This window comes from Burkholderia lata (genome assembly GCF_902499025.1).
Lineage (GTDB): Bacteria > Pseudomonadota > Gammaproteobacteria > Burkholderiales > Burkholderiaceae > Burkholderia > Burkholderia lata_C.
This window is the reverse complement of the sequence record NZ_CABVPW010000059.1, coordinates 1-42,636: the sequence shown is the minus strand read 5'-3', so window position 1 is coordinate 42,636 and position 42,636 is coordinate 1. Positions and strand designations below refer to the sequence as shown.

Here is a 42,636-nt window from a genome sequence, read left to right as displayed (position 1 = left end):
AATACATCGAGTTGTACAACCGGAAACGACCTCATTCGAGCTTGGCGGATCAGACGCCAGATGAGGCATACTTCGCGGCGCTGCCTGCGATCAAATTGGCAGCATGACTGCCTCGGACGTTCCACTTAAAAATCTCAGAATACTGTCCGAACGAGCGAGGCCACCTCTCTCAGCCGCCTGACGTTGAGGACTTAGCTCACTGTTATGTCAATTCTTCGGGGAGCCAGTGAAGGTGTCTTCGTCTTGCGCATTTGCTATCAAAGCAGTTTCCGTTAAGTTTTGGATGCGTAAATTTTCGTTACCGCAGAAGTGTCAGTGACTTAAACTGAATAATTAGCGGCGCACTCGACGTAAAGCGCATTTCCGTAGAATTTTTCACATACACAAAAGAGCAGGAGGCCAGCATGCTGCAAGTCAGGAAAGCCGTTTTCCCGGTTGCGGGGTTGGGCACCCGTTTTTTGCCCGCAACAAAGGCCAGCCCGAAGGAAATGCTCCCAGTCGTGGACAAGCCACTGATTCAGTATGCCGTGGAGGAGGCGATCGCCGCAGGCATAACGGAAATGATCTTCGTGACCGGGCGCAGCAAGCGCGCCATCGAAGACCATTTCGACAAGTCCTATGAGATCGAGGCTGAACTCGAAGCACGCGGCAAGAAAAAGCTGCTCGAACTTGTCCGCAACATCAAGCCGAGTCACGTCGATTGCTTTTACGTGCGCCAGCCGGAAGCGCTCGGCTTGGGCCATGCGGTGCTGTGCGCGGAGAAGCTGATTGGCGACAATCCTTTCGCGGTGATTCTCGCCGACGACCTGCTTGACGGCAGCCCACCGGTGTTGGACCAGATGGTGAGGCTGTTCAACCACTATCACAGCTCCCTCATCGGGGTAGAAGAAATCCCGCCTACTGACACACGTTCATACGGCATCGTGTTCGGCAAGGAGTGGGAAGAAGCCATCGTCAAGCTGGCAGGCATCATCGAAAAACCCGCGCCGGAAGATGCACCGTCCAACTTGGGTGTGGTTGGACGCTACATCCTGAAGCCGCGGATATTCAAGCACCTTCGGGAGCTGAAACCCGGGGCGGGCGGCGAATTACAGCTTACCGATGCCATCCAGGAACTCATTGTCGACGAACAGGTGCTGGCTTATCGGTATGAGGGTCGGCGCTTTGATTGCGGAAGCAAGCTCGGGTATCTGAAGGCGACTGTCGAACTCGCGCTGAAGCACCCAGAGGTCTCCGCAGATTTTGCCGCCTACCTGCGAACGCGGAGGACAGAGCTACCTCACGCGTGACATCGCCGGTTCATGGCCGGCGCGCTGGCGCCGGCTCGATATGCCAGATGTCGCGAGCGTACTCCGCGATCGTGTGATCGCTAGAGAAGCGCCCCAATCGTGCAACATTGGCGACGACGCGTCGCATCCATGCTGTCTTGTCCGAAAAATCCTGCGCCGCGCGCGCCTGGCTTTCGATGTACCCCGCGAAATCGGCCAGGTGAAAATAGTAATCGCCGCCGATCAGAAGACTGTCGAATATCGGCCGGAAACGATCATCTCCATTGCCAAAACGCCCGGACAGCATGGCGTTGAGAACGCGCCGGATCGATGGATCGGATGCATAGCAGGCTCGTGAATCGTACGATCCGCTAGCGCGTGCCGTCGCGATTTCGGCCGCGGTCAATCCGAACATATAGAAATTCTCGGCGCCCACGGCTTCTCGAATCTCGATGTTCGCACCGTCGAGCGTACCGATTGTCAGCGCGCCGTTCATCGCAAGCTTCATGTTGCCGGTCCCGGATGCCTCCATACCCGCCGTCGAGATTTGCTCGGACAGATCGGCCGCGGGAATGATCCGTTCCGCGAGCGATACCTTGTAGTCCGGCAGGAACGCCACACGTAGTCGCTGGTTGGCACGCGGGTCGCGATTGATGTGGTCGGCAACCGTTGCGATAAGGTGAATGATTAGCTTAGCCATTGCATATCCTGGTGCAGCCTTGCCAGAAAACACGACGACTCTCGGAGCGATCTCCCCACCATCCTCGACCAAATGCAGATACAAGTGCATCACATGGAGGATATTGAGCAATTGGCGCTTGTATTCGTGAATGCGCTTGACCTGTACGTCGAACATCGCGTCGGGATCGACCGAGAATCGAAGCTGCTCGCGGATTAGGTCGGCGAGGTGCTCCTTGTTGCTGCGCTTGATTCCCCTCAGACGGGCATGGACTTCTCCGTCGTCCAGGAAACGCTCGAGGCCGCGCAGACGATCGAGCTCCGTGATCCAGCCATCGCCGTCGAGCAGCTCTCCAAATAGCGCAGCAAGCGCTGGGTTTGATTGCACGATCCACCGACGGACTGTCACACCGTTCGTCTTGTTGTTGAATCGTTCCGGATAGAGCGCGTGGAAATCCGGTACGAGGTGTGAGCAGACGAGTTTCGAGTGCAGCTCTGCCACCCCGTTGATCGAATGGCTCCCGACGATCGCGAGGTGCGCCATCCGGACCCTGCGCGGCGCGCTTTCGTCGATGAGCGACATGCGCCGCATGCGTTCCGTGTCGTTCGGCCAGCGCGCGGCGACCTCGTCGAGGAAGCGGCGATTGATTTCGTAGAGGATCTGCAGGTGTCGCGGCAATACACGTTCCAGCAGGTCGACCGGCCAGGTCTCCAGCGCTTCCGGCAGCAACGTATGGTTCGTGTACGCACATGTAGAACGCGTGACATTCCAGGCAACCTCCCACGGCGTACGATGCTCGTCTACGAGTATCCGCATCAACTCCGTGACGGCGAGCGCGGGATGGGTATCGTTCATCTGAATGGCGACGCGCTCGGCAAGACGTTCGATAGGCAACCGCGACTTCTCGAACGTGACGAGGATGTCGCGTAGCGAGCAGGCGACGAGAAAATACTCCTGGACGAGCCGTAGTTCCTTGCCTGCATGGCTGTCGTCGGCGGGATACAGCACCTTCGAAACGGTCTCGGATGCGATCTTCTCCTCGACCGCACGCACATAGTCGCCGCTGTTGAAGATCCGCATGTCGAAGGTATCCGACGCCCGTGCCGCATAGAGGCGCAATGCGTTGACCGTATGGCCGCCGTAACCGGGGATCAGCATGTCGTGCGGCACACCCGCGATCATTTTCCAGTCGAGCCACATCGGGTTGTATTGCCCGTCGGCATCCCGTGCGTGCTCGATGCGGCCATACAGCGGGATGTAACGCGTCTCGTCCGTGCGCTCGATCAGCCATGGGGACGAATCGCTATGCCATAGATCCGGCCGTTCGGTCTGTTCCAGATTATCTATCTGTTGGCGAAACAGGCCGTATTCGTACTTGATGCCGCAACCGTATCCGGGAAGGCCGAGTGACGCCAGTGACTCGACGAAGCAAGCGGCAAGCCGGCCGAGCCCGCCATTGCCGAGCGCCGCGTCGTATTCCGCATCGGCGACGGTGCGCCATGCGACGTCGAGGCTTTCCAGCGCCGCGCGCGCGGTGTCCAGCATCCCCAGTGCAATCAGGTTGCTCGCCAGCGACTGGCCCATCAGGAATTCCATCGACAGGTAGTACACCCGTTTCGTGGCGCCTGCGTCGTAACGCGCCTGGGTGTCGAGCCAGCCGTCCACCAACCGCTTGCGCACGGCAAGTGCGAGCGCATGGAACAGGTCGCCGAGCGATGCTTGCGCGAGTGTCTTGCCGAAACCGTAGCGCAGCTCGGCGAGGATGTCTTCGCGAAGGGATTCCACGCCGGATCGGGATGCGGCGCGCTGAGTGTCTTGCATGGTCGCCTCTCGTGTTTTGCCGGACCCGACGACGCCCGGCGATTTATCCGCATGCGGACCGGAATGGCAAATTGATACGTCGACTCGAAAAGCCGAAAATACCGAACTGGAATTTCCAATGAATTCCTACATAATTCTGTACAAGATTAGGCAATCTATTACGCCTTAGTCAAACCGAAATTTCCTCTGTTTTTCAGGTAACCGTATCCGGTCGTGCACGCGGCATTTGAGCGCAGCTGCCACAGGACTACGACACATGACGAACGTCACGTTTCATGAGCTACTCGCCGGAAAGCCGTACCCGCTAGGCGCAAACTGGGACGGGCTCGGAACGAATTTCGCGGTGTTTTCTAGGCATGCCAGCGGAATCGACCTATGTCTGTTCGATGCGTCCGGACGCAGGGAGATCGCGCGGATGCCGCTGCAAGAGTGTACGCACCACGTCTGGCACGGTTATTTACCGGAGGCGCACCCCGGGCTGCTTTACGGATTTCGCGCACATGGCCCCTACGATCCGCGCAACGGACACTATTTCAATCCTCACAAACTATTGCTGGATCCGTATGCAAAACGGCTGTTTGGTACGGTCCGCTGGGCAGATGCGTTATACGCATATCGGATCGGCTCGCCGCGCAGCACGCATGCGCTCGACCGGCGCGACAGCGCACTCGCCATGCCGAAGGCGATCGTATCCGACGACGCCTTCGGTTGGGGCGACGACCGGCGGCCCGACGTGCCGTGGCACCGCACCATCATCTACGAGGTTCATGTTCGCGGATTCAGCCAGTTGAGGACGGACCTCCATCCCTCAGAACGAGGCACGTTCGCGGCGCTGGCCTCGCCCCGGACCATCGAGCATCTGCACCGGCTCGGCGTGACGACGCTCGAACTGCTGCCAATCCAGGCATTCGTGCAAGACCGTGCGATCGTCGAACGCGGGCTCACCAATTATTGGGGCTACAGCCCGCTCTTGTACTTCGCGCCGGAACCGCGCTACCTCGGCAACGGTGGGCCGGATGAGATCCGGCGTGCGGTGCGGCGACTCCACCGGGCAGGCATCGAGGTCGTGCTCGACGTGGTCTACAACCATACGGGCGAGGGTGACGGCCTGGGGCCGTCGCTATCGCTTCGCGGGCTCGATAACGCGAGCTACTACGTGATGACCGACGACGGTGAGCGTCGCTACGTGGACGATACCGGGTGCGGCAATACGTTGAACATTGCTCATCCCAGGGTCATGCAGCTCGTGCTCGACTCACTTCGTTACTGGGCCGAGTCGTTTCATGTCGACGGTTTCCGCTTTGACCTTTGCACGACGCTCGGCCGGGAGGACCGCCGCTTCGATGTCGGTGCGGCGTTTTTCGACGCGATCCAGCAGGACCCGGTTCTCGGCCGGCTCAAGCTTATCGCTGAGCCGTGGGACCTGGGTCCGCACGGCTATCAACTGGGCAATCATCCTGCTGCATTTGCCGAATGGAACGACCGTTTCCGGGATAGCACACGACGTTTCTGGCGGGGTGATGCCGGTGAGCGGCCGGAATTCGCGCGACGGATGTGCGGATCGGCAGACCTCTTCGACCGGGACGGACGGCGACCATGGGCGTCAATTCAGTACGTTGCGGCGCACGACGGGTTCACGCTGCACGACCTGACGAGCTACGCGCACAAGCACAACGAAGCAAACGGCGAGGACAACCGGGATGGCGCTGACGTCAACTTCAGCGCCAACTGGGGCGCAGAAGGGCCGACCAGTGATTCGCGCACCGTCGATATCCGCGAGCGCGTCAAGCGCGCAATGCTATGCACGCTGTATCTGTCGAACGGCACGCCGATGCTGCAAGCCGGCGACGAGTGGGGAAACAGCCAATCCGGCAACAACAACGCGTACTGCCAGGACAACGAAGTGGCATGGCTCGACTGGTCAGTGTGCGATGCGCCGAACGGTACGATGCTGCTTGCGCTTTGCGCTCGTCTCGCCAGGCTCAGGCACGGCTACCGAGTTTTCCAGCAGCCGTACTTCCCGCACGGACGCAACGAGTGGCTTCCCGGTATACGCGATGTCGACTGGTTCGACGCAAACGGAGAAGCGATGTCCGCGGCGTCATGGGAAAACGCTGACATCCGCACGCTCGCCGTACGCCGTGCAGCCCCGGCACGGCCGGATCGTCGGCTCGGCGCGCAACCGGGGCCGGCCGTCGATGTTGCGCTGCTGCTGATCAATGGCGGACCGGAGGAGCAGCTATTCGTGCTGGCGGCCCCCGAGTTGCCCTGGCGCATCGTCATCGACTCTGCGCACCCGACGGCTCCGGAAAGTCACGCTCCCGAGCATGGTGCGATTGCGGTCGGCGCGCGAAGTATTGTGGTGTTGATGGCTGCCGCTGTTCCGACCAACGTGCGATGAAATGTCTGCTTACCAGCTATGCGACCAGGAGATCGAAATGCTACCGGCTCTAAACGTCCCGGTTCCCGGGGCGTGCGTGCGCCACGGGAACCGATTTCCGGAGTAGTTGTTGTACTGGATCGAGATCGCGTCGGAATGCCAGTCGAAATAGCCGAACCCGTACACGAAATCGGGATCCCATGGCTGTTGCTGCGACGGCCGAAGATAGTGGTAGGCAGTGAACGTCGCGTACCACCCGCTCGGCAGAGTGTACCGGCAACCGAATCCCGCGTTCATCTTGTTATTGCCGACCGCGCTTTGCGCGTCGGTGAAGCGAGGCACGAGCGTCAACGAAGCAGAGCACATCAGATCGTCGCCGTTGCCCATGAGGAAGATCGGCTTCAACAGGTCCGGTAGCGGAAACTTGTACGCGAGCGTGATTCCGCCTTGCTCGATCCGGCTATGCGCGATACCGTTGCCGGCCGCAAAACGGTTGCCCGTGAAATTGCCGTAGATCAGGCTAAAGGTATAGGGGTGCCAGTCGTCATAGCCGAACGAGTAGGTGAAGTCCGGATCCCAGCTTTGCTGAAAACTCGGTCGCAGGTAGCGATACACGGTGAATGTGGCGAACCAGTACGACGTCGGATTGTAGCGCACGCCGAGTTGCAGCGTCGATGAGCTTGCCCGATCCCCCTGCGTGCCCGCACCCGAGCGATTCTTCTCGCTCGACTGCAACCCCTGTGTGATCCCTGCATTGATCGATACCCCCGACAGCACGCTGCTGGCGCCGTCGCCGGTATTCGGTGTGACCAGTTCGTGCCACGGAGTCGAAAACGAACTCTTGAGCCCTTCGAGCACTTCATCTCTCGGTGGCGTTTGCGCCCCCGCGCTGGCAATCGACGAGCCCACCAACGTTAGTGCGGCGAACCTCGTGCGGGCAGGGCGGCACCGCCTCCGCACGCGAACGGTGGCCCCGCCGGGTAGAGGGCTGCTCAACTCGCGGAATAGACGACGCGCGATAAACAGGCGATTGATCAACAATGCGTGCCACCGATTATCTTTCCGTTGCTAACGCGAGCAGACCATGATGCCATTACGCGTCGCTCCGAGCTGCTTCAGTCATTCGCGAATGCCAGAGCGAATGAGGGCCTTGCGATTTCTGCATTGATTTCCGGTCCACCGTCTTGATAAAGACGATGCCATCATCTTAAATTAAACGGATGAACGGGTCCTATTTTTTAACACTGACTCGAATCAATACGTGCGTCGTATTCGTGCAAATCGGGCAGCCGACGCCCGCACTCGATTTGCCGTCGCCCGGGACGGGAGTCGGATATTCAGTGGAGCGATAGATGCTTGCCGAATTCGAACCGATAACCTGCATACCTGGCGCGCCGCCGACGGAACGGATGCATGCTGCTGCGCCGGTGGGGCGGGCGTTCGCGATCGTCCTGGCGGGCGGGCGCGGCACCCGGCTCGGACAACTGACCGAGCGGCGCGCCAAGCCTGCGATGTTCTTCGGCGGGCGGTTTCGGATCATCGATTTCACGTTGTCCAATTGCGTCAACTCCGGTGTCGGCCGAATCGGTGTCGTGACGCAGTACAACGCCCATTCGCTGCACCGTCATATCCGCGGAAGCATCGGGTTACGCGCAGCGGAGCGCGGCATGACGGTGGACATGATGCCGCCGCTCGAACACCTGCGCGACGAACCGCCATATCGGGGAACGGCCGACGCCGTCCACCGGAACCTGCCTCGCGTTCAAACATCCAGGCCGGACTATGTGCTGGTATTGGCCGGCGACCATGTCTACAAGATGGACTATTCCGTCATGCTGCGCGATCACGTCGAAGGCGGCAGGCCCTGCTCGATCGGAAGCGTACGCGTGCCGCGGCGCGACGCCAGCGGGTTCGGCGTGATGGCTGTAGACGCACACCGCAACGTGATTGCCTTTTCCGAAAAGCCGGCACAACCGATAGCGACGCCTGACGACACCGCGTCTTCGCTCGTCAGCATGGGCATCTACATATTCGATGCGGACTATCTGTATCGGCTACTCGCCGAGGATACGCTTAACCCCGCGTCGAGCCACGACTTCGGCCACGACGTGATACCGCGGATTGTCGCCGACGGGCTCGCACGCGCGCATCCGTTCGCGATGTCCTGCGTCGGCGGCGTCCCTGGCGCCGAACACTACTGGCGCGATGTCGGCACCATCGACGCGTTCTGGGCAGCGAATGTCGAACTCGCAGAGGGCAGGCCCGGCTTCGCCGTCGATAGCACACACTGGCCCATCTGGACTCACCAGCAGCCATTGCCGCCCGCGCAAATCCTGGACCGCCGGCACGGGGACATCGAACACACCATCGTGTCGGACGGCTCGATCGTCTCGGCGTCCACGGTAAGGTGCTCGCTGTTGTTTCCCGGCGTGCGCATCGGTGCGTCGTGCCGCCTCGATCAGGCAGTGCTGCTGCCGGATACACGCATTGGACGCGGATGCCGGTTGACGAAGGTTGTCGTCGACCGAGGTTGCACGGTGCCCGACGGCCTCGTGATCGGAGAGGATCCGAAAGACGACGCGTGCCGCTTCGCGCGCACGGCTAACGGAGTCGTTCTCGTGACGCGCGAGATGCTACGGCATCTCGGGACCTGAGTCCGAACGTAAGGGTGATGCATCTGCCTGCGGGTGAATCTAAAATCGAAACGAATCGAGATACTGTTTTGATTTTTAATTTCATCCGGCGGTATTTGGAATTTTTAATCAGAACCTTATCCACTTAGGATCCTGATGCGGTATTTTTACCATTCCGGCACGATTTAATTGAGCGGGTCAGGCGAGTAGCAGTTTTACCCGATGGATTACTTGATATGCCCGACCTTGTCCGGTTAAATGTTGACCACCAAGACGCTGAAATAGCGAGCGCTTTTTTTCGCATCGGCGAGCGTATCGAGGGCGCTGTCTCCATATCGACCATGGCCATGCAACCGATTCTCGTTGTCGACGATTCCGCCGGCTACCGGCTGTTGCTGCGCAGCACGCTTGGCAAACTCGGATTCGAGATCGTCGAGGCCGAAGACGGCCGAGAAGCCTTGCAATTGTTGCGCGAGCGTCGGGAAATTGCCGTGGTGGTTTGCGATTGGGACATGCCCGAGCTCGACGGGCCAGGGCTGTGCCGGGCCGTTCGCGGCGAAGCGCTCGGCCGGTACGTCTACTTGATCCTGCTTACTGCGCGCGACGGCACCGACGCGCTGATCGACGGCATGGAAGCTGGCGCGGACGATTTCCTGACGAAGCCGGTGGATATCAACGAGTTGCGCGTGCGGCTGCGGGCCGGCTTGCGCGTGATCGAACTCGAGGCGGCGTTGGAAGAGCGCAACCGGCATCTCGACAACGCGTACCGGCAGATGCGCGGCGACTTGCAGGCCGCCGCCGCGGTTCAGACCTCAATGCTGCCATCGCCCGGGCTGCGCATCGACGGCCTTGCGTGCGAATGGCTTTTCGTGCCGTCCGCCTACCTGTCCGGCGACATGCTGAACGTCAAGGCAGTGGACGACGTGCATGCGATGTTCTACGCGATCGACGTGGCGGGCCATGGCGTGCAGGCGGCGATGCTGTCAGTGATCGTGAACCGTCTGCTTGCGCGCGGCGCGGAAGCGGGCGATGCCGCCGCACAGCTTGCCCCCGCATCGGTCGTCGCGGAAATGAATCGCCAGTTCCTCGAGGAAGCGGTGGATTCGCCTTATTTCACGATGGTGTACGGCGCACTCGACACGCGTACCGGCGAAGGCCGGCTGACGCAAGCCGGCCACACTCATCCGCTGCTCGTAACCGTTCAGGGCGAGGTGACGCGCCTGGGCAACGGCGGTTTTCCCGTCGGCTTGCTTGGCGGCTGCGAATACGACAGCGTGCCGTTCGCGTTGGGTCCCGGCGATCGCCTGTTTCTCTATTCCGACGGTGTGACCGAGTGCGCGGCCCCGGATGGGGAACAGTTCGGCGACGAGCGGTTGCGCGCGTGTCTGTCCGCTCACGTCACCATGCCGCTGAGGGACACACTGAACGCGCTGAAATCCGAGCTGTGCGGATGGCGTGGCACGGAACAGGACGCTTTCGAGGACGACGTTTCAGTTCTTGCACTGCAACGCGTTCCGGTTTGATCGATTCGTTTCTGTCATGGGAAGACTGGAGAACATCATGTTGACCGAAATCAGCAGTGACGCAGACATCAAGGTTGTCAAGATCCTGCCGCAACGATTCGACGCGTCGGTGGCGCCGCAGATTCGCGACGCGCTCGTTACGCTCGCACGCGAGGGTACCGCGAAGGTCGTGCTCGACCTGCAGCACGTGAAATTCGTCGACAGCAGCGGGCTCGGCGCGATGGTATCCGGATTCAAGGCACTGGGCGGCAAGGGCGACTTCGTGTTGTGCGGTGTAGCGGACGGCGTGCTCGGCATGCTGCAGCTCACCCGCATGGATCGCGTATTTGCCGTCGTGCCTGACATCGAGGCCGCATGTGCGCGTCTGCGGGCCTGACGCACATGCCGGCCCGTTGCGTGCCGGCGCGTAGCGGGAGCGCTGGATGAGCCGGCGCGACAAACGGCCGCCGCCTGCCGTTCGGGCTCGTTTTGCCGCGCGCATTGACGCGCTGTCGGCGCTCGGTAATTGGCTGCGTGTGGCATGCGAGCGCTACGGCGAATCGGACGCCTGGCTTGACGCATTCGAGCTCGCAGCCGTCGAGGCGTCGTCGAATGTGATGCGCCACGGGCACTCCGCCTCATGCGTCGCTGCGTCCGATGCGCCGGTCATCGCGCTGACGCTGCGATGCTGGCAAGACTTTGTCGCGCTCGACGTATTCGATGCCGGGCCGGCACCGCCACCAGGTCTGTTCGACGCACCCGCATCGCTTCCGTCAGTCGACCCGGCCAATATCGATGCATTGCCCGAAGGCGGCATGGGCCTCGGCATCATGCACGCATCGGTCGACGTCATCGAACACCGCAGGCGACTCGGCGTCAACCGACTCCGGCTCGTCAAGCACCGGAGCGGGAGATGACGCGTGTCGCGACGCTGGCCGCGATGACCCTCTTGCTCGCGTGGCAGGGTGCCGTACTGGCCGCGTCGCTGCCGGTCGCGCGTGCCACCGACAGTGCGATGTCGCTGTCTGGCATGTGGCGGGTGCTCGATGCGAACGACGCGCCGGTTGAGCTGTGGCGCCCCGATCTCGACGACCGCGACTGGCGACCCTTACACGTGCCAGCCAACTGGTACGCGGCCGGTCTCGATCACCAGGGCGCCCTGTGGTACCGCACGACTTTCCCGCTCGACGTCGGCGACGGTGATCGCATGACGACGCTCGAATTCGACGGCGTCGATTACGAAGCGGACGTCTGGCTCAATGGTGTCTATCTCGGCAACCACGAGGGATATTTCGCGCCGTTCGCGTTCGATGTCACGGGCGCAGTGCGAGCGGGCGACAACCGCCTCGCGGTGCTCGTGCGCAGCCCGTACGAACCGCCGGGCTCGCAGTGGTCGCTGCACAAGCGGCTCGTCAAGGGCATCCTGAACGATCACGACACGCGGCCGGGCGGGGCCTGGTCGGTGCGTGGGCAGGATGCGAATTCGGGCGGAATCTGGGCCCCGGTCAATCTACGGACGAGCCGTGGTGTCGCGATCGACACGCTGAAGATCGAAACGGTGCCGATGTCTGGCGGCACATCCGGTGCGACAATCGATGTCGAAGTTCACGCCAGAGCGTTGCGCGACGCACGCGCCACGCTGCGCGTGGAGATCACGCCGGCCAACTTCAGCGGCCGCAATTACGCCTTCGAGCAGCCCGTCGAGCTCGTTGCGGGCACCAACCGGCTCACGCTCGATAAGGTGCTCGACGAGGCCGCGTGGTGGTGGCCCGCGGAATACGGCTTTCCGTCGCTCTACACCGTCTCTGTCGCGCTTATCGACGCGCATGGCACGATGGACTCAGCCCGACAGCGCACCGGCGTGCGGACGTTTCGCTTCGATCGTGTGCATTCGTGCTGGACGATCAACGGACGGCGCATGTTCCTGCGCGGAACGAACTATATCGGCAGCCCTTGGCTGTCCGAGATGGATGCGGCACGCTACGCGCGCGATCTCGATCTGATGCGAGACGCACACATCAATGCGATTCGCGTGCATGCGCACGTCGCCGGGCAGCCGCTCTACGACGCGGCGGACGAAAAGGGCATGCTCGTCTGGCAAGATTTCCCGCTGCAATGGGGCTACGACGATTCGTCCGGGTTCGCGCGTAAGGCAGCCGACCAAGCACGCGACATGGTGGCGATGCTCGATCACCATCCCGCGATCGTTGCTTGGTCCGGCCAGAACGAACCACCATGGGATGCCGAGTGGATGAAGTACCGCTATCCGGACTGGGACCCCCGGCAAAACCGCCTGTTATCGGCGATGGTGGGCGCTGCGTTGCGGGAGGACCCGACCCGTCATGCCGACGACGCATCGCTGACGGGACAGCATTTCTGGCTCGGGTGGTACTGGGGGAAGTGGACCGATGTCATTCCGACCATGAACGAACCGAACATCACCGAGTTCGGCGCGCAAGCACTTCCGGAGCTCGCGACGTTACGACGCATCGTGAGCCCGTCGAATCTTTGGCCGGCCGACACATCGGAACGCGATCCCGCCTGGGAGGATTGGGCGTATCACGACTTCCAGCGCAAGGAAACCTTCGAGATCGCGGGCGTGGAGCGCGGGCGCGACCTCGCCGCGTTCGTCGCCAATTCGCAGCGCTATCAGGCCCGGCTCGTGCAGCGGATCGCGGAGACGTTGCGGCGTCAACGCTATCAGCCTGTCGCGGCAGTATTCCAGTTCATGTTCGTGGAAGGGTGGCCGTCGATCGACTGGGGCGTGGTTGACTACCTGCGCCGCCCGAAGGCTGGCTACTTCGCGCTCGCACGCGCGTATCAGCCGGTGCTGCCGTCGATTGCATGGACCCGCGACGCCTATGCGCCCGGCGACACGTTCGACGCAACGCTGTGGGCAATCAACGACACGTGGACGGCCTATCCGCGCGCGATCCTCGAATGGAAGGCCGTCACCGGCGGGAAGGCGGTCGCTACAGGGCGGACCGCAATCGATATGGCCGCCGACAGCGGCCGACCCGTCACACCTGTACGCGTGCCGCAATTGGTTGCGGGCACGTATACGCTCGAAGCGTCGCTTGTCGACGCGACTGGTCACGTGCTCGGCACCAACCAGTTCGACTTCGACGTCCGGCCAGCGCCATGAGTGCCCTCCGTCGCTACCGTCGTGCGCTCGCAGCGCTTTGTTCAACCGCAGGGTTTGCGTGCGCGGCCGGAGCACAGGTCGAATCCGCCCCGGCGCGACCGGCCACGATGCTGGCGGTCAATCAGCCCGGCTACACGCCTGGGCTCCCGCACACAGCGGCGGCCATCGGGATAGGTGTCGATGCCACCATCGAGCTGACGAACGCAAACGGTCGAGTTCTCCGCACGTGGCGGCCGTCAAGCGGTCGTCAGGACCCGGACAGCGGCCTGCGCGTCACGATGCTGGATTTGCCCCCGCTGAACGCGGGGCACTACCGGCTGTCGGTGCGCGGTGGAACCGACAAGGCAGCATTCACGGTCGCGCCCGACACGTTGTCCCGTTTGCAGCGGACGCTGCTGCGCGCGTTTTATTTGCAGCGTTGCGGCGTTGCGCTCGACGATCCGGAAAGTGGATTAAAGCATCCGGCTGACCATCTCGCGGACGGCATCCTCGCGCATCCCGATTCCGCGCATCCAGAGTCGGGTTTCCGTCTCGATGCAACGGGCGGCTGGCACGACGCCGGTGATTTCGGCAAGTATGTTGCCACGACGGCGGTAACGGCCGGACGGTTGGTTTCGCTTTATCTCGACGCGCCACGGCGTTTCCCCGACGGCCAGATGAACATCCCGGAGAGCGGTAACGGCGTGCCCGACATATTAGACGAGGCGCGCGTCGGTCTCGACTGGATGCTTTCGATGCAACGGCCGGACGGCGCGCTGTATCGAAAGCTGTCCGGTGGGACGTGGCCGGGCCCGATATCGCCGGACCGGGATACACAAACGCGTTACGTATACGGTGTCTCGAGCGCCGATACCGCGAAGGCTGCCGCGACATTCGCGCTAGCTTCGCGCGCGTGGGCCGGCATCGACGGCAAGGTTGCAGCACACTATCGGGTCGCGGCGACCCGTGCGTGGGCATGGCTGGAGACGGTACATGCGCCGCAATTCATCGATGCCCATGCTGGCGACGACAGCGGATCGGGTCCGTATACATGGTCGGCGGTCGACCAGGAGTCGAGCCTGCTGACCGACGTCGACGACCGCATCTGGGCTGCCGCCGAACTATGGCTCGCAACCGGGGAGCCTGACTATCTCCGCTATGTCGAACGTCACCCCGAATGGACCAGTCCGCTCGCCATCTTCGAATGGAAAAATCCAGCCTCGCTCGGCCTGCTGCATCTGCTCGATGCCACGGGCGCGCACGCGATCCCTCCGCCACTTCGCGCGCGGCTGAACGAAGCACTTCGACAGGCAGCCGACACGGCCTATCGCAATACGCGCGCGAGCGGTTTCCGGCTGGCCAACCGGCGCTTCGTCTGGGGTTCCAACAAGATGGACGCCGAGCAGGGCATTCTGCTGGCCGAGGCGGCACGTCATACAGGCAACCGGCGGTATCTTGCCGCGGCGGTTCAACAGCTCGACTTTCTACTCGGCGTCAATCCGTTCGACCTGTCGTTCGTCAGTGGCGTCGGGGAACGCTCGATTCAACATCCTGCGCACCTGTTCGGCCGCGCGATTGGCAAGACGATCCCAGGCCTGTTCGTCGGCGGACCGAACGACGCGGCGCAGGATGGCGTGGCGCCGCGCGGCATGAAGCTGCTCAGCTACACGGATGACGACCGCGCCTATTCGGTCAACGAGTTCGCGATCGATTACAACGCGTCGCTGCTGGGTCTGATCGGTGCAGTCACGCGCAGCGCCGCCGGCGCGCTTCAGGAATAGCGACCATGGCCTTCTATTTCGATGCATTCGAACATCGCCGGCCGCCTGAGCCACTGCCGCATTCACCCGTCATCGAATCGCTCTGGCAATTCTTCGCGGTGCTGGCGCTCGTGTTCGGCGCGAACTATCTGGTGTGGCGCTGGACCTCGTCGCTGAATCACGACGCGATGTGGTTTGCGGTGCCGCTGGTGGCTGCCGAAACCCTCTCGTACGTCGGGCTCGCGCTGTTCGTCTTCAATCTCTGGCGGGTCGACGATTATCCGCAGCGATCGCCGCCAACCAGCTTCGCGGATTGTGCGGACACGCCGTCGGACGAGACCCGCCGCCCGCTGAAGGTCGATCTTTTCATCGCGACCTACAACGAAGACGTCGAACTTGTCCGACTGTCGATCCGAGCGGCGCGCGCGGTTACCTATCCGCACCAGATCGACTACCGGATCCATGTGCTCGACGACGGTAGGCGGCCCGCGATGCGCGAGGTCGCTGCGGCGGAGGGGGCGCACTACATCACGCGTGATGACAACACCGGCTACAAGGCGGGCAACCTGCGACACGCGATGGAGCGTACGGATGGCGACTTCATCGTGATCTGCGACGCTGATACCCGCGTGTTCCCGACCATCCTCGAACACACGCTCGGGTATTTCCGCGATCCGAAGGTTGCGTGGGTCCAGACGCCGCAATGGTTTTTCGATCTGCCCGAGGGCGAGACGCTGGATGGGTGGGCAATGCGCCGCCTGGGTAGGCCGGCGCGGGGGCTTGCACGGCTCGTTCAGCGTTGCGTCGGCCCGATCCGGGTCGGTGCCGATCCGTTCGTCAGCGATCCGCAAATGTTCTACGACGTGATCATGCGCCGCCGCAACCGTGCCAATGCGGCGTTCTGTTGCGGCGCCGCGTCGACCCATCGGCGCGAGGCGGTTATGGAGGCGGCATTGCGGGCGTTCGGTCTCACGGTGGACCGGGAAGCGAGCCGCCTGGCTGCCGAAGTCGCCGATCCGGTGCTGCGCGCGGATCTCGAAGCCGAGCTGCGCCGTCAGGCGGCGACCCACTCGGAGCTCACGCCTTACAAGTTTCACGTGTCCGAAGACATCTACACGTCGATTGTCCTGCATGGCGACCGGCCGCGCGGATGGAAATCGGTCATGCACCCGCGCATCGAGTCGAAGATGCTGTCGCCGCAGGACCTGCTCACGTGGACGATCCAGCGCTACAAGTACGCGGGCGGCACGCTCGACATCGCGCTGCACGACAACCCGCTGCTACGCTCCGGTCTGACCGGCTCGCAGCGCCTGATGTACCTCAGCACATTCTGGTCGTATTTCGGCTCTGTGTGGAACCTGATGTTCCTGATCGCGCCCGTCATCTACCTGCTGACGAACATCTCGCCGGTCCAGACCTACAGCGGCCCGTTCTACTGGCGTTTCCTGCCGTTCATCACCAGTACCGAGCTGGCGTTCATGTTCGGCGCGTGGGGAATTCCGGGATGGGCCGCCAAGTCGTCCTACCTGGCGTTCTTTCCCGTCAGCCTGCGTGCGCTGCGCGCAGTGTTGAACGGCGAGACGATCAAGTTCCCGGTGACGCCGAAAGATCGTCAGGAAGGCAATTTCCTGCGGCTCGTGGTCCCGCAGATCGCCGTCGCGGCGCTCACGGCGTTCGCGCTTACGTGGGCGACCGTGCGGTGGGCACTCGGCGCGAACGTGGATCCCGCTTCGATCGTCGTCAACCTGGTCTGGGGCGGCAACAATATCCTGGCGATGATGCCGGTCGTCTTTGCCGCGTTCTGGCGGCCGCCCGACGAAGCACACCCGACGGATGCACCGCACGCGGTGCCCGGAACCGGAGGCAGCCGATGAGCTTCAAGGAGAACCTCGTGCGGGCACGCAGCCATATCGTGCTCATCGTCGCGATACTCGTATCGTTCGCGGCGGTGATCGCGATCGAGCGGAACAGCCCGGCGGTGACGGCCGCTGCCGCCGCGCCCTCGGTGCCGATCGCGCCCAGCATCGACCTGCCGGCGCTGCCCGGGCCGCGCCCGCTGACCGACCAGGAGCGCGAATGGGCACGCATCGCGTGGCGCTACTTTGTCGCCAATACACAGCCCGCCACGGGGCTGGCCAACTCGGTCGACAACTTCCCGTCGACCACCATGTGGGACACGGCCTCGTACCTGCTGGCCATGATCTCGGCCGAACGGCTCGGCCTCATCGGCTCCGACGAGTTCGACCGCCGGATGTCGGCGGCACTCGACGCGCTTGCGCGCATCCCGCTGTTCAATGGGCAATTGCCCAACAAGTCTTACGACACGCGATCGCTCGAGATGGTCGACTACACGAACCAGAAGGCCGCGGGCGGGATCGGCTGGTCGGCCATCGACATCGGCCGCCTGGAAGTGCCGCTCAACGTCCTGGTCCGCCGCTACCCGCGCTTCACCGAGGCGGTCGACAAGGTCACGCGGCGCTGGTCGACCGCCGCGCTCGTGCGCGACGGCGAACTGACCGGCGCCGCGCGGTCGAACGACAAGATCGTGCTGCAGCAGGAAGGGCGCCTCGGTTACGAGCAGTACGCGGCACGCACGCTGATGCTGTCCGGCGCCGATTGCGCGCAGGCAGCCACCTGGTCGTCGCATCTCGGGTTCGTCGACATCTTCGATGTTCCGGTTCCGACGGATACGCGCGATCCCGCACGGTACGGCGCGCAGAACTACGTGTTGAGCGAACCTTATGTGCTGCAGGGGCTGGAATTCGGTCTCGACGGCGTCCCGCAGGAGTTCGCGTGGCGCTTGCTGAAGGTACAGCGCGCACGGTATGCGGCGACCGGCCAGGTGACCGCTGTCACCGAGGACCATCTCGACCGTGCGCCGTACTTTGCGTACAACACGGTCTACTCCGCCGGCACGGCGTGGGCGACGGTGACGGACACCGGCGCGGACGCGTCGGCGTTCCGGTCGGTATCGGCAAAAGCGGCGTTTGCGTGGTATGCGCTGTATCGCAACGACTATACGGCCAGGATGATCGCGTTCGTGCGATCGGCCAATCAGACGGACAAAGGCTGGTATGCCGGTATCTACGAAAAGAGCGGACAGTCGAACGCCGTCCTGAATGCGAACACGAACGGCGTGATACTCGAAAGCCTCGCGTACATCGAGCACGGTCCGATGCTCCGCTTCTGAACGTGTGCGGGAACACGACATGGGAAAAGGGTTGCGTCTCGTCTTGCTGGTCGTCTGGACGCTCGCGTGCGCGGCCTGTGCCGGCACGGGGGACGAGATCGGGTTGCGTGCGGGCGCGATTCCGGCGGCCGGATATTCGGCGCGGCAGGGCCCGCTGGATGCGCGCGAAATGCAGATGGCGCGACAAGCGTGGGTGTATTTCCAGAACAACTATCAGCCGTCGACCGGCTTCGTGAACGCGGTCGACGGCTATCCGTCGACGACGATGTGGGACACCGCGTCGTATCTCGGCGCACTGGTTGCCGCGCGCAATCTCGGGTTGATCGACAAGCTGGAGTTCGACGACCGTCTCGGGGCCCTGCTCAAGACGCTGAATTCGCTCGACCTGTTTCACGACGAATTGCCGAACAAGGCGTACAACACGCAGACAGCCCAGAAGGTCAATTACGCGAACCAGCCCGGCGAGATCGGCTATTCGGCGCTGGATCTCGGGCGGCTGCTGATCTGGCTGAAAATTACCGAAGAACGATACCCCGAGCATGCCAACGCGATCGATCGCGTTGTGTCGCGATGGAATTTCACGCACGTCGTCGACGGGTGCGGCACGCTCTACGGTGCGACCGTCGGGCCCGACAAGCAGGTGCAGTACGTACAGGAGGGCCGTCTCGGCTATGAGGAATACGGGGCGAGCGGCTTCCAGCTGTGGGGCTTCTCGACCTGCCTTGCGTCGCGCCCGGAACCGTACTCGCTGGTGCCGATCTTCTGTGTCGACGTGCCGTTCGACACACGCGACCCGCGCGACCTGGCCCAACACAACTACGTGGTCAGCGAATCGTACGTGCTCTACGGCCTCGAGCTCGGCTGGGCCCGCGCGACCGACCGCCACGCGGGCCGGCAGCCGGAGGTGTCACGCGACACGTGGGTCGCCAATTTCGCGCAGCGCATCTATCAGGCGCAGGAGAACCGCTTCGTCGCGACCGGCATCCTGACCGCAAGAAGCGAGCATCAACTCGACGGCGACCCGTACTTCGTCTACGACACGATCTATTCGGACGGCTACCCGTGGAACACGATCACCGACAAAGGGGCCTACGTCCCGCAATTCGCCGCGATCTCGACGAAAGCGGCCGTCGGCATGTGGGTACTGTGGAACTCGCCGTATACGGACCGACTGGCCGACGCCGTGTGGGGGCAATACCAGCCGGCGAAGGGCTACTACGAAGGCATCCTCGAGAACGGCAAGGGGCCCATCAAAGCATTCACCGCGAACAACAACGGGATCATGCTCGAGGCACTGATGTTCAAGTCGCAGGGCAGGCTGCTGCGCTTCAACGAGCAGGCGCCGCAGCCGGGCGGCCGGCAGCCGGCCCTGTGGGAGCGCACCTTGACCGATCCGTTCGATCGCGAGAATCTGCTCAAGAGCCGCCCGCGCGCGGCGGCCCGCGGACAGGCCGGATGCGGTGCCGCCTTGGTCCCGTTCGGCGTTTCCGCCTGTTCGCAATCCTGCCAATGCCCAACATGCCAAGACGACGCTCCGTTCGTATTGCCGGCGTTCTCGCAATGTCATTGACGCTCGCGTGCAGCGGCTGCGGCATCGTTGCGAGAACGGTGGCCGACGGCTACGACAAGCTGAGCGCCGGCGCACTGACCAACCCGGGCCGCATTGGCCCGCTGACGGAAACCGAGCAGGCGTGGGCGCGTGCCGCGTGGCGCTATGTGACGAACAACACTAACGCATCGACCGGGCTCGTCAATTCGGTGGACCGTTACCCGGCCGCCACGATGTGGCAGATCGGCGACTACCTCGCCGCGCTCGTCGCGGCGCGTGAACTGAAACTCATCGATCGCAACGAGTTCGATCACCGCCTGTCCGACGTGCTTCGGTTCCTCAGCCACATGCCGCTGTTGCCGGACGGGCTGCCGAATCGCGTGTACAACACGCAATCGGGCGCGATGTCGAATTACTCGAACCAGCCGGGCGCGATCGGCGCGTCGGCGGTCGATGTCGGACGCCTGCTCGTCTGGCTGCACGCGATCGGCGCGCGCTATTCGGAATACGGCGAGTATGTCGAACGCGCGGTGCTGAACTGGAACGTCTGCGAGCTGATCGACGCGGACGGCACGCTCTACGCAACGCGCATGGAAGGGCAGCGCGCCATTCGCATGGTGGAGATCCGGCCCGGTTACGGCGAATACGCGAGCAACGGTCTCCGGCTGTGGGGCGTCCGTGCCGCGGACGCCAATCCGGCGCCGCTCGCCGAAGCCTACGCGAACGGCGTGCGCGTCTATTTCGAAACGCGCGATCCTCGCCAGTCCGGGGCGACCAATGCGCTGGTCAGCCTGCCGTGGCTGCTGTCCGGCATCGAATTCGGCTGGGGTTTCGCGAACGGCGGCACACGCGTGGGTGACGGACCTAACATCGAGACGCAAGCGAATGCGATTTACCGTGCGCAGGAAGCGCGGTGGCGTAAGGACGGAATCGTGACGGCTCGCACCGATCATCAGGTCGATCAACCACCGTACTTCGTCTACGACACGGTGTTCGCTAACGGCTACGCCTGGAACACGATCGGCGACGACGGCCGTGCGTACCCGCAACTTGCGCTCGTCGCGACGCGCGCTGCGTTCGGGATGTGGGTGCTGTGGAACACGAGATACACGACGCGCCTGATGCAGGCCACCGATACGCTCTACGATCCCGAGCGAGGCTGGTACGAAGGGCGCTACGAAGCGACCGGGGCATATGACCGGACGCTGACGCTGTCGACGAACGCAGCCGTACTCGAAGCGCTTCTCTACAAGTCCAGCGGCCGCGTCGTCCCGACTACGCGCCGTGCCGGCTACTATGCGGCGCGGATGCGAGACGTCTTCGCGGGCAGCGCCGCGTGCCTGCCGGTTGCGCGTCGTGTTGAAGCGGGGCCGCGATGAATCGGCAGCGGCATGGCCTGTTCGGCTTGGCGATATGGGCGCCACTCGTGTTGGCGCTACTCGCGATGCCGGCGGGCCATGCGCAATCGATACCCGACTACGCGCCATTCGCCCCTGGATGGGCCGCCTACCAGGAGCGCCGGATCGGTGATGCCGGCCGGTTGTGGGAGCAAGCCTCGGTGGGGGCAGAAAGCGCTCCTGACACGCTGCGCGTCGCCGCGCTGGCCGCCGTGCTGGCCGCCTTTGCGATGGACCGTTCACACGATGCGCGCGCCGCGGACCTGTGGACGCGCGCGACGAACCTTTATGTGCGTGCCGGCCAGTCGTGGTCGCGGCAACGCAGCGCGCTGAGCGCCGAAGTGGCGCGCGCACGATCGGCCGGCGCGTCGCAGATGGCACCGGGTGTGCCGGCCGCCGTCCCGCCGCTGCTGCGCATGCTGGCCGACCTCGACGAGCGCGACCACCTGCTGTCTTACGACGGTCCGCACGTTGCCCCTGATGCGAGCCTCGCGCCGGCGCGGACGGCCGTCGGCATCGGTGTCGGTTATCTCGGCGGGGGCGGCGCTATCGCACGGAACGACCCGGGCGGATCGGTCTACTCGAATCTTGCATCGTCAGTCGGCGGACCGGCAGCGGTGCCGCGCGTGCAGGCCCCGGTGGCGACAAACGCCCCAAGCGGGCAGAACGCCAGCCCAGGCGGCGACGGAGAAGCAGCGCTCTATCAGACGGCAGCACGCAACGACCGGTCGGACGCGGTGCGCATGCCGTCGACCTGCGACGCAGGCGCGTCGGCGCTGCCGGCCGGCGCATGGCAGGCCGTGACGAAATCCGCATGGTCGTATTTCGTCGCGAACCGGCAGCCCGCGACGGGCCTCGTCAACGGCAAGCGGGCGTATCCGTACATCACCGCCTCCGACATCGCCGGAACGCTCGCGGCGCTCGTCGTTGCGAACCAGCTTGGGCTCGGCCCCGCCGCCGAGATCGAACCGTGGCTGAGGCAGGTGCTCGCGACGCTGCGCGACCTGCCGCGATACGGCGGAGAATTACCTGCACGCCAGTACGACGCGCGCTCGGGCGGACTGGTCGGCCTCGACAACAATCCGTCGCCAACGGGCAGCGGCTATAGCCTGTACGAAATCGCGCGCATCCTCGTCTGGACCGAGATCGTCGCGGCATGCTACCCGGACCTGCGCGCCGAGGCGCTCGGCGCCCGTGCCGACTGGCGATTCGGGCGGGCGACCGCCCTCGGCCGGCTACACGGCGTGCTCGCACGCGACGGGGTGGAGCACGTCTACATCGACGAAACACTCGGCTACAAGGAATATGCGGCCGCCGCGTTGACCCTGACGGGTCTGCCGATGCCGCAGGCGTTTTCATACGCGGAGCTACGCACGACGTCGGTGGACGGCGGCCCCGTCTTGTACGACGCACGACCCGCATCGCTGCCGACTAGCGACCCGTTCATTCTCGGCACGCTCGAACTGGGCGGTATAGACGGCTGCTTCAGGCGTATCGTCGACACGATGTATGCCGCGCAGGCGCGGCACGCAACGCGAACAGGACAACCGGTCGCGCTCGGTGCGGAAGCGATCGACCGAGCTCCATGGTTCTCGTACTCGACCGTCTATGCCGGCGGCCAGGCATGGAAAGCGGCGAGCTACGACGTACAGGCCGATGCGACGTTACGCATCTTCAGTGCGAAAACCGCGATCGGGTGGGCTGCCGCCTTCAATGACCGGCATGCGGCGGCGTTGCTCGCGAGTGCGGTACGGTTTGCCCGCGACGGAGGTGTGGGGGTGGGGCAGTACGAAAGCGGCAACAACGTGGACGCGACCAGTCTCGATGGCAATGCGCAGATTCTGGAGGCAGCGTGGTATGTCGCGCGCGGCCGACGCGCATTCGTGGCTGGGTCAGTAGCAGGGCCGGCCATCTGTCCGGCGTTGCAAGACAATCCAGTCAGGTAGGCTCGCAATCGGGAGGGCGTCTTGACGAACTACGAAGAGATCTTTCTGGAAAGCTATCGTCGGCTGACCGGAGACGACAACGGTGAGCTTTTTTTCGATCGCTTCTACGACATCTTCCTGAACACGTCGACGGATATCCGCGCCAAGTTCGCGCATACGGAAATGACACGTCAGAAGCAGATGATGCGCAAGTCGTTCTTTCATCTGCTCAACCTGTACCGCACCAAGGTGACATCGGATTATCTCGAGCGCATCGCCGTCGAGCACGGCCCGGCCCGGCTCGCGATTCCGGAATACATGTTCAACGCGTGGCGGTCGGCAATCCTGGCCACCGTGCGCGAGCTCGACGCCCGCCACTTCGATGTCACCGTGGAAATCGCGTGGGCAATGACCATCGCCCCCGGTCTCGAGTTCATGCGCCAGATGTCGACGCACGGCACGCGCGAAAATGCGTCAGCCGAGCCATCGCCGGCCGGGCCCGTAGCGGGCAAGCAGCCATAGCGCGGCAATGGCGCCGAGATGCATCGCCGAACCGGCAATCCATCTCGGCGGCTGCAAACCGAAGGGGATCATCTGGCTGGCGACCAGCACGAGTATTACGTGTGCGACAAAACAGTACAGCGACGCCTTGCCGATCGGAACGAGGACTGGCCCGACGACCGGACCCATGCGCTGCCAATACCGGCTCAGCCACGCGTGAAGGACGATCAGCAGGCAAAAATCGTTGAACAGGCGTAGCGGACCGAGTTCGTTTTTCTGCGCGTACCCGAGATAGAGCGATTCGATCGCATCGCGCGGCAGCAGGCTCAACTTGGCCCACGCCGGAGTAAACGGATCCATGTGACCTTGCGCGATGACGAACAGGACGAGCGTGCCCGTGACGCAGAACGCATACAGGCAGCGCTGTCTTGCACGGGACGCCAGCAGCAGGCGCGACTCGTTCGAAAACCAGCCGGCGAACACGCCCGCGACGAAGGGGAACTGCCACGCCGCGAGCGGAAAGGCATTTTCGAACTGCATGTCGGACCATCGAAACGGGACCAGCAGGTGCCACGCGTACAGCGCGCCGCTCGCCAAGAGCAGCAGCAAGGCGGACGACAGGCGCTGGAACGCGAGCAGCAGAAACGGAACGACAAAGATCAGCAGCGTCGCGTAGAGGCCAAGCACCTGTGCCTGGTGTGGCCCGCCGCGCAACAACAGCACCGTGTTGAACCAGTCCTCCAGCCGGGCGCCCTGGACTGGGTAGAGCGGGTAGACGGTTCCGGTCGCCTCGTCGACGAAGTGCGTGAGTACCGCTGTCTTTACGATACCGAGCGGCTGGGCAACGATCGGTATCAGGATCAGGACGATATTCACCAGGTAGAGCTTCGCGCCTCTCGATACCGATTTCCACGCGGTCGTCGTCCATCCGAGCCGGGCCATGCGCGTGCGGCTGACCTTGCCGAGCACGAACCCGGACAGAATCACGAACCATTCGGCTGCCGTCACGAAGCCGAGCCGCTCCCACGCAAGCAGACTGAACACGGAAAAATACTCGATGTGCACGATCGTCATGAACACGATCGCGACACCTCTCAGGCAGTCGATGGCTTCGTCACGTTCCGTCTGGACGTAGGCGAGGGAAGTCGTACGGGTATACAGCGCGATGAGCGAATTCATCTGGGCACCCCAGGCACGTCTGCACGCAGTTCGTTAACCAGGTCGGCGAACAGCGCGACCGTCTCGCTTGCTGCGGCAACCGCCGCTTCTCGCCGGGAATCTCGGGCAGCACGCTCGAGTGCGGCTGTCGCGTCGGCGAGCGAGCCGCTCGCGAACGTACCGGCATCGCCTTTGAGCTTGTGCGCGGCACGCGCGAGCTTTTCCCAATCGTCGGCAGCGATCGCACGATCGATTTCCGCGATCTTCTGCTCCGCCTCGTCGATCAGCATGCGTGCGAGTTCACGAAGCAGTTCCTCGTCACCGCCGAGACGCGAGAGCGCCTGCCCGCGATCGAAGAGGGGCAGGTGCTCGGTGCCTTCGTGCAGTGGCGGCGCTTCACCGGACGACTTGCTTTCCGCAGCCGGCGCCGTTGCCGCGACCCGGTCGATCTCGCGCATCAGCGCATCGATTTCGACCGGCTTCGATACATAGCCGTCCATGCCGGCAGCCAGGCATTTCTCGCGGTCGCCTTGCATCGCATGCGCCGTCATCGCGACCACGGGGGTCGGGCGCGCGACCCGTCGCCGCTCGCGTGTGCGTAGTTCGCGGGTGGCTTCCAGCCCGTCCATCACCGGCATCTGGATATCCATCAGGACGATGTCGAACGGCTGCTTCGCGATCCAGTCGAGCGCCTCGCGCCCGTTCGATGCAACGCGCACATCATGGCCCAGCTTCTCGAGCAGGCGCACCGCGAGCCGCTGGTTGATCGGGTTGTCCTCGGCCAGCAGCACCGTGTATCGGCGTGCCGGCGCCCCCGGCGTGCGTGCGTCGCGATGCGTCGTGACGGTATCCGGCATGGGGGATGCGAAGAACGATTCGCCCAGCACCTTGACGAGCAGATTGAACATCTCGGACTGGTCGACCGGCTTGGTCATGAACCCGCTGATCCCGGCCTGCCGCAATGTTGCGGTGTCCAGCCGGTTGGATAGGGAGCTGACGACGATGACGCTTGTGTCGCTCAGCACCGGATCCGCGGCGATTTCCAGCGCCAGAGAATAATCGTCGCAATCGGGCAACTGCCCGTCGACGAGCGCGACCGCGTAAGGTTCGCTGCGTTTCGCCTGGCCGTACAGCGCATCCAGTGCACCGCGCGCGTCACTGGTGCAGGTCGGCTGCGTGCCGAAATTGCGCAGCATGTCGTTCATCAGGCGCAGATTCGTCTGGTTGTCGTCGACGACCAGGATGCGCACGCCGTTCAGCGCGTGCGGCAATGCCGGGTGCGGCAGCGCCGGCCCGCGTCCCAGCGCGAACGGCAACGTGAAGCCGAATGTGCTGCCGGCGCCCACCGCGCTGTCGACCTCGAGGTGTCCGCCCATCATCGCGACGAGCCGGGCCGAGATGGCCAGCCCGAGGCCGGTCCCGCCGTAGCGGCGCGTGGTCGACGTATCGGCCTGGGAAAACGCATCGAAGATCCGGACGAGATGCTCCGGAGCGATGCCGATGCCCGTATCGGTCACGGCAAAGTGCAGCGACGCACTGGACGACGCGAGCGCCGCGACGTGCACCGATACCGTCACTTCGCCATTGGACGTGAACTTCAGCGCGTTACCGACGAGGTTGGTCAACACCTGGCGCACGCGTCCCGCGTCGCCGACGAGCGAATCCGGAACGTCCTGCCCGATATCGCTCAGGATCTCGATCGCGGTCGTTCCCGTCTTGAACGTCGTGGCGCGCAGCATTTCCGTCATCATCGCGCGCAGGCTGAAATCCACAGGATCGAACTGCATCTTGCCCGCCTCGATCTTCGAGAAATCGAGGATGTCGTTGATAACGGTCAGCAACGACTGGGCGGACGACAGGACCATCGTCAAGTATTCGCGCTGCTCCTCGTTCAACGACGTTTCGAGGCAAAGCCGCGTCATCCCGATGATGCCGTTCATCGGCGTGCGGATCTCGTGGCTCATGTTCGCGAGAAACGCGGATTTCGCGTCGCTCGCCGCATCGGCCTGCTCCTTCGCGGTTCGAAGCTCGTGTTCGAGCGCGTGCTGCGCCGAGATGTCGCGGTGGGTCCCGGTGATACGGGCGGACTCGCCGTCCGGCATGCGCTCGGCAAGCGCGTTGACATGAACATGGCGGATTTCTCCGTTCGGTCGCACGATCCGGAACGAGCCGACGAACGAACGGCGCCGGTGGCCAGCAACGTCCATCAGCGCATCGGTCGCCGCCGCACGATCCTCCGGATGCAGCAGAGACTGCCACGCCGGGAAGGTCAGCATGCCATCGTGCAGCACGCCCGGATGGCCGTAGATTTCCGCCATGCGCGCATTCCACTGTACTTCGTCGAGCGCGGTGTCCCAGGTCCAGATGCCGAGTTCAGCGGCCTCCGCGGCGAGCAATGCCTGGTCGCGAGCCGCGGCGAGCTTCAGTTCGGCGGACTTGCGCTCCGTGATATCGACGGCGATGCCGAGATAGCCGGCCAGTTCGCCCGCTTCGTCGCGCATCGCATTCACGACCAGCGAGACCGGCACGCGCGATCCGTTCTTGCGGACGTACGTCCATTCGCGGGCTTCCACGCCTTCGCGCTCGGGCTTGCAGGTGAAGACCTCGAACCCGTTCACTTCGAGGCCATATTCGGCGGCGAGGGCTGCTTCGCGGGCGGCGATTTCCTCCGCGTCGTGAAGCGGAAGCGGAGTCGAACAGCCGACGACCTCGTCGGCGCCATAGCCGAGCAGGCGTTCCGCGCCGCGGTTGAACAGCGTAATCGTGCCTTCGTGATCCGTTGCGATGATCGACACTTCAGACGCGGACCGCATCACGTTCTCGAACAGCATGTTGAGCCGGCGCAGCTCTGCCGTGCGTTGTTCGACCTGGCGTTCGAGGCTGGCGTTGAGTTCGGCGATGCGCATCTCGGCCGCCTTCTGTTGCGAGACGTCGCGCATCGTGTTCGACGCGCCGGTGACGCCGCCGTCCGGCGAGAAGATCGGCGAAACGGTCACCGACACGTCGAGCAGCGCGCCGTCCTTGCACCGGCGCCGCGTCACGAAGGCCGGCACGCGGTGCCCCTTGCCGATCGACGCGAGAAGATCGCGCTGTTCGTCGAGCAGGGTGTCCGGCACGATCGTGTCGGACATCGGTCGCCCGACCACTTCGTGCGCGTCGTAGCCGAACAGCGCAGTGGCGCCCGTGTTCCAACTGGTAATACTGCCGTCAAGTGTCTGTCCGACGATCCCGTCCACCGAGCCTTCGACGATCGCGGCAAGCTTGGCCCGGTCGGCGTCCGCCTGGCGCCGCCGCTGGACGCCGAACGCAACCATGTACGCGATCGCCGCTAGCATCGTGCTGATTACCGCACCCACCAGCACGAAGGCCGTGGCGGACGGCTGATGCAGGTTGCTCATGAACTGCGGCGACGCGGCATACGTAAAACGCCACATGCGCCCATAGACGGCGCGCTCCAACGACACGGAGATCGGCAGCGCGCTGGCGGGCGGGCCGGCGGACAATGTGTAGAAGGGCGATGCCGCACCCGGCGTCGTCACGTCATCGAGGCGCAGGAACAGGTTCCTGTCGCGGATATCGAGCCCGGCCAGCACACGCTCCATCACGAGCGGCGCGTACGTCCAGCCAAATGCGGCTGCCTCGCGCGCTGCGGCGGAGGAGAGCGGTGCGCCGGGCCGGTAGACCGGCAGCAGGAACAGAAAGGATTGGCGATGGTATGCCGCCATTTGCGTGAGCTGGATCGGACCGGTTAGCGTCGCGTTGCCGCTGAGCATCGCGGTCACCGCGGCCTGCCGCCGGTCGTTGTCGGACGCGATATCGCGCCCGACGGCGACCCGGTTCTCGCTTTCCGGCTCGACATACATGACCACATCGAGTTCGCCCGCATGCGGCACGAACTGGCGGATGGCGAAGTCCGGGCCGATATCCGCCTTCGCGCGCGCGACGAAGCGCTCACTATCGGCCTCCGGCACGCGGCGAATGAAGCCGAAGCCGATTGCGCCGGGAAACTCCATGGGTTGGTCGCGCGTGACGCTGTAGCGCCGGAAGATGTCGCGCGTGATGCCGTCTTCGCCCGCGGCGACGATTGCGCCGCGGGTACCGCGCAGCCCGTATTCGTAGCGCCCGATCCGGTCCACGATGTCGTCGGTGGTCAGCCGCGCGGCTGCATTCAACTCGGCTTGCGCCGTGCGCGTGTTGTATCCGGAGACGAGGTAGCCGACGGCGGCGCTGACCGCCAGGCCGGCCAGGAGAACGACCACGGCCAGTCCTTTGGCGCGGCTGAAGCGATGCATGCGGCCCAATGCTCCCCCTTTTTTTGCGAAGGCACTCCATTCAATACTGATTCTGGTGCGATGGAGTTGGCGTTATTCACCTCGGTCGGAAATGGGATGCGACATTGCCGATTTCGAGTGGCCTTGAAAAACATCCGATCTCATTATATTGAACGAAATCACGCATTTGTAGTGGCCCGATGAGCTTGAGACGCCCGCGCAACGGCTCGTGAACGCCCGCCAGGGCTTTCGAGCGACGCGCCGGATCGGGCCGGCCCGGACGCCGGAATTTCAATTGACTGGCGCCCGTCAATGCCAATTCGAATTGGTTAACAAATATCGAAATTGATTAAAATTTTCATCCAATCAATTCGAGGTGCAATAACTTTTAATCCAGTTGTCGGGCTGCTATAAACTGAATGCGCAATGGACGGGAGTCGCGTTGCATGCGGGCGTCGCCCCGCGGAACCGGCAGTGACGCCGGCCGGCGGATGCCGGCGGCAGTGCGTAACGGGAGCGCGCAGATGTCCGATACATGGTGGCGGGGCGGCGTGATCTACCAGGTCTATCCGCGCAGTTTCGCGGACAGCAACGGCGACGGCATCGGCGATCTGCCTGGCGTGATCGACCGGCTCGCCTACATTCGCGCGCTCGGCGTCGATGCGATCTGGATCTCCCCGTTCTTCTGGTCGCCGATGAAGGACTTCGGCTATGACGTGTCGAATTACCGGGACGTCGATCCGCTGTTCGGCACGCTCGCCGATTTCGACCGGCTGATCGCACAGGCCCACGCGCTCGGCCTGAAGGTCATGGTGGACCAGGTGCTCAGCCACTCGTCCGACCAGCATCCGTGGTTCGTCGAAAGTCGGTCGGATCGTGACAATCCGCGTGCTGGCTGGTACGTGTGGTCGGATCCGCAAGCCGACGGCACCCCGCCGACGAACTGGCTCTCCGTGTTCGGCGGCTCCGCCTGGCAGTGGGACACGCGGCGCCGGCAGTATTACCTGCACAACTTCCTGGCGAGCCAGCCGGATCTGAATTTTCATCACCCGGACGTGCAGCGGCAGATGCTCGACGAAGTGCAGTTCTGGCTCGAGCGCGGCGTGGACGGGCTCCGATTCGACGCATGCAACTTCCACTTTCACGACCGACGCCTGCGCAACAATCCTCCGATGCCTGCGCATCACATGGGCGACGAAACACCCGACAATCCGTACGCGATGCAGCGGCACCGCTTCGACAAGTCGCGGCCCGAGAACCTGGCCTTCCTCAAGCGACTGCGGCAACGCATCGACCCCTATCGCGCAATCGGGCTGGGGGAAGTCGGCGACGACGACGGGCTCGCCACGATGGCGCAATACACCGCGGACGGCGACAAGCTTCACATGGCCTACAGTTTCGATTTGCTGACGCCGGAGTTTTCGGCCGCTCACGTCCGTCGCACGGTCGAACGCATGGAATCGAAACTGGCCGAGCTGGGCGGAAAAGGGTGGATCTGTTGGTCAGCGGGGAACCACGATGTGCCGCGCGTCGCGACACGGTGGGGCCAGGGCTCCGGGCCGGCCTTTACCCGACTCGTCGTGGCGCTGATCGCGACGCTGCGCGGCACACCGTGCCTCTATCAGGGCGATGAACTGGGCCTGACGGAAGTCAGCCTCAGGCGCGAGCAGTTGCGCGATCCGGTCGGCATCGAGTTCTGGCCGAGATACAAGGGACGCGACGGGTGCCGCACACCTTTACCGTGGCAGGCGGCCGAGCTGTTCTGCGGTTTTTCGGCAACCGAACCCTGGCTGCCGATTCCGGACGACCACATTTCGCTGGCTGTCGACATTCAGGAGCGCGATCCGGCGTCGACGCTGAATTTCTGCCGGCGGTTTCTCGCATGGCGCAAGAAGCAACCGGCCCTGTGCGACGGCAGCATCCGCTTCGTCGACGCGCCCGAGCCGATCCTCGCGTTCGAGCGGGCCGCAGGCGCCGACCGGCGCCTGCTCGTCTTCAACCTGAGCGCCGATACGCAGCGCTGGTCCTTGCCGGCCGGCTCGACCGCCGACGCTGATGACACCTCCGGCCTGAGTGGCGTGACAATCGCCGGCAGAAGCGTGACGCTATCGCCACATGCCGCTTGGATCGGCCGCATCGACCATGCGTAGCCCGGCACGCGGGCCCGATGCGTCCGGACAGCGAGCCCGTCCATCGCCTGCCACGCCCCCGTGGCGTGGCGCGCTGCTCGACGAACGAAACTTTACCGGCCTGCTGGCCGGCCACCACACGGATCCCTTTGCGGTCTTGGGCATGCACCGCTGCGACAGCGGGCTTGTCGTTCGTGCACTGCTGCCCGGCGCCACCGCCGTCGACGTCGTCGAACGGGACGGTGGCGGTGACCCGGTCAGGCTGCATCACGTCGACGGCGGACTGTTCGTGGCCGAAATTACCGGACGCCGTACGCCGTTCGCGTATCAACTCGCAATCCTTTGGCCCGAACAGGCGGAGCGTGTCGACGATGCCTACCGGTTTCCCGTGCGCATCGGCGACCTCGACGCGTGGCTGCTGTCGGAGGGCACGCATCTTCGTCCCTACGAGCAACTCGGGGCGCATCCGGCCGTCCTGGAAGGCGTCGCGGGCGTACGGTTCGCGACCTGGGCGCCGAATGCCCGCCGTGTATCGGTCGTCGGCAGTTTCAATCGCTGGGACGGCCGCCGGCACATGATGCGCTTGCATGAAAGTTGCGGCGTCTGGGCGCTGTTCGTGCCGCATGCGGTCAAGGGCGATCTCTACAAGTTCGAAATCCTGACGCCGGACGGCGAGCTGGCCGTCAAGGCCGATCCTTACGCGTTTGTGGCGGAACTGAGGCCCGGAACGGCGTCGGTGGTCCACGGCCTCCCGCCAGTACGTGCCGCCGATTCAGTCCGGCGTCACGCCAACGCGCCGGCCGCGCCGATGAGCATCTACGAAGTCCACCTGCGTTCATGGCGGCGCGCGCCCGGTGCGGACATGCCGACCTATCGGGACCTCGCGGCGACCCTGATTCCGTATGTCAAGGAACTGGGCTTCACGCACCTCGAGTTGCTGCCGGTCGCCGAGCATCCGTTCGACGGCTCCTGGGGCTATCAGCCGACTGCACTTTACGCGCCGACATCCCGCTACGGAACACCGGACGATTTCCGTTATCTGGTCGACACGGCCCACGCGCACGGCGTCGGTGTCCTGCTCGACTGGGTGCCCGGTCATTTTCCGGCCGACGCGCACGGCCTTGCCCGATTCGACGGCACGAGCTTGTACGAATACGCCGATCCCCGAGAGGGCGTGCATCGCGACTGGCATACGCTCATTTACGACTACGGCCGCCCCGAAGTGGCGAACTTCCTGATCGGCAACGCCCTTTACTGGATCGAGCGCTTCGGCGTCGACGGCTTGCGCGTCGACGCCGTCGCCTCGATGCTCTATCGCGACTACAGCAGGCAGGCTCACGAATGGATTCCCAATCGCCTGGGCGGGCGCGAAAACCTCGAGGCGATCGCGTTCCTGCAACGACTGAACCGCACCATCGCGTCGGAGCGACCTGAGGCGGCGATGATCGCGGAGGACTCGACCAGTTTCTGGGGCGTGACGAAACCAGTCGAGGCGGGTGGGCTGGGCTTTCACTACAAGTGGAACCTCGGCTGGATGCACGACACGCTCGGCTATATCCGTCAAGACCCCGTTTATCGAAAGCATCATCACGGCAAGGTAACGTTCGGCCTCTTGTATGCGTTCGACGAGCGCTTCGTCTTGCCGCTGTCGCACGACGAAGTCGTGCACGGGAAGGGGGCGATCCTGTCGCGCATGCCGGGCGACGAATGGCAACGCTTCGCGAATCTGCGCGCTTACTACGGTTTCGTATGGGGCCACCCTGGCGCGAAGCTGATGTTCATGGGCAACGAATTCGCGCAGCGCGTCGAGTGGAACGCCGACGGCGGTCTCGAATGGGAAATACTCGACCAGCCGTTGCACCGGGGCGTCCAGCGGCTCGTGCGCGACCTGAACCACACCATGCGCCGATATGCCTCGCTTCACGAGAAGGACTTCGATACGCGGGGCTTTTCCTGGGTCGTCGTCGACGATCGCGACAATGCGGTTTTTGCGTTTGTCCGCAGCTCGGACGACGGCCGTTTCGTCATCGTGCTGTGCAATTTCACGCCGGTGCCGCGCAACGGCTACCGGGTCGGCGTGCCTCGGCCCGGAGCGTATCGCGAGATCGTCAATACCGATGACCGCGCATACGGCGGTAGTGGCGTCGTCAACGGTGACGTGCACTCGGATCCGGTTCCGTCGCATGGTCATGCAACGTCGCTGGCGATTACATTGCCGCCACTCGCGACCGTCATGTTCGCGCCCGAAGACGGCGGGTGTTGAGGCGGCCCGGGACCGATCCGAAGCTTCTCGACACGGCACCGTCCGCCGTGTCCGGAATCATCGACATGAACGAGATGCTTATGCGCGTACTACATGTTTGTGCGGAAGTTTTTCCGTTACTCAAGACCGGCGGGCTGGCCGACGTCACCGCGGCGTTGCCGCGCGAGCTCCGGGCGCTCGGTTGGGATGCGCGCCTGCTGATGCCCGGTTTTCCGAGCGTCCGCGACGGCATCTGTCAGGTTAGCCTGGTGGCCAGGCTGGGCGAGCGCTTTGGTGCGGGCGCGGTTTCGCTTTACTACGGAACGCTACCAGCAAACGACATCGGTGTGTACTTCATCGATGCGCCGGGACTGTACGATCGTGCCGGCAGCCCGTATGGCGCCGAGCATGACGGCCCCTATCTCGACAATCACAAGCGCTTCGCATTGCTCGGCTGGGTCGCCGCGCGGATCGCCGCGGGATTGGATGTAACCTGGCGCCCCCGAATCGTGCACTGTCACGATTGGCACGCTGGGCTCGCCCCCGCGTATCTGCGCGCGGATACGTTGAACACGGGGTCACTCACCGCGCACAGCGTATTCACGATCCACAACCTTGCCTACCAGGGTGTGTTCCCCGCGCATCTATTTCCGGACACGGAGTTGTCGCCTTCGTTCTTCGACATCGAGGGGGTCGAATTCCACGGGCAGTACTCGTTCCTGAAGGCCGGGCTTTACTACGCCGACAAGATCACGACAGTGAGCCCGACTTACGCGAATGAAATTCAGCATGCGGAGCAGGGATGTGGCCTGGAAGGCCTGCTGCGTCACCGCGCCGGCGATCTTCGAGGGATTCTGAACGGGGTCGACGAAACCATCTGGAGTCCAGCCTCAGACACGCATCTGGACGCGCACTACGACGAGACTTCGCTGCGAGGGAAGGTCGAGTGCAAGCGTGCCTTGCAGAAGGCAACAGGACTCGCACTACGGGAAGATGCGCTTCTGTTCGGCGTGGTCAGCCGGCTGGCAGAGCAGAAAGGCTTGCATCTGCTCCTGGATGCCCTGCCGGAAATCGTCACGCGCGGCGGGCAATTTCTCCTGCTCGGCAGCGGCGACGCCGAGCTCGAGCAGGCATTCGTCCGCATGGCGGACGCACATCCGTCCGCCGTCGCCGTCATGATCGGTTACGACGAACACATGTCACATCGCATCATGGCTGGAAGCGACGTGGTCATGGTGCCGTCACGATTCGAACCGTGCGGGCTGACGCAGATGTTCGGGCTCCGGTATGGAGCGCTTCCGTTGGTGAGGCGGGTAGGTGGGCTAGCGGATACCGTCGTGGACTGTTCGCTGGAAAACCTCGCGGATGGTTCAGCAACCGGATTCGTTTTCGATGCTTTCGACAACGTAGCGCTTGGCGCTGCTGTCCGCCGTGCTTTCGCGCTGTACGCGCGCCGAGAGGATTGGTTGCTGGTTCAGCAACGCGCCATGCGCATGCGGTTTGACTGGCATCACGCGGCGGTGGCAATCACGGATGTTTACCGACAATTGGTCGAGATACCGGTTTCCCAAACAGGGCAAGCGACCTGAGCAGCGACCCGGCAGGTCGGGGCTACACCTCGGATCCGGATGCCGCACTTTTTGGTATAGGTTATTCAAAACAAACCATAACAACCGGTGCGTCAGCGTCGGCCTAACCTGAGAGGAAACGGATGCATCCGCGGTCGGCGGCGCCGTACTACGTTGTGCTGGCGGGGACCTTGATAGCGTGCGCGCTGATGAGCCTCTGCGTGTTGCAGTTGTTTCAGAGCCGTCACGACGCGCTCGAGCGCGCGCGCGATACGTCGCGGAATCTGGCGCTCGTGGCCGAGCGCGACATCGAACGCAATATCGAGCTGTACGGCTTGTCGGTGGAAGCGGTGATCCAGGGCCTTCAGCGCCCGGACGTCCTGGCCGCCTCGCCGGCCTTGCGGCGCGGCGTCCTGTTCGATCACTCGATGACAGCGCAATTTCTCGGCTCGATGCTCGTGCTGGATTTGGCCGGCAACATCATCCTGGATTCCGCGAACGACGTGCCGCGACAGGGCAATTTCGGCGACCGCAAATACTTTACGGTTCACCGGGACAACCCGAACGCCGGGCTTTACATCAGCGATCCGTTCGGAAGCAATTGGACCAGCAGTATTTCGGTGTCTTGAGCATGATCGGACCTATATTTGACATAATTAACACTCTCGCCGGACACACACTGTAGCGGTCTTCGGCTGCCGCCTGGACCATCTGCGTTCGGGCGCTTCCAGGTGTCCGCACCGCTCGCTAAACAGTGGCAGTTTGAACGGAGGCCCCCGAACGTAGCCGAGCCCGTGGCGGTAACTTTGGCGGCATCTCGTCAAAGGGCTGCGCGACAGTCGAAATCGCGATCGGCGATATCGTCAGATGAATCGGCTCATGGGCCGCGTTGCTCGCTATTCGTCGCCGGAATCTCCCTCAACGCCCCGACTGAGCTCGATCTGACGCTGCGTCAGTTCCTCCGCGCGGGCTTCGAGTTTCCCCATCAACGTTTCGAGCTGGCGCGCTTCCTCGTCGGTCAGGCAGGCGGCGAATTCCACGTTGTACTGCCGGCCGGCCATGCGTGCCTGTTCATAAACCACTTTGCCCGGTTCTGTGAGCCGCAGCGCCGATACGCGCTTGTTTGTCGGCTGACGGGTGTTGTCCAGTAGCCCGCGTTGCACGAGTTGCGTCACGCAGCGGCTAGCGACAACCGTGTCCAACTCCGTGAGTTCCGCCAGGCGCGTGAGGTTCAGTTCAGGGAACTGGCCGACGAAGGCGAGAATGCGCCAGTCTCGCCGGCTGATGCCGATCTCGCGGCGGAACATCAAGCTTACCCCTCGAACGGCGACGCGCGTCATGTTGTACATCCGATACAGCACGAATTCGTCGATATGGCAGGGCTGTTTCAGGCGCGGCGTGGATGACGCGGGAGGGGCGGAAGATGTGTGCGGCACGGTGTGTTCGCCCCTGATGAGTAGGAAAATATTATGCACCAATGTGCAGGACCACATACGAATTTTCATGAAAACGTACGAATGTGCAGGAGCACATACGTTTGACTAGGTCAATCGTGCGGGTCCGTTCTAGCATCGAAATCATTCCCGCTTTCGACGACCCAGATAAAACTCCATGACAGCCATCCGCAATGTGCTTTTCATCATGTGCGACCAGTTGAGACGTGATCATCTCGGTTGCTATGGTCACCCGTATCTGCGCACACGAAATATCGATGCGCTAGCGGCGCGCGGCGTGCGTTTCGATAACGCGTACGTCAGCTCGGGCGTCTGCGGGCCGTCCCGCATGTCGTATTACACCGGCCGCACGATGACGAGCCACGGTGCGACCTGGAACCGCGTGCCGTTGTCGATCGGTGAGATTACGCTCGGAGAATATCTGCGCCGTCATGGGCGCTCGCTTGCGCTTGCTGGAAAAACGCACGTACAGGTTGACGTGTCGGGCATGGAACGGCTCGAAATTGCGCGTGACAGTGAGGTCGGTTTGCGGCTTTCGACGGGCTCATTCGTCGAACTTGACCGCTACGACGGGCATCACGAGCCGGGCTGCGAGAGTGGATATCCCGAGTGGTTGCGTGCTCACGGGTATCAGAGCGAGCAGCCCTGGAGCGACTACGTGATCAGCGTCGAAGACGATACCGGAGAAATCCGCTCCGGCTGGAAGATGCGCAATGTGCGCTGGCCGTCGCGCGTTGAGGAACCGCACTCGGAAACGGCGTACATGACTGATCAGGCGATTCGCTATATCGAGCAGCAGGGCGACGAACCGTGGGCGCTGCATCTGTCGTATGTGAAGCCGCATTGGCCATACGTCGCGCCGCGTCCGTATCACGACATGTATTCGCTCGACCAATGCCTGCCTCTCGTGCGGCGTACGGCGGAGTTCGATAACGCACACCCCGTGACGGCCGCTTACCGTCAGCACGAGGAGAGCATCAATTTCTCGCGCGATGAAGTATCGAACCTGGTGCGGCCCGTCTACCAGGGCCTCATCCAGCAGATCGACGATCACCTTGGGCGCGTCTGGGAGACGCTGGACAAGCTGGACCGTTGGAAAGACACGCTGATCGTCTTCACTGCCGATCACGGCGATTTTCTGGGCGATCACTGGCTCGGCGAAAAAGAGCTGTTTTACGATACCGTACAGCGCGTACCGATGATCATCTACGATCCGCCGCGTGAAGCGAACGCGACGCGCGGAACCGCCGACGCTCGCTTTACGTCATGCATAGACGTGGTGCCAACGGTGCTCGAAGCGCTCGGACTGCCTGCGCATCGGGAGCGGATCGAAGGTAGGTCACTGCTGCGGTTGACACGCGGCGCTTCGACGCATGAAGGTAGCTGGCGCGACTACGTTGTCTCCGAACTCGACTACAGTTTTCGCGGCGCGCGTCTGACGCTTGGCCGAAAACCTGATGAATGCCGCGGCTGGATGGTGCGCGATGCGCGCTGGAAGTACGTGCACTGGCAAGGCTATCGCCCACAGCTGTTCGATCTCGAAGCCGACCCGAACGAGTTCATCGATCTTGGCGGCGACCGCACACACGCAGTCGTGCGCGCACAGATGCACGAGAAACTGCTCGACTATCATGCGTCGCTCAAGCAGCGCGTGACGATGGACGATGCGGGCGTCGCGAGACGTACGAATACGCACAAGGACTGGGGTGTGTTCATCGGGGAGTGGTGACGATCTAAACTCAAGTGAGAAATAGACCTTCGACAAAGGCACACAGGAGACACCATGACCAATGCTTCCAGCAGTTCCGCCGATGATGCCGTGTTCGGCAAGGTCGCGCGGCGCATCATACCGTTCCTCTTCGTCTGCTACGTGGTCAACTTCATCGACCGCGTGAATATCGGTTTCGCGAAGCTTCAACTCCTCCAGGACCTGAAGATCGACGATGCCGCGTTCGGTATCGCGGCGGGAATGTTCTTTGTGGGCTATGTGCTCTTCGAATTGCCGAGCAATCTGCTTGCGGCGCGTATCGGCGTGCGCAAGACCCTGCTACGGATCATGGTCTTATGGGGCTCGCTGACAGTGCTGCTGATGTTCGTGCGCAACTCGCATGCGCTCTATGCGCTTCGCTTTTTGCTTGGCGCTGCGGAAGCGGGATTTTTCCCGGGTGTCATTCTGTACCTGACTTACTGGTTTCCAGACAAGCGGCGCGGACGGATCATGAGTCTGTTCGTGATGGCAGTGCCTTTGGCGGGTATCGTCGGTGGCCCGCTAGCTGGATCGATCATGAGCGGGCTGCACGGCGCACTCGGGCTGGCCGGCTGGCAGTGGTTGTTTCTGATCGAAGGCATTCCAGCGATCGCGCTCGGCATCGCTGCCTGCTTCGTGCTCGACGACCGTCCCGCCGATGCCCGCTGGCTCAGCGACAGTGAGAAGGCGCAGATCGCGGTGGCGCTGCGGGCGGGCCGCGCGCAGCAATCGGCGGACGCGCATGCGAGGCTTGCCGACGTGCTGACCAATCCGCGCATCTACGTGATGTCGGCGATCTACTTCAGCGTGTTCATGGCGATGAACGCAATCGGCTTCTGGATTCCGACGTTGCTGCGTCAAGTCGGCGTACATCACATCAGCGATATCGGGTGGATGAGCGGCGGCATCTCGATGTGCACGGCGATCGGCATCGTATTGATCGGACGGCATTCGGACCGGCGCATGGAGAGGCGCTGGCACGTCGCGGTCTGCGGCTTTTCGGTCGCGGCGAGTTTTCTGTTGCTGCCTTTTACGGCGAATAGTATCGCGTTGACGGTCGCGTTGCTGATCGTCGCGTCGGTCGGGATTTATGCGGCGTTATCACTGTTCTGGACGATTCCCACGGCGTACCTTCAGGAAGGTGCGGCCGCTGGCGGCATTGCGACAATCACGGCAATCGGCGCGATCGGCGGTGCGGTGAGTCCGTGGCTGGTTGGGACGATGAAGGCGCTGACGGGCAGCCTTTACACGGGGCTTTCCGCAATCGGTGTGCTGCTCGCGCTGGGAATGGTGATGCTGTTGTGGATTCTACGCGCGCCGTCGCGCGATGCACGACCTGCTGCGGATGCGTTGGTGAATCGTTGAGCCTCGGTCGGGCGGAGGCTCCGGTGTCATCCTGCTGGTCGTTGGGGACGGAAAGGGTTGAGGCAACCTGTTGATCAGGTGCAATAGAGGTGGGTCGATCAGGAAAATCGTTCCGTACGGGATGTGGCAAAACACGACGTTTAAACGTCCGATTCTGAGGATTGCCCTGGGCAGTGGCAAGAACGATACAAAGACGCGGGAGTCGCTAACGGGAAAGCTGCAGGTCGCACTCGGCATCTCGCGTGCGGCAGGCGATGCCGACTCCGCGCGGAACGATTATCACGTGAGGCAACCCCGCAAGATCGTCGAGCCGCAGCCGAATATCGCGATTGAGATTTCCGGCGCGATCTAGCATCGGGCCGGCGTGAAGGATGCGAAGGTGATCGTCGCGATCGAAGAGTATCCTGAATCGCCGATCTTTAGCGTGGCGACTACGGCCTCGATGGTGATCCGGTCTCGCTGAAATCTGCGTTGTCCGCAGTGGTCAATTAGCGTGGAAAACAAAACGAATCACCTCAGTCGGGCGAGTCAGGAGGGCAGATGATTTAAATGAAATTAGATATGCGAAGTAAAAATACAAATTCGATAAATAGATTCCGACGTGAATCATCGGAGACAACATGACGAAGAAGAATTTCTGGGCTGCAGCCTTGACCTTTCTGGCAACGGGAGTTGCATGTGCGCAGAGTTCCGTTACGCTGTATGGTCTGATTGACGTCGGAATCAACTATGTCAGCAGCGCTCAGGTTGGACGAAACGCCGACGGTAGTCTTGCTGGCAAGTCGCAGGTATCGATGAGCGACGGAGCCATGCGCGGCCTTGGTGGGAGTCGCTGGGGAGTGAAGGGTTCCGAGGATCTTGGTGGCGGGCTATCGGCAGTGTTCACGCTCGAGAACGGCTTCAACCTCAACAACGGTACGCTCGGGCAAGGCGGAGCGGAATTCGGGCGGCAGGCGTTTGTCGGATTGAGCACGTCGTTCGGTACGGTCACCTTTGGTCGCCAGTACGATTCTGAGGCCGACTTTGTCGCGCCGTATACACCGAACATGATCGTCGGGATCTCCGGGGCGCTTCCCGGCGACGTGGACGGTCTCGGGCACACAAGGCGCGCGAACAACGCGATCAAGTACGTGAGCCGGTCGTACAACGGCCTGACGTTTGGTGGAATGTATTCGCTAGGCGGCAGTGCGGGAGATTTCACCGCAAGTCAGGTCTGGGCGCTGGGCGCAAATTACACCACGGGGGCATTCTCCTTCGGTCTCGGCTACTACAACGGACGCGATCCGAACCTCGCTTCGTTCGGCAATAACCCGAACGCCGGTCCGGCAACGACCAACAATATGGGCTCCTTTGGCTCCGCAAGCTCCGCGCAATCAAATCCGATTTATGCGGGCTATGCGTCGGCGCATACGTTCGAGATCTATTCCGGTGGCGCGAGCTACAAGATTGGGCCGGCGACGGTCGCTTTGGCACTGAGTCACAATGCATTCAGGGCACTCGGGGACCTGCAAGCTGGGCCGAATCCACTCGGATACCATGGCAACGCGGTATTCAATAACGGCTCGATCACGGGGTCGTACTTTGTGACGCCCACGTTGCAGGTTGGCGCTGGGTACACTTATACCCGAGGCGGAGGCGCCGGTGGACAAGGTGGCGTGACCTATCAACAGGGGATTCTGGGAGTACAGTATTTCTTGTCCAAACGAACCGAGGTCTATCTTTTCGGAGTCTATCAGGTGGCCATCGGGACCGATTCACTTGGCCAGCCGGCGGTCGCGAACATCGAACTGATGACCCCGTCAAGCACTAACCACCAATTCGTCGGTCGTGCAGGGATTGTGCAGAGATTCTGATGGTCGATCGTGATGCTTTCGAGCGCGTCGCGTTTCGACTGATCACGTACAGAACTAGCTTGTGGCAGAAAGCGGTCAGACGTGAACTGGCGCGTTTGATCGTAGATATGATAAAGGCGCTCGGCATCTACAGCCGCTTCGAGCATCGGAAGCAGTTCGTGCCAGATCTCAAGTATCAAAGAATCAAAATTGGCAGATGAAGAATCGTCAAGGAGCGAGTGTCCGGGAATCTGAGCTGGTCGTGTCGAAGTTGTATTGTTGATGGTGATATCGATCGGTCCCGCCCGGCACTGGAGGGCAGCACGAATGGCCGAATCAACTGATGATCGTCCGGGGGCAATCTCGCGGGAAGCAGATGCGCAGTTAAGCCTCGACTATTGGCGCCGGCGAACCGAAGAATCAAAGGCCCTCATTGCGCGTTTAAACGATCGCCTGCGGAAGCGTGATCACCGCATTGAGTTGCTTGAACTCGCGCTTGCTCGGACGGCGCTGATGCATCACGTATGGGCATCGCATCTGGAGCGCAGGCTCGAGCGGTCGTCTGCATTCAACGCGGATGGACAATTCAATGTTGCGGTCCAATCAGATGGCTCTGCAGCTCGTGCCGCAGACGACCCGGGCCGCGGCGTGATTGTCCACCTTCCTCATTTGACGCGCACGCTCGAGGCACTCTTCGATGTGATGCGGGAATACTGGTCGGAGTGGGATCCTGACCGGCCACCGAAATCTTCCACCGTTGCGCGTGCCATCGACGAAAAGCTTGGCCTCAAGGCCCAGACCAATGGAGAAGCTTCGCGAAACGCCCAGACCTTCGCCGCTTCACTCAGGCCAGATTCGGTAAGCGAATCCGATGGTCGCCACCGCTGATATTCGTTCTCTGACGGAACGTTCTGACGGCATGACGGAATTGCCCGTCAGGGCCCTCGACTGCTTCAATGGGACCCATGCAGAAACATACCCAGACAAGGCAGTCGGAGGTTAAACATGCCAGTTCAATTGCGCGCCGTGGGCGCCATATTGCGGCGCACTCAGGTTGAAAAGGAGTAAGCGATCGAATAACGGCGCCCTTGTGTAGAAATCGCTGCACTCTGATGCTACGTGTCCACGTGGACAGCTGGTA

Annotated in this window: 28 protein-coding genes and 1 pseudogene; 24 read left to right on the top strand and 5 right to left on the bottom strand. The window is 62.8% G+C overall.

Going from position 1 to position 42,636, the window contains the following annotated elements:
• Positions 1-404: 404 nt before the first annotated feature.
• Positions 405-1,289: a UTP--glucose-1-phosphate uridylyltransferase GalU gene (galU, locus tag BDI24065_RS37685; RefSeq protein ID WP_175035463.1), complete on the top strand. Its 885-nt coding sequence runs from the start codon at positions 405-407 to the stop codon at positions 1,287-1,289.
• Between the two features lie 10 nt (positions 1,290-1,299).
• Here galU and BDI24065_RS37680 read toward each other — a convergent pair whose 3' ends face one another.
• Positions 1,300-3,768 carry a glycogen/starch/alpha-glucan phosphorylase gene (locus tag BDI24065_RS37680; protein ID WP_175035462.1) on the bottom strand — a complete coding sequence of 823 codons (2,469 nt, stop codon included), beginning with the start codon at positions 3,766-3,768 and terminating at the stop codon, positions 1,300-1,302.
• A 256-nt stretch (positions 3,769-4,024) separates the two neighbouring features.
• Here BDI24065_RS37680 and glgX point away from each other — a divergent pair, with 256 nt between their 5' ends.
• Entirely contained in the window at positions 4,025-6,169 is a 2,145-nt protein-coding gene (gene glgX, locus BDI24065_RS37675; RefSeq protein WP_175035461.1) for a glycogen debranching protein GlgX, read from the top strand.
• A 9-nt stretch (positions 6,170-6,178) separates the two neighbouring features.
• On the opposite strand, the gene BDI24065_RS37670 is transcribed toward glgX, so the two are convergent.
• Positions 6,179-7,006 carry a hypothetical protein gene (locus BDI24065_RS37670; RefSeq protein ID WP_175035460.1) on the bottom strand — a complete coding sequence of 276 codons (828 nt, stop codon included), beginning with the start codon at positions 7,004-7,006 and terminating at the stop codon, positions 6,179-6,181.
• A gap of 494 nt (positions 7,007-7,500) precedes the next feature.
• On the opposite strand from BDI24065_RS37670, the gene glgC reads away from it, so the two are divergent.
• The 12 genes from glgC (at position 7,501) to BDI24065_RS37610 (ending at position 23,750) form a co-directional block, all read left to right on the top strand.
• Positions 7,501-8,802 carry a glucose-1-phosphate adenylyltransferase gene (glgC, locus tag BDI24065_RS37665; protein WP_368040806.1) on the top strand — a complete coding sequence of 434 codons (1,302 nt, stop codon included), beginning with the start codon at positions 7,501-7,503 and terminating at the stop codon, positions 8,800-8,802.
• Between the two features lie 215 nt (positions 8,803-9,017).
• On the top strand, positions 9,018-10,304 hold the full coding sequence (locus BDI24065_RS37660) for a PP2C family protein-serine/threonine phosphatase (RefSeq protein ID WP_175035459.1): 1,287 nt from the start codon (positions 9,018-9,020) through the stop codon (positions 10,302-10,304).
• A gap of 37 nt (positions 10,305-10,341) precedes the next feature.
• Positions 10,342-10,680 (top strand): STAS domain-containing protein, encoded by a 339-nt coding sequence (locus BDI24065_RS37655; RefSeq protein ID WP_175035458.1) that lies wholly within the window; start codon positions 10,342-10,344, stop codon positions 10,678-10,680.
• A gap of 46 nt (positions 10,681-10,726) precedes the next feature.
• Positions 10,727-11,200: an ATP-binding protein gene (locus BDI24065_RS37650; RefSeq protein WP_175035457.1), complete on the top strand. Its 474-nt coding sequence runs from the start codon at positions 10,727-10,729 to the stop codon at positions 11,198-11,200.
• Positions 11,197-13,428, top strand: coding sequence for a glycoside hydrolase family 2 protein (locus tag BDI24065_RS37645; protein ID WP_175035456.1), 2,232 nt, complete (start codon positions 11,197-11,199; stop codon positions 13,426-13,428). The genes BDI24065_RS37650 and BDI24065_RS37645 overlap by 4 nt, the downstream gene beginning before the upstream one ends.
• A 107-nt stretch (positions 13,429-13,535) precedes the next feature.
• A complete protein-coding gene (locus tag BDI24065_RS37640) occupies positions 13,536-15,188 on the top strand; it encodes a glycoside hydrolase family 9 protein (protein WP_175035455.1) in 1,653 nt (550 codons plus the stop codon).
• Between the two features lie 5 nt (positions 15,189-15,193).
• Positions 15,194-17,041: a glycosyltransferase family 2 protein gene (locus BDI24065_RS37635; protein ID WP_175035454.1), complete on the top strand. Its 1,848-nt coding sequence runs from the start codon at positions 15,194-15,196 to the stop codon at positions 17,039-17,041.
• Positions 17,038-18,357, top strand: coding sequence for a DUF3131 domain-containing protein (locus tag BDI24065_RS37630; protein ID WP_175035453.1), 1,320 nt, complete (start codon positions 17,038-17,040; stop codon positions 18,355-18,357). The genes BDI24065_RS37635 and BDI24065_RS37630 overlap by 4 nt, the downstream gene beginning before the upstream one ends.
• Positions 18,358-18,376: 19 nt before the next feature.
• Positions 18,377-19,927, top strand: a complete 1,551-nt coding sequence (locus tag BDI24065_RS37625; RefSeq protein WP_175035452.1) for a DUF3131 domain-containing protein — start codon at positions 18,377-18,379, stop codon at positions 19,925-19,927.
• Complete coding sequence (locus BDI24065_RS37620; protein WP_175035451.1) at positions 19,918-21,285, top strand: DUF3131 domain-containing protein; 1,368 nt, start codon at positions 19,918-19,920, stop codon at positions 21,283-21,285. Before BDI24065_RS37625 ends, BDI24065_RS37620 begins: the two co-directional genes overlap by 10 nt.
• A gap of 47 nt (positions 21,286-21,332) precedes the next feature.
• Positions 21,333-23,249 (top strand): DUF3131 domain-containing protein, encoded by a 1,917-nt coding sequence (locus BDI24065_RS37615; RefSeq protein WP_175035450.1) that lies wholly within the window; start codon positions 21,333-21,335, stop codon positions 23,247-23,249.
• 21 nt (positions 23,250-23,270) lie between these two features.
• A complete protein-coding gene (locus BDI24065_RS37610; RefSeq protein WP_175035449.1) occupies positions 23,271-23,750 on the top strand; it encodes a globin in 480 nt (159 codons plus the stop codon).
• On the opposite strand, the gene opgC is transcribed toward BDI24065_RS37610, so the two are convergent.
• Positions 23,703-24,908 carry an OpgC domain-containing protein gene (gene opgC / locus BDI24065_RS37605; RefSeq protein ID WP_175035448.1) on the bottom strand — a complete coding sequence of 402 codons (1,206 nt, stop codon included), beginning with the start codon at positions 24,906-24,908 and terminating at the stop codon, positions 23,703-23,705. The genes BDI24065_RS37610 and opgC overlap by 48 nt on opposite strands.
• Positions 24,905-29,146: a PAS domain S-box protein gene (locus BDI24065_RS37600; protein ID WP_217481846.1), complete on the bottom strand. Its 4,242-nt coding sequence runs from the start codon at positions 29,144-29,146 to the stop codon at positions 24,905-24,907. The genes opgC and BDI24065_RS37600 overlap by 4 nt, the downstream gene beginning before the upstream one ends.
• Before the next feature lie 503 nt (positions 29,147-29,649).
• Between BDI24065_RS37600 and BDI24065_RS37595 the strand changes: the two genes are divergently transcribed.
• The 4 genes and pseudogenes from BDI24065_RS37595 to BDI24065_RS37580 form a co-directional block, all read left to right on the top strand.
• Positions 29,650-31,308 (top strand): alpha-glucosidase family protein, encoded by a 1,659-nt coding sequence (locus tag BDI24065_RS37595; protein WP_175035466.1) that lies wholly within the window; start codon positions 29,650-29,652, stop codon positions 31,306-31,308.
• On the top strand, positions 31,301-33,550 hold the full coding sequence (glgB, locus tag BDI24065_RS37590; RefSeq protein WP_175035446.1) for a 1,4-alpha-glucan branching protein GlgB: 2,250 nt from the start codon (positions 31,301-31,303) through the stop codon (positions 33,548-33,550). The genes BDI24065_RS37595 and glgB overlap by 8 nt, the downstream gene beginning before the upstream one ends.
• Positions 33,551-33,624: 74 nt before the next feature.
• A complete protein-coding gene (gene glgA / locus BDI24065_RS37585; RefSeq protein ID WP_217481847.1) occupies positions 33,625-35,118 on the top strand; it encodes a glycogen synthase GlgA in 1,494 nt (497 codons plus the stop codon).
• Positions 35,119-35,240: 122 nt separating this feature from the next.
• A pseudogene (locus BDI24065_RS37580) lies at positions 35,241-35,696 on the top strand (PDC sensor domain-containing protein); the annotation flags it as partial.
• Between the two features lie 297 nt (positions 35,697-35,993).
• On the opposite strand, the gene BDI24065_RS37575 reads toward BDI24065_RS37580, so the two are convergent.
• The gene (locus tag BDI24065_RS37575; protein WP_254609941.1) at positions 35,994-36,602 is read right to left on the bottom strand and encodes a MarR family winged helix-turn-helix transcriptional regulator; all 609 of its coding nucleotides are present in this window, start codon (positions 36,600-36,602) and stop codon (positions 35,994-35,996) included.
• Between the two features lie 106 nt (positions 36,603-36,708).
• Between BDI24065_RS37575 and BDI24065_RS37570 the strand changes: the two genes are divergently transcribed.
• The 6 genes from BDI24065_RS37570 to BDI24065_RS37545 all read left to right on the top strand — a co-directional run bounded on the left by BDI24065_RS37570 (position 36,709) and on the right by BDI24065_RS37545 (position 42,383).
• A complete protein-coding gene (locus BDI24065_RS37570) occupies positions 36,709-38,280 on the top strand; it encodes a sulfatase-like hydrolase/transferase (RefSeq protein ID WP_175035445.1) in 1,572 nt (523 codons plus the stop codon).
• 54 nt (positions 38,281-38,334) lie between these two features.
• Entirely contained in the window at positions 38,335-39,663 is a 1,329-nt protein-coding gene (locus BDI24065_RS37565) for an MFS transporter (RefSeq protein WP_175035444.1), read from the top strand.
• Between the two features lie 121 nt (positions 39,664-39,784).
• On the top strand, positions 39,785-40,015 hold the full coding sequence (locus BDI24065_RS41650) for an FAD-binding protein (RefSeq protein WP_438820048.1): 231 nt from the start codon (positions 39,785-39,787) through the stop codon (positions 40,013-40,015).
• 268 nt (positions 40,016-40,283) lie between these two features.
• On the top strand, positions 40,284-41,516 hold the full coding sequence (locus tag BDI24065_RS37555; RefSeq protein ID WP_175035443.1) for a porin: 1,233 nt from the start codon (positions 40,284-40,286) through the stop codon (positions 41,514-41,516).
• Positions 41,516-41,716 (top strand): hypothetical protein, encoded by a 201-nt coding sequence (locus BDI24065_RS37550; protein ID WP_175035442.1) that lies wholly within the window; start codon positions 41,516-41,518, stop codon positions 41,714-41,716. Before BDI24065_RS37555 ends, BDI24065_RS37550 begins: the two co-directional genes overlap by 1 nt.
• 106 nt (positions 41,717-41,822) lie before the next feature.
• Positions 41,823-42,383: a hypothetical protein gene (locus BDI24065_RS37545; RefSeq protein WP_175035441.1), complete on the top strand. Its 561-nt coding sequence runs from the start codon at positions 41,823-41,825 to the stop codon at positions 42,381-42,383.
• The last annotated feature ends 253 nt before the right edge of the window (positions 42,384-42,636 follow it).

What these genes read in the sequence shown, in the direction of transcription:
- galU (WP_175035463.1), top strand. Translation starts at nt 405, where the DNA reads ATGCTGCAAGTCAGGAAAGCCGTTTTCCCGGTTGCGGGGTTGGGCACC.
- BDI24065_RS37680 (WP_175035462.1), bottom strand. Translation starts at nt 3,768, where the DNA reads ATGCAAGACACTCAGCGCGCCGCATCCCGATCCGGCGTGGAATCCCTT.
- glgX (WP_175035461.1), top strand. Translation starts at nt 4,025, where the DNA reads ATGACGAACGTCACGTTTCATGAGCTACTCGCCGGAAAGCCGTACCCG.
- glgC (WP_368040806.1), top strand. Translation starts at nt 7,501, where the DNA reads ATGCTTGCCGAATTCGAACCGATAACCTGCATACCTGGCGCGCCGCCG.
- BDI24065_RS37660 (WP_175035459.1), top strand. Translation starts at nt 9,018, where the DNA reads ATGCCCGACCTTGTCCGGTTAAATGTTGACCACCAAGACGCTGAAATA.
- BDI24065_RS37655 (WP_175035458.1), top strand. Translation starts at nt 10,342, where the DNA reads ATGTTGACCGAAATCAGCAGTGACGCAGACATCAAGGTTGTCAAGATC.
- BDI24065_RS37650 (WP_175035457.1), top strand. Translation starts at nt 10,727, where the DNA reads ATGAGCCGGCGCGACAAACGGCCGCCGCCTGCCGTTCGGGCTCGTTTT.
- BDI24065_RS37645 (WP_175035456.1), top strand. Translation starts at nt 11,197, where the DNA reads ATGACGCGTGTCGCGACGCTGGCCGCGATGACCCTCTTGCTCGCGTGG.
- BDI24065_RS37640 (WP_175035455.1), top strand. Translation starts at nt 13,536, where the DNA reads ATGCTGGCGGTCAATCAGCCCGGCTACACGCCTGGGCTCCCGCACACA.
- BDI24065_RS37635 (WP_175035454.1), top strand. Translation starts at nt 15,194, where the DNA reads ATGGCCTTCTATTTCGATGCATTCGAACATCGCCGGCCGCCTGAGCCA.
- BDI24065_RS37630 (WP_175035453.1), top strand. Translation starts at nt 17,038, where the DNA reads ATGAGCTTCAAGGAGAACCTCGTGCGGGCACGCAGCCATATCGTGCTC.
- BDI24065_RS37625 (WP_175035452.1), top strand. Translation starts at nt 18,377, where the DNA reads ATGGGAAAAGGGTTGCGTCTCGTCTTGCTGGTCGTCTGGACGCTCGCG.
- BDI24065_RS37620 (WP_175035451.1), top strand. Translation starts at nt 19,918, where the DNA reads ATGTCATTGACGCTCGCGTGCAGCGGCTGCGGCATCGTTGCGAGAACG.
- opgC (WP_175035448.1), bottom strand. Translation starts at nt 24,908, where the DNA reads ATGAATTCGCTCATCGCGCTGTATACCCGTACGACTTCCCTCGCCTAC.
- BDI24065_RS37595 (WP_175035466.1), top strand. Translation starts at nt 29,650, where the DNA reads ATGCCGGCGGCAGTGCGTAACGGGAGCGCGCAGATGTCCGATACATGG.
- glgB (WP_175035446.1), top strand. Translation starts at nt 31,301, where the DNA reads ATGCGTAGCCCGGCACGCGGGCCCGATGCGTCCGGACAGCGAGCCCGT.
- glgA (WP_217481847.1), top strand. Translation starts at nt 33,625, where the DNA reads ATGCTTATGCGCGTACTACATGTTTGTGCGGAAGTTTTTCCGTTACTC.
- BDI24065_RS37575 (WP_254609941.1), bottom strand. Translation starts at nt 36,602, where the DNA reads ATGAAAATTCGTATGTGGTCCTGCACATTGGTGCATAATATTTTCCTA.
- BDI24065_RS37570 (WP_175035445.1), top strand. Translation starts at nt 36,709, where the DNA reads ATGACAGCCATCCGCAATGTGCTTTTCATCATGTGCGACCAGTTGAGA.
- BDI24065_RS37565 (WP_175035444.1), top strand. Translation starts at nt 38,335, where the DNA reads ATGACCAATGCTTCCAGCAGTTCCGCCGATGATGCCGTGTTCGGCAAG.
- BDI24065_RS41650 (WP_438820048.1), top strand. Translation starts at nt 39,785, where the DNA reads ATGTGGCAAAACACGACGTTTAAACGTCCGATTCTGAGGATTGCCCTG.
- BDI24065_RS37555 (WP_175035443.1), top strand. Translation starts at nt 40,284, where the DNA reads ATGACGAAGAAGAATTTCTGGGCTGCAGCCTTGACCTTTCTGGCAACG.
- BDI24065_RS37550 (WP_175035442.1), top strand. Translation starts at nt 41,516, where the DNA reads ATGGTCGATCGTGATGCTTTCGAGCGCGTCGCGTTTCGACTGATCACG.
- BDI24065_RS37545 (WP_175035441.1), top strand. Translation starts at nt 41,823, where the DNA reads ATGGCCGAATCAACTGATGATCGTCCGGGGGCAATCTCGCGGGAAGCA.